55 protein-coding genes and 1 riboswitch are annotated in these 51,613 nt (G+C 68.5%); of the genes, 25 read left to right on the top strand and 30 right to left on the bottom strand.

All coding sequences use genetic code 11. The annotated features are described in order from the left end of the window. Nucleotides 1-133: 133 nt before the first annotated feature. Together pdxS and ACIQCY_RS16650 are read right to left on the bottom strand one after the other, a co-directional pair. Nucleotides 134-1,048, bottom strand: a complete 915-nt coding sequence (gene pdxS, locus ACIQCY_RS16655; RefSeq protein WP_400484970.1) for a pyridoxal 5'-phosphate synthase lyase subunit PdxS — start codon at nt 1,046-1,048, stop codon at nt 134-136. 136 nt (nt 1,049-1,184) lie between these two features. Further along, nucleotides 1,185-1,406 (bottom strand): hypothetical protein, encoded by a 222-nt coding sequence (locus tag ACIQCY_RS16650; protein WP_400484969.1) that lies wholly within the window; start codon nt 1,404-1,406, stop codon nt 1,185-1,187. A gap of 123 nt (nt 1,407-1,529) precedes the next feature. Here ACIQCY_RS16650 and ACIQCY_RS16645 point away from each other — a divergent pair, with 123 nt between their 5' ends. After that, nucleotides 1,530-2,366 (top strand): class I SAM-dependent methyltransferase, encoded by an 837-nt coding sequence (locus tag ACIQCY_RS16645; RefSeq protein WP_400484968.1) that lies wholly within the window; start codon nt 1,530-1,532, stop codon nt 2,364-2,366. Between the two features lie 26 nt (nt 2,367-2,392). Beyond that, nucleotides 2,393-2,551 (top strand): GrpB family protein, encoded by a 159-nt coding sequence (locus ACIQCY_RS16640; protein ID WP_400484967.1) that lies wholly within the window; start codon nt 2,393-2,395, stop codon nt 2,549-2,551. Here the strand turns inward: ACIQCY_RS16640 and ACIQCY_RS16635 are convergent. Further along, nucleotides 2,501-3,280, bottom strand: coding sequence for an isochorismatase family protein (locus ACIQCY_RS16635; protein WP_400484966.1), 780 nt, complete (start codon nt 3,278-3,280; stop codon nt 2,501-2,503). The genes ACIQCY_RS16640 and ACIQCY_RS16635 overlap by 51 nt on opposite strands. Before the next feature lie 137 nt (nt 3,281-3,417). Between ACIQCY_RS16635 and ACIQCY_RS16630 the strand changes: the two genes are divergently transcribed. Then, nucleotides 3,418-4,380, top strand: a complete 963-nt coding sequence (locus ACIQCY_RS16630) for a GlxA family transcriptional regulator (RefSeq protein WP_400484965.1) — start codon at nt 3,418-3,420, stop codon at nt 4,378-4,380. Between the two features lie 50 nt (nt 4,381-4,430). Here the strand turns inward: ACIQCY_RS16630 and pgsA are convergent, their stop codons facing one another. The 3 genes from pgsA to thrS are packed head-to-tail and all read right to left on the bottom strand — an operon-like array spanning nt 4,431 to nt 7,656. Continuing rightward, on the bottom strand, nt 4,431-5,051 hold the full coding sequence (pgsA, locus tag ACIQCY_RS16625; protein WP_400484964.1) for a phosphatidylinositol phosphate synthase: 621 nt from the start codon (nt 5,049-5,051) through the stop codon (nt 4,431-4,433). Then, entirely contained in the window at nt 5,051-5,638 is a 588-nt protein-coding gene (locus ACIQCY_RS16620; RefSeq protein ID WP_400484963.1) for an HIT family protein, read from the bottom strand. Before ACIQCY_RS16620 ends, pgsA begins: the two co-directional genes overlap by 1 nt. A 23-nt stretch (nt 5,639-5,661) precedes the next feature. Beyond that, complete coding sequence (thrS, locus tag ACIQCY_RS16615) at nt 5,662-7,656, bottom strand: threonine--tRNA ligase (protein WP_400484972.1); 1,995 nt, start codon at nt 7,654-7,656, stop codon at nt 5,662-5,664. Between the two features lie 263 nt (nt 7,657-7,919). Here thrS and ACIQCY_RS16610 point away from each other — a divergent pair, with 263 nt between their 5' ends. The 3 genes from ACIQCY_RS16610 to ACIQCY_RS16600 all read left to right on the top strand — a co-directional run bounded on the left by ACIQCY_RS16610 (nt 7,920) and on the right by ACIQCY_RS16600 (nt 9,989). Continuing rightward, the gene (locus tag ACIQCY_RS16610; protein WP_400484962.1) at nt 7,920-8,177 is read left to right on the top strand and encodes a mycoredoxin; all 258 of its coding nucleotides are present in this window, start codon (nt 7,920-7,922) and stop codon (nt 8,175-8,177) included. Between the two features lie 97 nt (nt 8,178-8,274). Beyond that, nucleotides 8,275-9,360: an S-(hydroxymethyl)mycothiol dehydrogenase gene (locus tag ACIQCY_RS16605; RefSeq protein WP_400484961.1), complete on the top strand. Its 1,086-nt coding sequence runs from the start codon at nt 8,275-8,277 to the stop codon at nt 9,358-9,360. After that, the gene (locus tag ACIQCY_RS16600) at nt 9,360-9,989 is read left to right on the top strand and encodes an MBL fold metallo-hydrolase (protein WP_400484960.1); all 630 of its coding nucleotides are present in this window, start codon (nt 9,360-9,362) and stop codon (nt 9,987-9,989) included. Before ACIQCY_RS16605 ends, ACIQCY_RS16600 begins: the two co-directional genes overlap by 1 nt. 45 nt (nt 9,990-10,034) lie before the next feature. Here the strand turns inward: ACIQCY_RS16600 and ACIQCY_RS16595 are convergent, their stop codons facing one another. The 7 genes from ACIQCY_RS16595 to ACIQCY_RS16565 form a co-directional block, all read right to left on the bottom strand. Next, nucleotides 10,035-10,787 (bottom strand): biotin/lipoate A/B protein ligase family protein, encoded by a 753-nt coding sequence (locus ACIQCY_RS16595; RefSeq protein WP_400484959.1) that lies wholly within the window; start codon nt 10,785-10,787, stop codon nt 10,035-10,037. Between the two features lie 60 nt (nt 10,788-10,847). Next, on the bottom strand, nt 10,848-11,642 hold the full coding sequence (locus ACIQCY_RS16590) for an alpha/beta hydrolase (RefSeq protein WP_400484958.1): 795 nt from the start codon (nt 11,640-11,642) through the stop codon (nt 10,848-10,850). A gap of 60 nt (nt 11,643-11,702) precedes the next feature. After that, complete coding sequence (gene thiE / locus ACIQCY_RS16585) at nt 11,703-12,422, bottom strand: thiamine phosphate synthase (RefSeq protein ID WP_400484957.1); 720 nt, start codon at nt 12,420-12,422, stop codon at nt 11,703-11,705. Next, entirely contained in the window at nt 12,422-13,294 is an 873-nt protein-coding gene (gene thiM, locus ACIQCY_RS16580; protein ID WP_400484956.1) for a hydroxyethylthiazole kinase, read from the bottom strand. Before thiM ends, thiE begins: the two co-directional genes overlap by 1 nt. 39 nt (nt 13,295-13,333) lie before the next feature. Further along, a riboswitch (TPP riboswitch) is annotated at nt 13,334-13,432 on the bottom strand. Between the two features lie 88 nt (nt 13,433-13,520). Further along, the gene (locus ACIQCY_RS16575) at nt 13,521-14,552 is read right to left on the bottom strand and encodes an aldo/keto reductase (protein WP_400484955.1); all 1,032 of its coding nucleotides are present in this window, start codon (nt 14,550-14,552) and stop codon (nt 13,521-13,523) included. A 38-nt stretch (nt 14,553-14,590) separates the two neighbouring features. Next, on the bottom strand, nt 14,591-14,875 hold the full coding sequence (locus ACIQCY_RS16570; RefSeq protein WP_400484954.1) for a DUF427 domain-containing protein: 285 nt from the start codon (nt 14,873-14,875) through the stop codon (nt 14,591-14,593). A 144-nt stretch (nt 14,876-15,019) separates the two neighbouring features. After that, complete coding sequence (locus ACIQCY_RS16565) at nt 15,020-15,796, bottom strand: thioesterase family protein (RefSeq protein ID WP_400484953.1); 777 nt, start codon at nt 15,794-15,796, stop codon at nt 15,020-15,022. 309 nt (nt 15,797-16,105) lie between these two features. On the opposite strand from ACIQCY_RS16565, the gene ACIQCY_RS16560 reads away from it, so the two are divergent. Beyond that, nucleotides 16,106-17,635, top strand: coding sequence for an MDR family MFS transporter (locus ACIQCY_RS16560; protein WP_400484952.1), 1,530 nt, complete (start codon nt 16,106-16,108; stop codon nt 17,633-17,635). 9 nt (nt 17,636-17,644) lie between these two features. Here the strand turns inward: ACIQCY_RS16560 and ACIQCY_RS16555 are convergent, their stop codons facing one another. Continuing rightward, a complete protein-coding gene (locus tag ACIQCY_RS16555) occupies nt 17,645-18,502 on the bottom strand; it encodes a Rieske 2Fe-2S domain-containing protein (RefSeq protein WP_400484951.1) in 858 nt (285 codons plus the stop codon). 232 nt (nt 18,503-18,734) lie between these two features. Between ACIQCY_RS16555 and ACIQCY_RS16550 the strand changes: the two genes are divergently transcribed. From ACIQCY_RS16550 to ACIQCY_RS16535, 4 genes are all read left to right on the top strand, one after another. Next, nucleotides 18,735-20,486: an alkaline phosphatase D family protein gene (locus ACIQCY_RS16550; RefSeq protein WP_400484950.1), complete on the top strand. Its 1,752-nt coding sequence runs from the start codon at nt 18,735-18,737 to the stop codon at nt 20,484-20,486. 352 nt (nt 20,487-20,838) lie between these two features. Further along, on the top strand, nt 20,839-22,032 hold the full coding sequence (locus tag ACIQCY_RS16545) for a serine hydrolase domain-containing protein (protein WP_400484949.1): 1,194 nt from the start codon (nt 20,839-20,841) through the stop codon (nt 22,030-22,032). Nucleotides 22,033-22,252: 220 nt separating this feature from the next. Beyond that, entirely contained in the window at nt 22,253-23,329 is a 1,077-nt protein-coding gene (locus ACIQCY_RS16540) for a sensor histidine kinase (RefSeq protein WP_400484948.1), read from the top strand. Next, nucleotides 23,326-23,985: a response regulator gene (locus ACIQCY_RS16535; RefSeq protein ID WP_400484947.1), complete on the top strand. Its 660-nt coding sequence runs from the start codon at nt 23,326-23,328 to the stop codon at nt 23,983-23,985. The genes ACIQCY_RS16540 and ACIQCY_RS16535 overlap by 4 nt, the downstream gene beginning before the upstream one ends. 140 nt (nt 23,986-24,125) lie before the next feature. Here the strand turns inward: ACIQCY_RS16535 and ACIQCY_RS16530 are convergent, their stop codons facing one another. Together ACIQCY_RS16530 and ACIQCY_RS16525 are read right to left on the bottom strand one after the other, a co-directional pair. Continuing rightward, the gene (locus ACIQCY_RS16530) at nt 24,126-24,521 is read right to left on the bottom strand and encodes a class F sortase (RefSeq protein WP_400484946.1); all 396 of its coding nucleotides are present in this window, start codon (nt 24,519-24,521) and stop codon (nt 24,126-24,128) included. A 538-nt stretch (nt 24,522-25,059) separates the two neighbouring features. Continuing rightward, nucleotides 25,060-26,175 carry an ice-binding family protein gene (locus ACIQCY_RS16525; RefSeq protein WP_400484945.1) on the bottom strand — a complete coding sequence of 372 codons (1,116 nt, stop codon included), beginning with the start codon at nt 26,173-26,175 and terminating at the stop codon, nt 25,060-25,062. A gap of 477 nt (nt 26,176-26,652) precedes the next feature. Here ACIQCY_RS16525 and ACIQCY_RS16520 point away from each other — a divergent pair, with 477 nt between their 5' ends. Both ACIQCY_RS16520 and ACIQCY_RS16515 read left to right on the top strand, forming a co-directional pair. After that, nucleotides 26,653-27,558, top strand: a complete 906-nt coding sequence (locus ACIQCY_RS16520) for a neutral zinc metallopeptidase (protein WP_400484944.1) — start codon at nt 26,653-26,655, stop codon at nt 27,556-27,558. 41 nt (nt 27,559-27,599) lie between these two features. After that, the gene (locus ACIQCY_RS16515; RefSeq protein WP_400484943.1) at nt 27,600-28,361 is read left to right on the top strand and encodes a glycosyltransferase; all 762 of its coding nucleotides are present in this window, start codon (nt 27,600-27,602) and stop codon (nt 28,359-28,361) included. A gap of 8 nt (nt 28,362-28,369) precedes the next feature. On the opposite strand, the gene ACIQCY_RS16510 is transcribed toward ACIQCY_RS16515, so the two are convergent. Together ACIQCY_RS16510 and ACIQCY_RS16505 are read right to left on the bottom strand one after the other, a co-directional pair. Beyond that, nucleotides 28,370-29,002 (bottom strand): DNA alkylation repair protein, encoded by a 633-nt coding sequence (locus ACIQCY_RS16510; RefSeq protein ID WP_400484942.1) that lies wholly within the window; start codon nt 29,000-29,002, stop codon nt 28,370-28,372. Beyond that, nucleotides 29,002-29,772: a type II CAAX prenyl endopeptidase Rce1 family protein gene (locus tag ACIQCY_RS16505; protein ID WP_400484971.1), complete on the bottom strand. Its 771-nt coding sequence runs from the start codon at nt 29,770-29,772 to the stop codon at nt 29,002-29,004. Before ACIQCY_RS16505 ends, ACIQCY_RS16510 begins: the two co-directional genes overlap by 1 nt. 246 nt (nt 29,773-30,018) lie before the next feature. Here ACIQCY_RS16505 and ACIQCY_RS16500 point away from each other — a divergent pair, with 246 nt between their 5' ends. Beyond that, a complete protein-coding gene (locus ACIQCY_RS16500; protein ID WP_400484941.1) occupies nt 30,019-30,900 on the top strand; it encodes a ribonuclease Z in 882 nt (293 codons plus the stop codon). Nucleotides 30,901-30,919: 19 nt separating this feature from the next. On the opposite strand, the gene ACIQCY_RS16495 is transcribed toward ACIQCY_RS16500, so the two are convergent. After that, nucleotides 30,920-32,323 (bottom strand): acetamidase/formamidase family protein, encoded by a 1,404-nt coding sequence (locus ACIQCY_RS16495; protein ID WP_400484940.1) that lies wholly within the window; start codon nt 32,321-32,323, stop codon nt 30,920-30,922. Between the two features lie 109 nt (nt 32,324-32,432). Further along, nucleotides 32,433-32,726 (bottom strand): hypothetical protein, encoded by a 294-nt coding sequence (locus ACIQCY_RS16490; RefSeq protein ID WP_400484939.1) that lies wholly within the window; start codon nt 32,724-32,726, stop codon nt 32,433-32,435. A 179-nt stretch (nt 32,727-32,905) separates the two neighbouring features. Between ACIQCY_RS16490 and ACIQCY_RS16485 the strand changes: the two genes are divergently transcribed. The 5 genes from ACIQCY_RS16485 (at nt 32,906) to ACIQCY_RS16465 (ending at nt 37,030) form a co-directional block, all read left to right on the top strand. After that, the gene (locus ACIQCY_RS16485) at nt 32,906-33,349 is read left to right on the top strand and encodes a rhodanese-like domain-containing protein (RefSeq protein WP_400484938.1); all 444 of its coding nucleotides are present in this window, start codon (nt 32,906-32,908) and stop codon (nt 33,347-33,349) included. A gap of 87 nt (nt 33,350-33,436) precedes the next feature. Next, nucleotides 33,437-33,712, top strand: coding sequence for a hypothetical protein (locus tag ACIQCY_RS16480; protein WP_400484937.1), 276 nt, complete (start codon nt 33,437-33,439; stop codon nt 33,710-33,712). Nucleotides 33,713-33,892: 180 nt separating this feature from the next. Beyond that, nucleotides 33,893-34,153, top strand: a complete 261-nt coding sequence (locus ACIQCY_RS16475; protein WP_400484936.1) for a hypothetical protein — start codon at nt 33,893-33,895, stop codon at nt 34,151-34,153. 286 nt (nt 34,154-34,439) lie between these two features. After that, on the top strand, nt 34,440-35,813 hold the full coding sequence (locus ACIQCY_RS16470) for an HNH endonuclease (RefSeq protein WP_400484935.1): 1,374 nt from the start codon (nt 34,440-34,442) through the stop codon (nt 35,811-35,813). Between the two features lie 182 nt (nt 35,814-35,995). After that, entirely contained in the window at nt 35,996-37,030 is a 1,035-nt protein-coding gene (locus ACIQCY_RS16465) for an AAA family ATPase (RefSeq protein ID WP_400484934.1), read from the top strand. A 27-nt stretch (nt 37,031-37,057) separates the two neighbouring features. Here the strand turns inward: ACIQCY_RS16465 and ACIQCY_RS16460 are convergent, their stop codons facing one another. Next, complete coding sequence (locus tag ACIQCY_RS16460; protein WP_400484933.1) at nt 37,058-37,948, bottom strand: alpha/beta fold hydrolase; 891 nt, start codon at nt 37,946-37,948, stop codon at nt 37,058-37,060. 63 nt (nt 37,949-38,011) lie between these two features. On the opposite strand from ACIQCY_RS16460, the gene ACIQCY_RS16455 reads away from it, so the two are divergent. Continuing rightward, nucleotides 38,012-38,575, top strand: coding sequence for a TetR/AcrR family transcriptional regulator (locus ACIQCY_RS16455; protein WP_400484932.1), 564 nt, complete (start codon nt 38,012-38,014; stop codon nt 38,573-38,575). A gap of 91 nt (nt 38,576-38,666) precedes the next feature. On the opposite strand, the gene nrdF is transcribed toward ACIQCY_RS16455, so the two are convergent. From nrdF to nrdH, 4 genes are all read right to left on the bottom strand, one after another. After that, nucleotides 38,667-39,641, bottom strand: coding sequence for a class 1b ribonucleoside-diphosphate reductase subunit beta (gene nrdF, locus ACIQCY_RS16450; protein WP_400484931.1), 975 nt, complete (start codon nt 39,639-39,641; stop codon nt 38,667-38,669). Nucleotides 39,642-39,739: 98 nt separating this feature from the next. Continuing rightward, a complete protein-coding gene (gene nrdE / locus ACIQCY_RS16445) occupies nt 39,740-41,899 on the bottom strand; it encodes a class 1b ribonucleoside-diphosphate reductase subunit alpha (RefSeq protein WP_400484930.1) in 2,160 nt (719 codons plus the stop codon). After that, the gene (gene nrdI, locus ACIQCY_RS16440) at nt 41,896-42,369 is read right to left on the bottom strand and encodes a class Ib ribonucleoside-diphosphate reductase assembly flavoprotein NrdI (protein WP_400484929.1); all 474 of its coding nucleotides are present in this window, start codon (nt 42,367-42,369) and stop codon (nt 41,896-41,898) included. Before nrdI ends, nrdE begins: the two co-directional genes overlap by 4 nt. Nucleotides 42,370-42,408: 39 nt before the next feature. Continuing rightward, nucleotides 42,409-42,654, bottom strand: a complete 246-nt coding sequence (nrdH, locus tag ACIQCY_RS16435; RefSeq protein WP_400484928.1) for a glutaredoxin-like protein NrdH — start codon at nt 42,652-42,654, stop codon at nt 42,409-42,411. A 425-nt stretch (nt 42,655-43,079) separates the two neighbouring features. Between nrdH and ACIQCY_RS16430 the strand changes: the two genes are divergently transcribed. Further along, nucleotides 43,080-44,033, top strand: a complete 954-nt coding sequence (locus tag ACIQCY_RS16430) for a LysR family transcriptional regulator (protein ID WP_400484927.1) — start codon at nt 43,080-43,082, stop codon at nt 44,031-44,033. Nucleotides 44,034-44,125: 92 nt separating this feature from the next. Beyond that, on the top strand, nt 44,126-45,163 hold the full coding sequence (locus ACIQCY_RS16425; RefSeq protein ID WP_400484926.1) for an SDR family oxidoreductase: 1,038 nt from the start codon (nt 44,126-44,128) through the stop codon (nt 45,161-45,163). Between the two features lie 64 nt (nt 45,164-45,227). Here ACIQCY_RS16425 and ACIQCY_RS16420 read toward each other — a convergent pair whose 3' ends face one another. Further along, a complete protein-coding gene (locus tag ACIQCY_RS16420) occupies nt 45,228-46,145 on the bottom strand; it encodes a methylenetetrahydrofolate reductase (protein ID WP_400484925.1) in 918 nt (305 codons plus the stop codon). A 25-nt stretch (nt 46,146-46,170) separates the two neighbouring features. Continuing rightward, nucleotides 46,171-47,310, bottom strand: a complete 1,140-nt coding sequence (locus tag ACIQCY_RS16415) for an App1 family protein (protein WP_400484924.1) — start codon at nt 47,308-47,310, stop codon at nt 46,171-46,173. Between the two features lie 189 nt (nt 47,311-47,499). On the opposite strand from ACIQCY_RS16415, the gene ACIQCY_RS16410 reads away from it, so the two are divergent. From ACIQCY_RS16410 to ACIQCY_RS16400, 3 genes are all read left to right on the top strand, one after another. Further along, nucleotides 47,500-47,853 (top strand): hypothetical protein, encoded by a 354-nt coding sequence (locus ACIQCY_RS16410; protein ID WP_400484923.1) that lies wholly within the window; start codon nt 47,500-47,502, stop codon nt 47,851-47,853. A 171-nt stretch (nt 47,854-48,024) separates the two neighbouring features. Then, nucleotides 48,025-48,423, top strand: coding sequence for an STAS/SEC14 domain-containing protein (locus ACIQCY_RS16405; protein ID WP_400484922.1), 399 nt, complete (start codon nt 48,025-48,027; stop codon nt 48,421-48,423). Next, nucleotides 48,411-49,247: a hypothetical protein gene (locus ACIQCY_RS16400; protein ID WP_400484921.1), complete on the top strand. Its 837-nt coding sequence runs from the start codon at nt 48,411-48,413 to the stop codon at nt 49,245-49,247. The genes ACIQCY_RS16405 and ACIQCY_RS16400 overlap by 13 nt, the downstream gene beginning before the upstream one ends. Nucleotides 49,248-49,301: 54 nt before the next feature. On the opposite strand, the gene ACIQCY_RS16395 is transcribed toward ACIQCY_RS16400, so the two are convergent. The 3 genes from ACIQCY_RS16395 to ACIQCY_RS16385 are packed head-to-tail and all read right to left on the bottom strand — an operon-like array spanning nt 49,302 to nt 51,423. Continuing rightward, nucleotides 49,302-49,943 (bottom strand): vitamin K epoxide reductase family protein, encoded by a 642-nt coding sequence (locus tag ACIQCY_RS16395; RefSeq protein WP_400484920.1) that lies wholly within the window; start codon nt 49,941-49,943, stop codon nt 49,302-49,304. Between the two features lie 33 nt (nt 49,944-49,976). Next, nucleotides 49,977-50,660, bottom strand: a complete 684-nt coding sequence (locus ACIQCY_RS16390; RefSeq protein WP_400484919.1) for a DsbA family protein — start codon at nt 50,658-50,660, stop codon at nt 49,977-49,979. Between the two features lie 40 nt (nt 50,661-50,700). After that, complete coding sequence (locus ACIQCY_RS16385) at nt 50,701-51,423, bottom strand: cation transporter (protein WP_400484918.1); 723 nt, start codon at nt 51,421-51,423, stop codon at nt 50,701-50,703. Nucleotides 51,424-51,613: the final 190 nt, after the last annotated feature.

The raw sequence follows: 51,613 nt of genomic DNA, 5'->3' as shown, positions 1-51,613 counted from the left end.
AAAGCTCGAGGGCCTGAGCCCGGTGCAATACCGTGCTCAGACCCTCGCGGCCTAACCTACTTACTTAGCCAGTCCAACATCCGGGGACCAGTTCACATGGGCTGCGGTCCTTCCGTCCGCGCGTCCGCTGCTGCTACCAGCCGCGCTCGGCGAGGCGGTGCGGCTGCGGGATCTCGTCCACGTTGATGCCGACCATGGCTTCGCCCAGGCCGCGTGAGACCTTGGCGATCATGTCCGGGTCGTCGTGGAACGTGGTCGCCTGGACGATCGCGTGGGCGCGCTCGGCGGGGTTGCCGGACTTGAAGATGCCGGAGCCGACGAAGACACCGTCCGCGCCGAGCTGCATCATCATGGCCGCGTCCGCGGGGGTCGCGATGCCGCCGGCGGTGAACAGGACGACGGGAAGGCGACCGGCAGCGGCCACCTCCTTGACGAGCTCGTAGGGCGCCTGCAGCTCCTTGGCGGCGACGTACAGCTCGTCCTCCGCCATGGAGGACAGGCGGTTGATCTCGGAGCGGATCTTGCGCATGTGCATGGTGGCGTTGGAGACGTCGCCGGTGCCGGCCTCTCCCTTGGAACGGATCATCGCCGCGCCCTCGTTGATGCGGCGCAGCGCCTCGCCGAGGTTGGTCGCACCGCAGACGAAGGGGACGGTGAACTTCCACTTGTCGATGTGGTTGGTGAAGTCCGCCGGCGTGAGGACCTCCGACTCGTCGATGTAGTCGACGCCGAGGGACTGCAGGACCTGCGCCTCCACGAAGTGGCCGATGCGGGCCTTGGCCATGACCGGGATGGAGACGGCTTCGATGATGCTGTCGATCATGTCGGGATCGCTCATGCGGGAAACGCCGCCCTGGGCACGGATGTCCGCGGGAACCCGTTCGAGCGCCATGACGGCTACCGCACCGGCGTCTTCGGCGATGCGGGCCTGCTCGGCTGTGACGACATCCATGATGACGCCGCCCTTGAGCATTTCGGCCATTCCGCGCTTGACCCGGTTGCCGCCGGTCCGTGCTGTGGTTGCCGAATTGTCTTCAACGGTGGACACAACTTGCCCCTAAAGGTAGATAAAAACTGACACTTCATGATACGCCGCCCGGACCGCACTCCGGCTCGCCGGCGTCGTTCCGTCACCGGCCGTCACAGACGTGTTCCGGGGCGATCGGAACCCGGCTGCCCCGGCGTCAGGCGGAGGGTGTCGAGGCTCCGGCCACCATCACCTCCCGGCGCTCGAGTTCGTCCAGGACGCTGTCGAGCGCCCCCTCGGGCCACGGCGCCGACCGTCCCGCATCGGCGCCCGTGCCCACTACGCCACCCCGGGGCGCCGTTTCACGCTGGAGCAGGAGCAGATCGGCTTCCGAGACGATCTGCAGGTCGGTCGGCAGGAACCCTGGTGCGTGCATCATGGTGGCCCTCCTTCGTGTCGTAGGGGCTCTCCCCGGTTAGACGGACCATTGGCCGTCGATTCATCGGTCAGGGAGCACCCGGTACTGTGACGGGCATCAGCCGACGAGCAGGAGGCGCACGGGATGGCAGTCGACGGTTACGCGGACGATCGCCTGGTCGCGCTGTACGACGAGTTCAATCAGGGGACGTGGGACACGGACTTCTATGCAGCGGAGCTCGGCGGAACCGGCCTGCGGGTCGCGGATGTCGGCTGCGGCACCGGGTCCTTCGCGGTACGGCTGGCACAGCTGGGGCACACGGTGACGGGCGTCGAGCCTGCACCGCGCATGCTGGCCGTCGCGCGGGCCAGGCCCGATGCGAAGCGGGTGACCTGGCTCGATGGAACCGCCCGCGATCTGCCCACCGGACCCTTCGACGCGGCAGTGATGACGGGGCATGCCTTCCAGTGCCTGCTCACGGACGAGGAGATCCTCGAAACCCTGACCGAGGTTCGCCGACGCCTCGCCCCGGGCGGGCGCTTCCTGTTCGAGACGCGCAACTCCGGACGGCGGGCGTGGCTGGACTGGCAGAGCCCGGACGGTCCGGATGCCGTCGAGTCGAGTGCGGGCCCGCTGCTCACGGCGTGGACACTCGTCGAGGTGCTGGGCGAACTCGTCACGTTCGAAGCGTGGACGAGGTTCGAGGCGGACGGAGCGGAAGTGACGGACACCAGCACGCTCCGCTTCGTACCGCCCGCTCGGCTCGCCGTGTTGCTCGACGAGGCGGGCTACAGTGCCATCGAGTGGCGCGGCGACTGGGACGGCTCGGCTTTCGACGCCTCCACCAGCAGGGAGATCATCGTGGTGGCGTCCGTGCCGCAGGAAGAGGCGCCGGCCTCTGCGGGCAGCGGTCGAGCCTTCCGGCGAGAGGCAGGGCTCCATCCCCCGTGCTTGCCTCCGTCTGACGGATCGATAGCCTGATCCCATGCGCGACAGGTACGGCCAGTGTGGCCGCGCTGCCGGTCGACGCCATCGAGCATGTGGGGTCGACCTCGGTCCAGGGACTGCCGGCGAAGCCCGTTCTGGACATCGACGTCGGCTGGTCATCTTCGACCTCAATACCCGTGGGACGTCGCCCTGGCGGGAAGCTCCGGGAACTGCAGTAAGGCTTCGATGACATACGGAATGTCCCGCCGGAGACTCTTAAAGACCGGCTGCCTCGGTGCGTCCATCGACCCGGCCGGCCCCGCGAAGGCTCGGGATCGGGCGGCGCGTGCCGTTCCTGCTACTGCCGAGGCGCCCAGGTCGCTTCCGGGAAGTGCCTGCCGGGAGCTCACGGCTGCCGCCCAGGCGTCGGTGGTGCCGACGGAGGCCCAGTTGGAGTTCAGCAGTGCGAGCAGGGTCGTGTGTACGGTCCTGGCGTCCGCGGAACCGGCGTCGTTCGCGATGTTGATCGCACCTGTGGCGTCGGAGAGGACCTCGGTGGTGAAGCCGAGGCCTTCGGCCTCGACGGCCGAGCCGAGGATGCAGTTGTTGGTCATGTATCCCACGAGGGTGACGGTGTCGAGATCGTGCTCACGCAGCCACCCTGTCAGGTCGGTGCCGGCGTAGACCGAGCCGTACTGCTTCACGACGCTTTTCCACGCCTCCGTACGCCTGCTCTCGATCTCGGGGTGGAGCTCGAACTCGGGGCTGCCCGGGGCGAAGACGGGAGCTCCCTCGCCTGCCGTGTGCTGGACCGCCACGATGGGGATACCGGCCGCCGTGGCGGCGTCGATGGCCGCCGTGATACAGGGCAGGGACTGCTCGTGCGGTGGGTACTGGATCTCGAGGAGGCCACCGAAGTACTGCTGCTGGACATCGACGAGAACGAGGGCGCGGCGGGGGGTGCTCATGGTGCGGGTTTCTCCTGCGATCGAAGGGATGATGCTTGCCGGCTAGGCATTGCCTCCATCCTCGATCCTGCGGCATCGGACCGACAGTGGCACGTATGCCGAGATACGATGAGTTCAGGCCATTGAGAGGATTCTTCGTGCGTATCGCGGTGTATGCCTTCGGAGGCGCGACGATGTTCCATCTGGCCGTTCCGCAGATGGTCTTCGACGAGGTCACGCGGCAGGGGCTCGGACAGTGGAGGACCACCCTGTTCTCAGACCAGCCCGGCTCGATCCGCACGGCGGAGGGCTACGAGCTGGCCGGGATCGAAGGCCCAGAGGCCGCGGCGAGGGCGGACATCGTGGTGGTGCCCTCGTGGTTCGACGACGGGCGCGTGCTGAGCGACGCCCTGCGGGTCGTGCTGCGCGACGCACACCGGCGGAATGTTCCGGTTCTGGGACTGTGCCTCGGAGCGATCGCCGTGGCGGACGCCGGCCTGCTGACCGGCCGCCAGGCTGTCACCCACTGGCAGGCCTTCACCGCCCTGACCGAGCGACACCCGGACATCCTCCTCGACCGCTCTGTCCTGTACATCGACCACGGGGACGTCATGACCTCGGCGGGCACGGCGTCGGGCCTGGACGCATGCCTTCATCTCGTGCGGAGCCGCCTCGGCGCAGAAGCGGCGAATACGGTAGCCCGCAGCCTCGTCGTCGCGCCCCACCGTGAAGGCGGACAGGCACAGTACATCGAGCGCCCTGTTCCGGAGCGTTCCACCGACGACCCCATCACGCACCTGCTCGAGTGGGCGCTCGCCAATCTCCGTCAACCACTCACCGTCGACCGCCTGGCGGAGCAGGCTCACATGAGCCGCCGCACTCTCATCCGAGCGTTCCGCGCAGCCACCGGGACAACGCCCTCCGCCTGGATACGGTCCCGGCGGCTCGACACGGCACGGCGCCTGCTGGAGACCACGGGCCTGACGATCGAAGAGGTCGCCGAACGCTGCGGATTCGGCAACACCGTCACCTTCCGCCAGAACTTCGCGGCGGCCTTCTCGACCACCCCGACCGATTACAGGCGCCGCTTCGACACCCGCCCCTCAGCAACCGTGCTCTGACGCGACCTCTGCAGGCTAGCATCGGCCGCAGGCGCGGAGACGGGCGGGTCTCAGGGAGCTTGCCGGTCCGCGAGCGACTGGCGGCGGACCGTGCGGACCCGCTGGTACACCGTGACGAGGCTCGCCACCGCGAGGAGAACGAGGACGGCCAGCAGGAAGCCCTGCGGCAGGCCCAGTCCGGTCAGGCCTGTCACGACCAGCACGGAGACGAGCCGCTCCGCACGCTCGGCGAGCCCGACGTTCGCTGTGAAGCCCAGCGATTCGGCCTTGGCCCGCGCGTAGGAGACGAGCATCCCGAGGACGAGGCACGCGAGGGCTGCCACCGCGACGGCCGCGTTCTGCCCGCCGGTGAAGAACCAGATGGCGACGCCGGCGAAGAGGGCGCCGTCGGCGATCCGGTCGAGCGTGGAGTCGAGGAAACTCCCCCAGAGCCCGCTGTGGCCCTTCATGCGCGCCATGATCCCGTCCACGACGTCGGAGAACACGAAGAGGGTGATGAAGACCGTGCCCCAGAAGAGCTGGCCGAGCGGATAGAAGACCAGCGCGCCACCGGCCACGCCGACGGTTCCCGCGATGGTGACGGCGTCGGGGGTGACGCCCCATTTGAGCAGCAGGCGGGCCAGCGGCGTGAAGAGCCTCGTGAAGAACCCCCGCGCGTACCTGTTGAGCATCAGGCGCCCGCTCCTGGAGTCCCGCCGTCGGACGGCCACGCGGCGGCGACCTGTTCGCGGACCTCGCCGAGCGTCTGGGTGATGGCCTTGGTCTGCGCGATGATCGGGAGGAAGTTTCCGTCGCCGCCCCACCGTGGCACCACGTGCTGGTGCAGGTGGGCGGCGATGCCCGCACCGCCGGTGGCCCCCTGGTTCATGCCGAGGTTGAAACCGGACGGGTTGGAGACCTGGCGCAGCACGCGCATGGCGGTCTGCGTGAGGGCCGCGATCTCGGCGGTCTCCGCCTCGTCGACGTCCGTGTAGTCGGGCACGTGCCGGTAGGGGCAGACCAGGAGGTGTCCCGCGTTGTAGGGGAACAGGTTCAGCAGCACGAAGGCATGCGTGCCCCGATGCACGATGAGCGATTCCTCGTCGCTCAGGTGGGGCGCCCGGCAGAACGGGCACGTCTGTTCCGACGTGACCTGCTCCTGCCCTCCCTTGATGTAGGCGAGGCGGTGCGGCGTCCACAGCCGCTGGAAGGCGTCCGGCACGCCCGCCAGCTCGAAACCGTCCGTCACTGCCGGGTCGCCCGGGTAGGACGCGGGCATCCCCCGAGTGTCCGCGTCCTCCATCAGACCGTGGCCTCCCGGCTGCGTACCGCCTCCACGATCCGGCGGACGGCCTCGTCCACGGGCACCTGGTTGTCCTGGCTGCCGTCGCGGAACCTGAAGGAGACGGCGTTCGCCTCCTGGTCCTCGCCACCGGCGATGAGGACGAAGGGCACCTTCTCCTTGCTCGCCGTCCGGATCTTCTTCGGGAAGCGATCCGAGCCGGCGTCGACCTGCGCGCGGATACCTTCGGCCTTCAGCTTGTCGACGACGTCGAACAGGTAGTCGTTGAACGCTTCGGCGACCGGGATGGCGAGGACCTGCACGGGCGCCAGCCACGCCGGGAACGCTCCGGCGTAGTGCTCGGTCAGCACACCCATGAAGCGCTCGATCGACCCGAACAGTGCGCGGTGGATCATGACCGGGCGCTGGCGCGAGCCGTCCGCCGCCTGGAACTCGAGCTCGAAGCGCTCGGGCAGGTTGAAGTCCAGCTGGATCGTGGACATCTGCCAGGTGCGGCCGATGGCGTCGCGTGCCTGCACCGAGATCTTCGGACCGTAGAACGCCGCTCCCCCGGGATCGGGCACGAGCTCCAGCCCGGAGGCCTCGGCGACCTCGGCGAGGGTGCGCGTGGCCTCCTCCCAGATCTCGTCCGACCCGACGGACTTCTCCGGGTTCCGGGTGGACAGCTCCAGGTAGAAGTCCTCGAGGCCGTAGTCCTTGAGCAGTCCGAGCACGAAGTTCAGTGTCTCGGTGAGCTCGTCCTTCATCTGGTCACGGGTGCAGTAGATGTGGGCGTCGTCCTGGGTCATGCCGCGCACGCGCGTCAGCCCATGGATGACACCGGACTTCTCGTACCGGTAGACCGAGCCGAACTCGAACAGGCGCAGCGGCAGCTCACGGTAGGACCGCCCGCGGGACCTGAAGATCAGGTTGTGCATCGGGCAGTTCATGGGCTTGAGGTAGTAGTCCTGGCCGGGCTTGCGCACCGTGCCGTCCTCGTTGAGCTCCTCGTCCACGTGCATGGCCGGGAACATGCCGTCCCGGTACCAGTCGAGGTGGCCGGAGACCTCGTAGAGGTGGCCCTTGGTGATGTGCGGCGTGTAGACGAACTCGTACCCGGCGTCCGTGTGGCGCTGGCGCGAGTAGTCCTCCATGGCCTTGCGGATGATCCCGCCTTTGGGGTGGAACACCGGCAGGCCGGAGCCGAGCTCGTCCGGGAACGAGAAGAGATCCAGTTCCGTGCCGAGGCGCCGGTGGTCGCGCCGCTCGGCCTCCGCCAAACGCTCCTGGTAGGCCTTGAGGGCGTCCTTCGTGGGCCAGGCCGTCCCGTAGATGCGCTGCAGCTGCTTGTTCTTCTCGCTGCCGCGCCAATAGGCGGCCGCCGAACGCGTCAGGGCGTAGGCGTTGGAGATGAGCTTGGTGTTCGGCAGGTGCGGGCCCCGGCAGAGGTCCTGCCACACGACGTCGCCGGACTTGCGGTCCACGTTGTCGTAGATGGTCAGTTCACCGGCGCCCACCTCGACGGACGCGCCGTCCTCCTCCGTCGCCCCGCCCTTCAGGCCGATCAGTTCGAGCTTGTACGGCTCGTCCTTCATGGCCTCGCGGGCCTCGTCCTCGGACACGACCCGGCGTACGAAGCGCTGGTTGGCGTTGACGATCCTGAGCATCATCTTCTCGAGCTGCTTGAGCTCGTCGGGCGTGAACGGCTCCTCGACGTCGAAGTCGAAGTAGAAACCGTCGGTGATGTAGGGGCCGATGCCGAGCTTCGCCGCGGGGCGCAACTGCTGGACGGCCTGGGCCATGACGTGCGCGGCGGAGTGGCGCAGCACCTCGAGCCCTGCGGGGTCCTCGAGCGTGACCCCCTCCACGGACGCGCCGTCGGGCAGTTCCTGGTCCAGGTCCTTCAGTTCGCCGTCCACGCGCATGACGACGACGTCGCGCCGCTCGCTGAACAGTTCCGTGCCGGTGGTACCCGTGGTCGCCTGCTTCTCTTCGCCGTCGACGAGAAGTTTCATGGGCTGGGGCGCTGACACGGATGGTCTCCTTGATGCTGGGAAATGGGTGCCCGCAGAGGGCGCGACGGGATCCGGCCGGAGCCGGGACCGCCCTCCTGATCGTATCGGGTGGCCGGGAGGCCGACCAACAAGCTCGCCGGTGCGGGCCGGGACGGGCGGGAGGAATGGCACGGCTTCGTACAGCGTTGACACCGGTGCGGGAGACAACTTCCCGCGCATCGACACCAGAGTGCGGTACCACCGCACCCAGCATGAGGAGCACCGTGGACTACACGCCAGAAGCAGGATCCATCACCATGTTCTCCACCTCGTGGTGCGGGTACTGCCGTCGCCTGAAGTCCCAGCTGGACGCGCAGGGCATCGGCTACACCGAGGTCAACATCGAGGAGGTCGAGGGGACCGCCGAGCTCGTGGCGTCCCTCAACGGGGGCAACCAGACGGTGCCCACCGTGATCTTCCCGGACGGCAGCACCGCCACGAACCCCTCCGTGGCAGAGGTCAGGGCCAGGGTCGCCGTCTAGCCCGGGCGACCTCCGCGCACCGCGTCCGTCCCCCATATGCTGGGAGCGGTGGCTCCGTTCTCCGGGCCACCGCTCCCAGCGGAAGGACAGCGAAGACATGGTGCACAAAGTTCAGGGCGTCGTGGTGCGGGCGAAGGATGCCCCCGCCACCATCGAGACCATCCTGGTCCCGGACCCGGGGCCCGGTGAGGCGCTCGTCGACATCCTCACCTGCGGCGTCTGCCACACCGACCTGCACTACAAGCAGGGCGGCATCAACGACGAGTTCCCGTTCCTGCTGGGCCATGAGGCCACCGGCGTCGTGAGCGCCGTCGGCGACGACGTCACGACCGTGGCCCCCGGCGACCGCGTCATCCTCAACTGGCGTGCGGTCTGCGGCGAGTGCAGGGCATGCCGTCGGGGCGAGCCCCAGTACTGCTTCGACACGCACAATGCCACGCAGAAGATGACGCTCGAGGACGGCACCGTCCTCTCCCCCGCGCTCGGGATCGGCGCTTTCGCCGAGAAGACCCTCGTGGCCGCGGGCCAGTGCACCAAGGTGGATCCAGCAGCGGATGCCGCGGCGGTCGGGCTGCTCGGCTGCGGCGTCATGGCCGGGATCGGCGCCGCCATCAACACGGGCAACGTCTCGCGCGGCGACTCGGTCGCCGTCATCGGGTGCGGCGGCGTGGGGATCGCGGCCGTCGCCGGTGCGAAGCTCGCGGGAGCCACCACGATCATCGCCGTCGACATCGACGACCGGAAGCTCGAGCTCGCGAAGGGCCTCGGGGCGACGCACGTCCTGAACTCCAGGGCCGAGGACCCCGTGGAAGCCATCCGGGCCCTCACCGGCGGGAACGGGGCCGACGTCGTGATCGACGCCGTCGGGCGTCCCGAGACCTACAAGCAGGCGTTCTACGCCCGCGACCTCGCCGGGACCGTGGTGCTCGTCGGGGTCCCCACGCCAGAGATGACCATCGAGCTTCCGCTGCTCGACGTCTTCGGACGCGGCGGATCCCTCAAGTCCTCCTGGTACGGGGACTGCCTGCCCAGCCGGGACTTCCCGATGCTGGTCAGCCACTACCTGCAGGGAAACCTCGATCTCGACGCGTTCGTCACCGAGCGCATCCGCCTGGACCAGGTCGAGGAAGCCTTCGAGAAGATGCACGGCGGCGCCGTGCTCCGCTCGGTGGTGGAGCTCTGATGGCCGCGAGGGTGGAGCACCTCGTCACCTCGGGCACCTTCTCGCTCGACGGCGGCACCTGGGACGTCGACAACAACGTGTGGATCGTGGGCGACGACGAGGAATGCGTCGTGATCGACGCGCCGCACGATGCCGCCGCGATCATCGACCAGATCAACGGGCGCGTCGTCCGGGCGATCCTCCTGACGCACGCGCACGACGACCACATCCGCGCGGTCGGCGACCTCTTCGACGTCGTGCACGCGCCGATCTACCTCCACGACGGCGACCGGGAGCTCTGGAACATGGTGTTCCCGGAGCTGAGCCCCGACCAGTCCATCGCCGACGGCGACACGATCGAGGTGGCCGGCGTGACCCTGACCGCCCTGCACACGCCCGGACACTCCCCCGGATCCGTCTGCTACTACCTCGAGGAGGCCGGCACCGTCTTCACGGGCGACACGCTCTTCCAGGGCGGACCGGGCGCCACCGGACGTTCCTTCAGCGACTTCCCGACGATCATCGAGTCCATCCGCACCAGGCTGCTGACCCTGCCGCCGGACACGATCGCGCGCACCGGCCACGGGGACAGCACGACGATCGGAGACGAGGCACCGCACCTCGACGAATGGATCGCGCGCGGCCACTGACACCCGGGCGTTCCGTCCTCCGTTCAGGACGGGCGGGACGCCCCTTCAGGACGGGCGGGACGCCGCGGGTGCAGGGGCATGCGCATCGAGGCGGACCGCCGCGGTGTACGCGGCCAGCAGCGAATCCTCGACGTCGCCCACCGTCACCCCGGCAACGAGGTCCTCGGCCGCTCCCGCGGTGGCAGGCCGCCACGGGAGCCCCAGGGCCGCGTAGACGTCGGTGAGGACGGCGCGGAGGGGCGCCGAGTCCTCGACGACGATCACCGAGGAGAACAGCCACGCGCCGGCGACCACCCGCTGGGCCGTGCCCACGAGCTTGAGTGCGGGAACGCCGTCCTGCCGTCCGTGCACGCTGAACTCGCCCGGGCAGTACTCGCCCGGCACCTCGCCCACCTGCGCGTCGAGTCCGACGTCGGCGAGCACCCCGGCGAAGAAGTCCCCGAAGGCGGCGAAGCGGGCGCGCGTGCCGGCCACGGCGTCGTGCGCGGGTTCGATGTGGTCGACGACCAGGCAGCCCCGATGGTAGGCGGCCGCCCGCCCGCCGGCCCGCCTCACGAGCGGCACGAAACCCTGGTCCGCGGAGGCTGCACTCGCCCCGTCGAATCCCGGGAGCCGCGCGTCCCGCTGCCCGAAGGCGACGGTCGGGCTCGGCCGGTAGAGGCGGAGGGTAGGGGGCCGCACACCTGCGGCGACATCGCGCAGGAGCGCGATCCCGCGCTCGAGTTCTGCAGCCGCATCAGCCGATACCGGGTCGACGACGAGCGCCAGTTCGCCGGCGCCCTTCCACGGATTGCTCATCCGGCCATCGTAGGCAGTCGGTTGTGCCGGGCGCGCCCCTCGGCCTGTCGCACGGAGGCGTCAGGGTGTCGGCAGGGGCGTCCAGTCGAGCCAGAGCCCTGCCTCGATCGCGATGGCCGCCGGCACGGTGTGCGGCCCGTCGAACTCCCGGTACACCACCTCGTAGCCGCGCCGCTTGAGGGCCGGGACCACGCGCCGGCTCGTGGCATCGATCGGGAGGACGGTGTCCTCGGTGCCGTGGGAGACGAAGACGGCCGGCTGTCCGTTCTGCGGCCCGGGCGGGACGAATCCGGGCGAGAACGCGACCACCTTGCGGAAGAGGTCGCCGTTCGCCAGCCCGAGTCCCAGCGCGTAGGACGCGCCGTCGGAGAAGCCGGCCACCCCGATCCGCTCCGGGTCCACCGGGACGAACGAGAAGACCTCCTCGAGCGCCCTGTCGATGACCGCCGTGTCCGGTCCGAACCCACCACGGATGGCGTCCCACGTGCCGCCCCGCGACGCCGGCGCGAGGATGACGATCCCGAGCTGCTCCGCCGCCGCGCGCAGGACGGACAGGCCGCCCTGCGCGTCCCCGCCGGCACCGTGGAGTGCCACGAGCAGCGGGACCGGCTCATCGGTGGCCAGGGATTCCGGGACGTACACGATCGGGTCCCTGGTCCCCGCGACACCGAGCGCGCTCACCCCCGTCATGGTCGCCGGGCCGGGGTCCGCGGCGCCGGGGCGGGCGGTGAGCACGGCGGGATCCTTCGTATCCTCAGGCTGTCCTGTCTCCATGGGTCCTCCCTCGCAGGCCGTCGCAGCCACGAGGAGCGGCGCGATCATCGCACCGGCAAGCACGGATCTCCTCGTTGCCACACACGGATTCTAGGTTTTCGGGCATGCCGTGATCCCGGTTGCCGTCAACCGCGAAGTCGGCTAGCAGCGGGCGCGGAACGCCCGAACAGGTAGCCCCGGCACCGGGTCTTCGCCCGGCGCCCAGGAGTTCCAGGCGCCGAGCAGGGACCGGGCGGCTTCTGCAGGATCAGGAGCCGCGCACAGGGCGGACACGACGGCGATCCCCGCCGCACCCGCCCGGCGCAGCGGAGCGGCGTCGGCGGCGTCGATGCCCCCGATCGCCACACAGGGAAGGGCGGAAGCCCCTGCCAGGCGGGCGAAGCCGTCGACGCCGAGCGGCGTCGGATGGTCCGGCTTTGTCGCGGTGGCGTGCACGGCGCCCACCCCGAGATAGTCCACGGTGCCGGGCGGCAGGGCGTGGGCGACGGCGAACTGCTCCGCGGTGGCAGCACTCAGGCCGACGACGGCGTCGGGGCCGACGACGCTCCGCACGAGGCCGGCCGGAAGGTCGGACTGGCCCACATGCACGCCATGGACCGGGGCACCCTGCTCGCGTGCCGCCAGGTACACGTCGACCCGGTCGTCGACCAGGACGGGCACGCGATCGCCGACGGCCTCGGCCACCGCGACCAGGAGGGTGAGAAGGTCGCGGCCCCCCGCGTGCTTGTCCCGCACCTGCACGCACGTCGCACCGCCCGCCACCGCGGCCGCGACGACATCCGGGACGGTCCGCGGAGTACTCAGCAGCGTGTCGGTCACGAGATAGAGCGGCAGGTAAGACGCCGGGAGCGGCCGCGGCATCAGTCGCCGTCCGGGAGGTTCAGGCCCTGCACGACGTCGGCCGGCGTGATGGCGGCGAGCGCATCGAGGAAAGCGGGCGCGAAGGTGCCGGGACCCGCCGCAAGTGCGGCGGCCTTCTCGGCGGCGAGCGTGTAGACGCCGGTGGCGGCGGTCGCGGCGAGCAGTGCATCCGGTGTGAGGGAGGCGAAGGCGGCCATGACGGCGCCGAGCGCGCAGCCGCCGCCCGTCACGCGCGTCAGCAGAGGAGTGCCGTTGTCCACCCGGATGACCGCGCCGCGGGCGGGGACGACGGCGTCGACGGGACCGGAGATCGCGACGACCGATCCGTGGCGCTGCGCGAGCGCGCGGGCGGCGTCGAGCGCCGCTGCGGTCTCGTCGGTGGAGTCCACCCCGCGTCCTCCGCCGCCCGCGCCCGCGAGGGCGATGATCTCGGAGGCATTGCCGCGGATGATCGTGGGCCCGAGGGCGACGAGCTGCCGCGCGGCGTCGGTCCGGACGGAGAGGAAGCCCACGGCGACGGGGTCGAGGACCCACGGGGTGCCGGCAGACCCGGCGGCCTCCGCAGCTTCACGCATGGCTGCGCGCTGACTGTCGGTCGGCGTGCCGAGGTTGACGAGGACCCCCGAGGCGACGGGCGCGAACTGGCCGGCCTCCCCGGGGATGTCCACCATGGCGGGAGCGGCGCCGAGTGCGAGCAGGACATTGGCGGTGAAGTTCGTGACGACGGCATTGGTGACGCACTGGACCAGCGGCGAGGCGTTCCGGAGGTCCGCGAGCAGTGCCGCGCATGCTTCGGCGGTGACCCGGCCGTCCTGCGGCGACGCGCCGCGCTCCGGTGCTGGGGGGCGTGTCTGCGCAGGTGTCTCGGTCATGGCTGCCTTTCGCCGGTCGGGCGGAAGGACGGACGGACCGAAGGCCCGGCAGGACATCCCTTCGCCAGTATGAGCTGGATCAGGTTCGACGGGTCTCATCTCAGCCCCTCCCGTGGAGGGACACCCCGTGTCGCTGTTCGAACGATAACGCCTCGGCGCGGAGCTTCCAAGCCGGGGGCGGAAGGGCGGGCACCCGTGCAGCAGGCACGTGCACCCGCCCCAGGGATCAGCGGCCGCCCTCGATTCGGCGGCTGCGCTGCTCCCTGCCGGGGCCTCCGTAGGGGTAGTCGCTGAACGTGGGCGCGCTGACGTCGTCGAGGCGGCCGAGTTCTTCGGGTGTCAGCTCGAGGTCCGCCGACGCGAGGTTGTCCGCCAGCTGCTCCTGCGAGCGCGCTCCGAGGATCACGGAGGTCACGGCGGGCTTCGCCGCGACCCAGGCCAGTGCGACGTGCGAGGCGTTGACGCCGCGTTCGGCGGCGATGCCGGTCACGGTATCGATGATCCGCCACGTCCGGTCCTGGGCGTTGCGCTTCTCCCAGGCCTCCATGCCGCGCTGCGGGTTCTCCCCGAGCCGCGTGGCACCGGTGGGTTCGGTGTCGCGGGAGTACTTGCCGGTCAGCCAGCCGCCGCCCAGGGGCGACCACGGCAGCATCCCCATCTCTGCGTCGAGTACCGCCGGGACGATCTCGGCCTCGATCTCGCGTACGAGCAGCGAGTACTGCGGCTGCAGTGTCACCGGCAGGGAGTAGCCCCGCTGGCGGGCGATCATGACCGCCTTGGTGAGCTGCCAGCCGGTGTAGTTGGAGAACCCGTAGTAGCCGATCTTGCCCTGGACCACCGCTTCGTGGAGGAATCCGAGGGTCTCCTCCAGCGGGGTCAGCGGATCCCACGAGTGCACCTGGTACAGGTCGATGTGGTCCACCCCGAGCCGCGTCAGGGAGGCGTCCAGCGCCCGTCGGAGGTGGCGCCGGGACAGTCCGAGGTCGTTGACGTCCTCGCCCATGGGGAACCTGCCCTTGGACGCCAGGACCATCCGGTCACGCTCCGCAGGGTTCCTGGCGAGCCACCGTCCGATGATCTCCTCGGAGGTGCCGGCCGTGTAGACGTCGGCCGTGTCGATCAGGTTGCCGCCCGCCGCCGCGTAGTCGGACAGGATGGCGTGCGAGACGCCCTCGTCCGATTCCGCGCCGAAGGTCATCGTGCCGAGTGCGAGATGCGATACCGAGGTGCCGCTGTTGCCGAGTTTCCTGTACTCCATGGTGCTCCTTCGTCAGTGGACGGCGCCCTGTGCGGTGGTCATTCGCTGACCGTGACGCCCTTCCAGAAAGCGTAGTAACCACGGATGTTCTCCGCTGCTTCTTTCGGTTCCGGGTAGCTCCAGGCCGCATCCTTGTTCTGCTCACCGTCCACCTCCAGCGTGAAGTAGCTCGCCGTGCCCTTCCAGTGGCAGACGGTCTGGGTCCGGGTCGGTACGAAGTGCTCCTGCGAGATGGAGTTCCGCGGGAAGTAGTGGTTCCCCTCGACCATCACCGTCTCCGCCGATTCCGCGATGACCGTGTTGTTCCAGATTGCTTTCGGCATGATTCCTCTTCCTCGACGGTTCCCGCGCTCGCGTGAGCGCGGTGGCGCCTGCTGCCTGTCGGCGAGGGCGCGGTACCTTCCCCAACTCCCAGGGCAGCCGGAGCATTCCGGGCGCGGGCCTCCTTCGGCGGCCGGCGGGCGCGGTCAGAGCTTCCGTACGGTCAGGATCTGCTCGAGGCGGCCAAAGGGCCCGTCGAGATCGTGCGCGACGCTCGAGGTCAGCCCTACTCCGTGCCCGCCGAAGGTGACGCGGGTGTCGAGCCCCAGCCACTCGCCCCTGGGCAGGCGGTGGAGGTGGATCTGGAGGTCCACGTTGGGGAACATCCAGCTGTCCCCTCCGGGCGGCACACGCGCGGCGATACCGTTGGCGGCATCCATCATGCCGACGAGCCGCACGACGTCGGAGGTCGGCTGCTCCTCGAGCATCGAGTAGGGATTCCGCATCCACACCTGCCCGCGGCCGGGGCGGTGCCCCGGGACGACCCGGACCTCGAGCGAACGGATGAAGCCTCCGGGCCACGCCGTCATGGCCTCGTGCGGACCGGCCTCGTCCGGGCCGGGCATGCGGGGATCCTCCACCGCGGTGACGGCAGCCGTGTCCTGCGCGCCCAGCCGCCAGGCCCTCGCCACGATCGCCGTCCGCCCACCCGCCTCCATCCGGGCCTCCAGCAGTTCGATGGTCCGCCCGGGCCGGACGACGGCGGTGGAGACCTCGAACTCGCCACCCGGGATCATCCCGAGGATGTCGAAGCTGATCCGGCTGAGCTGCATGCCGTCGCGGGGCTCGCACTCGAGGAGGCATTGCGTGAGGAGACCGGAGATGGGAGCCATGTGCTGCTCCTCCGGGTTCCAGGCACCCTGGGCGTGAACGGTCGATTCGAACCTTCCGCCACCGAGGTCGCGGTAGAAAGAATCTGGCACGGGGAGATCTCCTTCATCGGGGAATGCCGGGTGGGCTGCCGGGCAGCACAAGGATGCCCGGGGGCATGGCCCGGGGCGTCGCACCCGCCCTATGCTAGTGGAGCACCTGCTCGTCCCCGCCTCGAGGCGCGGACCGGCCGATGGACCGAGGAACCGAGGCCGGGCCGGAATAGAGTCCGGACATCCCGGGTTCAGTTGATTGACCGGACGAACGATTCAGCGTGCCGGTCCCACCCAGAATTCAACCGCGGCAGCCGGGCGGATCACGTCCGTCGCAGCCGCGCAGCAGATCGAACCGAGCGGATCACCATGACCCAGAGTCCCCCGTCCCGCGTCTCCGACGCGACTCCCAGTCCCGAGGGCTTCGCCCCGTCCGGTGGCGCGCCCTCCGCCACCACGAGCGACCGCGCGCCGGGCGCGCTGCCTGCCCGCGACAGGCTGGTCATCACGCTCCTGCTGATCTCGGCCTTCGTGGTGATCCTCAACGAGACCATCATGGGCGTCGCGATCCCGCGCCTCGTCGAGGACCTCGGCATCACCGTCGGTGCGGGGCAGTGGCTGAGCACGGCCTTCATGCTGACCATGGCCGTCGTCATCCCCATCACCGGTTTCCTGCTGCAGCGGTTCAACACGCGCCCGGTGTTCATGGCCGCGATGGGCCTGTTCAGCCTCGGCACGCTCATCGCCGCCCTGGCACCCGGTTTCGGGGTCCTGGTGGTGGGCCGCGTGGTCCAAGCGAGCGGGACGGCGATCATGATGCCCCTGCTCATGACCACGGTGATGACCCTCGTACCGCCCGCCTCGCGGGGCAAGATCATGGGCAACATCTCGATCGTCATCTCCGTGGCACCCGCGCTCGGCCCCACCATCTCCGGAGCGATCCTCAGCGTGCTGGACTGGCGCTGGATGTTCTGGCTCGTCCTGCCGATCTCGCTCGCGGCGCTCGCCATCGGGTCGGCCAAGATGCAGAACGTGACCGATCCCCGCAGGTCCGCCATCGACGTGCCGTCGGTGATCCTGTCCGCCGTCGCCTTCGGCGGCATCATCTACGGACTCAGCCAGCTGGGTGAGGCCTCGACCGGCAGTGCCGTGCCCGCGTGGCTCCCGCTCGTCGCCGGCGTCCTCGGGCTGGCCGCCTTCGTCTCCCGCCAGCTCGTGCTGCAGCGACGCGGTGCCGCGCTGCTCGACCTCCGGGTCTTCACCTCGCGCAACTTCACCATCTCGATCGTCGCGATCGCCGTGAGCATGATGGCCCTCTTCGGAACGATCATCCTGATCCCGATCTACGTCCAGACCGTCCTCGGCATGGATCCGCTCACCTCCGGCCTGCTGCTCCTTCCCGGCGGCCTCGCGATGGGCCTCCTCGGACCGGTCGTCGGCAGGATCTACGACCGCCGCGGCCCCCGGGTGCTCCTCGTCCCAGGAGCCCTGCTGGTCAGCGCGGTGTTCTGGTCGATGACGCGGCTCACCGAGACCACGCCCGTGGCACTCGTGCTCGTGGCGCATGTCCTGCTCAGCGTGGGCCTTGCCCTGATGTTCACTCCCCTGCTGACCTCGGCCCTCGGGTCCGTCAAGCCGCGCCTGTACTCGCACGGCAGTGCCGTCTTCGGGACCGCACAGCAGCTGGCCGGCGCGGCCGGCACTGCGCTGTTCATCTCGGTGATGACCCTCCAGAGCACGGCCCTCGCCGCGGAGGGCGTCGCCGAGCTGCCGGCGCTGGCGGGCGGTATCCGCTCGGCCTTCCTGTACGGGGCCGTCATCTTCCTGCTGGCCGTCGTCGCCTCGTTCTTCGTGCGTGCACCCGAGGAGACCGGGGACGCCCCGGCCCCCCTGCACTAGGAGCTCGGGTCAGGACTCGGGCTGGCGCAGTTCGATATAGCCGTCGCTCGTGACGCGCGTCTCGTAGACGGGCTGGGGCACGGCGGCGGGGCCGCGGTAGTTCTTGCCGTCGTCGAGCCTGAACATGCTCTGGTGCCAGGGGCAGGTGATGCAGCCGTCCTCGATGGTGCCCTTCTCCAGGGGCCCTCCGAGATGGTTGCAGACACTGTCCATCGCCGTCAGCCGTCCCTCGTGGCGGAGCAGCAGGATGGGAACGCCGTTGGCCTCGACCGTGTGCCGTCCGCCCTCGACGACGTCGGCGTCGCTCGCCACGCGCGTCCAGTCCTTGGGCGCCTCGTGCCAGGCGGTCCGGTTCACGTTGACGGCGCTCGCGTAGCTCAGGTGGCCGCCGAGGTATGCGCTGAACAGCATCGACCCGAGCCCGCCGAGACCGAGCAGGACGCCGAGGGCGCGCTTGTCCTTCGCCCTGGCCACGGCGGAAGCCGTGTAGAGCGCCAGAGCGAGGGAGTTTCCTGCGGCATGGACGATGCCCACGCGGCGTTCCTTCTCCTGGGTGTCCGACCAGTCGTGCAGGCCCGCGATCGCCGTCGGGACCGCCGACAGGATCCCGACGGTGACGAGGAGGTCGGCCGCCTTTTGGGAGCTCCTGCCGCCGGCGAGGTCCAGGAACGAGGCCATGCTCCAGGCGCCCGACGGGACGACGATCATCATGGGATGCAGGTGGTGGCCGATGGCGGTACCGCTGAGCACGTTGCGGACGGCGCGCGGTTTGACGGCCTTGCTGACCGCGGCGGCCAGGGGGTCGGCGATCCTGTCCAGCGATTTGGCGTGCTCCAGTCCGTCCAGCATCGTGTGCAGGATATTCATGCGTTGCTCCTTCTGATCCGGGACGGCGGTGCGCCGGTCCAGCGGGTGGTGACCGCGGCGCCACTCCGTCCCCACCGTTCCAGCAGCCCCTGGACCTGACAACCTGAGCGGGCGCACCGAGGTTTTCCTTGGTGCCGGGGAGATTCGGTGCGAGAATCCGCGCAGGTGTCCGCGGAGGCGGGCTCTTCGCCATCCACCTGCGGGCCGGACGTCAGAGGGGTAGAACTTACGTATGACTCAGACTCCCCTGGTCCTTGGCCCCATACTCCGGTACGTCGATGAAACCTCGGCAAGTATCTGGGTGGAGGTCGGCACTGCGGCACGCGTCGTCGTCCGGGCCGCCCCGCGGTCCTGGGAAGCACGCACGTTCGCGGTCCACGGGCACCATTACGCGCTCGTCGAGGTGGACGGACTCGAGCCGGGAAGCGTCACCCCCTACACCGTGGAGGTCGACGGACACCGGGCCTGGCCCGACCCCGGATCCGTTCCCGACTTCCCGCCGTCGAGCATTGCGACACTCACTCCGGGGAAGCCGCTGCGATTGGCTTTCGGGTCCTGCCGCACGAGCGTCCCCCACACCAAGGAGGGCAATCGGACCCACGGCATCGATGCCATGCGTGCCTACGCGCTCAGCCGGACGAAGGACGACAGTCCACCGCGGCCGGACCTGATGCTTTTCCTCGGCGACCAGGTGTACGCCGATTCCACCAGTGAGGAGATGCAGCAGTTCATCCGCGGGCGGAGGGACATCGAGGAGGAGCCCGGCTCCGAGTTGAAGGACTACGAGGAGTACGCCCACCTGTACAACCTGGCCTGGTCCGACGGCGCCAACCGCTGGCTGCTGTCCACCCTTCCCAGTGCCATGATCTTCGACGACCATGACATCCGCGACGACTGGAACGCCTCCATGTCCTGGAAGCAGGAGATGGAGGCCACCTCCTGGTGGCAGGACCGCATCGTCGCGGGCCTGGCGTCGTACTGGGTGTACCAGCACCTCGGCAACCTGTCACCTGAGCGGCGAGCCGAGGACCCCATCTGGCAGCGGATCGTCAACCATGACGACGCCGCCGAGCTCGACCTGAGCGAGGAACTCGACGCCTTCGCCGACCGGGCGGACAAGGAGCCGGCCAGCTACCGCTGGAGCTACTGCCGCGACTTCGACGACACGCGCCTGATCGTGGTCGACTCCCGCGTCTCCCGCGTGCTGACACCCGATGCGCGGGCCCTGCTCAGCGAGGAGGAGACTGCGTGGCTGGATCACAGGATGGTGGGCGGGTTCCGGCACCTGCTGGTGGGAACCTCGCTGCCGTTCCTCCTGCCGCTGGGGCTGCATCACATCGAGTCCTGGGACGAGGCCCTCGCACAGGGTGCGTGGGGAGCGTGGGGCGCGCGGCTGGGTGAGAAGCTGCGGCAGGGCATGGATCTCGAGCACTGGGCCGCCTTCCAGAACAGCTTCCGCGCCGTGGCCCTCATGGCGACGGACGTGGCGGACGGCAACCGGGGCCCGGCACCGGAAACGGTGACCTTCCTGTCGGGCGACGTCCACTTCTCGTACGTCGCGGAAGCGGACAGGACGTCGGGCAGCCGTATCCTCCAGGTGGTCTGCTCCCCGATCCGCAATCCGCTGCCGCGGCTCCTGCGCTCCTCCACCGCACTCCTCTCCTACGGCGTGGCGTCACCTCTCGGGGCCCTCGTGGCGCGCTCCGTGAAAGTTCCCGACCCACCGTTCCGCTGGCGGAACATCAGGGGACCGTGGTTCGACAACAACCTCGCGTCGCTCGAGGACACCCCGGACGGGCTCACGCTCTCGTGGCAATCGGGAACGGTGGACGGCGACGACCATCTCCACCCCCGACTCAAAGAGGTTGCCGCTCTGACAGTGCCGCGGCGTGGGTCCGAAAATGCGCCGGGAGGGGAGGCTGTGCCCGAGGCAGCGCTCCCTGCGTCCAGGGGCACGCGGGCACGGAGGGGACGGCGGCAGTAGGACAGGCTTCAGGCGCTGCCCTACCCTGCCCGCAAATGCTCACCGATGCATCCTGCGATTGATCTTGCGCTCCTCTCCGGCGACACTGCGATCCCTGTAGGTGATGCCGTCCCCGTCCGCTCCTGTTCTGCTGCACGGACCCGTTCGAGGAGTGACAGATCCTACCGGCGCGCGGCTTCGATGCAGCGCTCTCGCTATGGGCGGCAGCGATCGATCACGACCAGAGGTTGGAGCCTGTGCTTGAGGAGGAGCGGAATCCTGTTCTCTGGCCCGGGGCGCAGACGTCGTCGTTCGGTTGGACTTAGAGGTGTCGGCGACCTCCGGCGACAGGGTTAGGACAAAGGAGTGGACGATGGCGAGAATGACGCGCTCGATGCAACGAGGCGCTGCCGCCGCAGCCGCGGGGCTCGTACTGGTTTCCCTGGCGGGATGCGTGGGGATCAGCGACACCAGCCTCGCTGAAGGGGAATCCTCGGCGAAGGTCGACGGCCAGCGGCTGCAAACCAGCCTCGACGAACTCGTGCGGGCTGGTTTTCCTGCCGCGCTGGGTACGCTCACGGAGGCCGATGGCGACCGCGCGAGCCTGGCCTCCGGTCTCGGCAACATCGAAGACCGGCGGCCGGCAGCACCAGACGGACAGGTCCGCATCGCCAGCAACACGAAGATGTTCACGGCGACGGTGGTGATGCAGCTTGTGGATGAGGGCGTCATCACACTCGACGAGCCGATCGAGACCTACCTGCCGGGTCTGGTAAAAGGTGAGGGAATCGACGCCGAACGGATCTCCATCCGGCACCTTTTGCAGCACACGAGCGGATTGCCCGAGTACATCGCTACTCTGCTCGGCCATGAGGATGGTCTGGCCCGGTACTGGTCGCCGCGGGACACGCTCGATATGGCGTTCACCCAGCCTGTGGCCTTCGCGCCGGGCGCGCGGTGGGAATACAGCAACACCAACTACCAGGTGCTCGGCCTGCTCATCGAACGAATCACCGGGGAGCCGCTCGACAGGCAGATCGACGAGCGCATCGTGCAGCCACTGGGATTGACAGCCACCCTGCTGCCGCACGGCGGAGATCGCAGCATCGAGGGCGATCACCCCCTCGGCTATCACCCTGACGCCGCGACCGGTGACCTCGTCGACACCACTGCGCTCGATCCTGGGGCGACCTGGGCGGCGGGAGGCATGATCTCGACGCCTTCTGAGCTCAATACCTTTATGCAGGCCCTGTTCGCGGGCGAGCTCACGAGCGCTGCGGCACTGAAGGAGATGCTCACCACCGTTCCTGCGGAGGAGGAGGTCTGGCCCGGTTCCGGCTATGGCCTCGGTGTGCAGTCCTACCCCCTGACCTGCGGTGGTGTCGCCTGGGGGCACGGCGGCGACATTCTCGGCTATGAGACCCGCAACGGCGTGAACGAGCGCGGCGACGCTGTCACCGTCGCCGTGACCGCATTGCCCTCGACCGTGATCGACCCGGCGGACGAGGAGGCCCTGCTCGACAGCTACCGCAGCGTTTTCCAGGTGATGAACGACGCCCTATGCTAGGCCTGGCGCGAAGGCGCCGACGCCGATCAGGCGGTGGCCACCGTGCATCCGCAGAATGACCCCGGTCCCGCGTTCGCGTCCGTGACCATACTGGCTCGAAGGACACCGGCCGTGCAGCAATTCATCACCCGAGATGCCAGACCGTTCTTCTCTGCGCTCCTCATCCTCGTCCTCGTGCCCGTGCTGCTTGCCCTGCCCGAGACCCCCCCCTTCCGATACGGTGTCGCTCACCATAGCTGCCCTCGTCGCCCAGGCGATCGCCCTTCTAGGGGGGCATCGATTCCCGGGCCTGACTCTGGCCGTTGTAGCCCTCCTCGATTGTGCGCTGCTCGTCGTCTCTCCGGGAAACAGCACCGGCAGTCTCGGCACCGTCCTCGCCGTCTACGGAACGCGGCGCGAACTGGACCGAGGGCGGGCCTTCGTCTGGATCGGACCACTCGCCGCTATAAGCGTCGCCGCAGCCGTGATAGCCGGCCCAGATGCCGGGATCGACGGCACGTGGATTGTCCCTTTCGGCATCGCTCGGGTGGTCCTGCTCTTCGGGATTCCAGTGTTGCTCGCCGAGGTCGCGGTGAGCCGGGTGCAACTCATCGAGGCGCTGCGACAACGGGCCGAACTTGCGGAACGTGAGCAAACGGCCACTGCCCGCCACATGGTGCAGCAGCAACGCACCCAGATGGCCCGCGAACTACACGACATTGCCGCCCATCATCTGACCGGCATCATAGTGAGTGCGCAGGCCGCCGGTGCCCTCGCCGACCGCGACCGTCCCGAGCAGCGAAGATATCTTGCCGCGCTGCAGGCCGACGCGCGCGAAGCACTCGACCACCTCCGGCAGACGGTGGGTCTCCTGCGTTCAGACGATGGAGACCGAGTCCTGCCCGCCCCCGGCATCGACGATCTTCCACGCGTCGTCCAAGAAGCCGCGCATCGCGGAACACCAGTGGATTTCGACACGGTGGGAGAGCCCGGAACGATCGGGCCGGTCGCCGGTGTCGTGGTCATCCGCGGCGTTCAGAAGGCTCTTGCCAATGCCCGCAAACACGCTCCGCACGCCCCTGTAACCGTCATCGCGCTGTGGAGCAGCGTCGAGCTGCGCGTAGCAATCGAGAACGGGTCCACCACCGCCACCCCCTTGGCGATACCAGCAAGCGGATACGGCCTGGCCGGCCTTCGCGAGCGACTCATGTTGGTCGGCGGCACCCTCGATGCCGGCCCAACCCGCACAGGATGGCAGACAACTCTCACCCTGCCCACGACCACCGCACCTTCCGCAGACAAGGACGAGCATCCGTGACGACCGTACTCATCGTCGACGACCAGCCCATCGTGCGGGCCGGACTGACTGTCGTACTCGACGCGGAACCGGATCTGCTCGTCGTCGGCCAGGCAGCGGACGGACAGGAGGCCGTCCGGCTGGCGTCCTCGCTCCGCCCGGACGTCGTGTGCATGGACGTGCGCATGCCCGGAATGGATGGCATCGCCGCGACCCGGCAGATCGTCACCGAGCATGGAGGGGCGGTGCGGGTGCTCGTCCTCACGACCTTCGACATCGACGAAGACATCTTCGCGGCTCTTGAAGCCGGCGCCGCCGGGTTCCTCCTGAAAGGCGCTGAAGAGAAAGCCATTGCGGCGGCCATCCACTCGGTCGCCGCCGGCGGCGGAACCCTGGATCAACGAATAACCCGGAAAGTACTTGCTGAATTCGGCCGCCGTCGCGCCTCCCCCGTACCGACACGAGCTGCCCTCGAGCTGCTCACACAACGTGAACTCGAAGTGCTCGACCTCATCACCCGAGGGCTCTCCAACGCTGAGATCGCCCACGATCTCTTCATCGAAGTGACAACGGTGAAGTACCACGTGCAGAGCATCTTCTCGAAGACGGGAAGCCGGGACCGGCTCCACGCCGCGCTGTGGGGATTACGCCACCGCATCGGGAGCGTACCGCACTGAGACTGCGAGTTGTCGACAGCAACGCAATGACATCGGTGAAGCGACAGCGGGACAGGGAAGGGTCTGCTGCACCTCACAGTGGGGCAGACCCGTTCTTCGGTCGACGGTCGAGCGGTAGACGAGGGTCGTGATGCTTGGCCCTAGGTGGTTCTGGGCGTTCCGCTGACCGCGACGTTCTTGCCCCAGGGATCCTCGGTGTAACAGCTGACAAGGACAACCCGGCCGGGCACGATGTCCCAGATGGAGCTGTTCTTCAAGGTGTCCTTGTCGTGCGTGATGACGGAGTCGACGACATAGGTGATGTCACCCGTTCGGGTGGCGAGTGTGAACTCTGACCCGACGAGCGCTTCGTTGCTCAGTCGGTTGAACGGCGCGTCCCGCCCCTCCCAGCTGTGCCCAGCGATGTAGGTGGTGTTCACAGAGCCGGAACCGGGGAATCCATAGGGGGTGAGCCAATAGGCGTCGAGTGTGAGCGGTGGTACCAGGGACTGCGATGCCAGGTCAGCGTCAGTGGGCGTGAGTGGAAGAATCGCCACATCGATGCCAGCGGCGGCAAAGGACAAGCGGACGGGTTGCGACGACGCCGCTACCGTGCCGGCAATGTCTCCGGCCGAGCTTGGAGTCACACCAGCCGGGTCTTCGACCGGGCCGGCACCCGATGGTGCAGCAGCTTGGTCATCGACAGGGCTGGCATCCGGTGCCGCACTGGCAGAGAGCGTGCTGGACAGCGGGACTGCCCGAGGTTGTGGTTCATTCGATCCCGGCGGCATCACGGACGCGGCGAGGGCGAGACCGGCGGAAGCAATGATGGGTAGGGCTACCCACCGCTTTCCAGGTCTCTTGATCCCGGCAAGCGGCGCAGGTCGTTCTTGCCGTTGATCGGCCGGCTCGCCAACCCTCCGGTGCTTATGCATTGCCCTCAACTCCTTAGACAGTGATAGGCGTGACGCATCGAGCGGCGTGGGTCGTGTGATCCCGACGAACCGGGTCGGTGATCGTTAGAACAGGACTGCTTCGAACTCGTCACCCTGGCATAGCCGTCGCCGGTTTCGACGACGGCTATGCCCGAGAGTCCTAATGCCTTCGAGCGGAACGCGGCCCTCTTCCGGCCGCTGCTGCAAAGAGCGCGCACACTGCGGCTCCCGTGAGGAGACCAACTGGCAGGAACGACTGTGCCTCCGGCTGGGCACTCGCTGCGGTTTGGATGTTCGTGCCGCGGTTGGTTCCGAGCCTGGCACCGTCCGCTCCGACCACTGGCTGTTGCCCTGACACTCCACCCGCCCCGCCGACACCGGAATCGTTACCCGGCACCAGAGCCGGAGTCTTAACCGTCGGCACCGGAGCCGGAATCGTAACCGTCGGCACCGGAGCCGGAATCGTAACCGTCGGCACCGGAGCCGGAATCGTAACCGTCGGCACCGGAGCCGGAGTCGTGACCGTCGGCACCGGAGCCGGAGTCGTGACCGTCGGCACCGGAGCCGGAGTCGTGACCGTCGGCACCGGAGCCGGTGCTGACGTTGTGGGAGCTGGAGTCGCGGTAACGGTTGGTACTGGAGTTTGTGTGCAACTGGAGGTGACGAACGAGTTGTTGTCGAGCGTCACGGCCCCGTTGCGCGCCAGCGCCCGGCCTTCGACAGCGGCCTCGGTGGTGACCGATATGGATGTCAGCGCGAGGATCGTGCCCTTGAAGGTCGAGTTGGTACCCAGCGTGGCGGAGCTTCCGACCTGCCAGTACACGTTGCAGGCTTGGGCTCCCCCGATGAGCACCACGTTGCTTGCCGAGGCTGTGATCAGAGTTTCTGCAACCTGGAAGATGAACACGGCGTTCGGGTCGCCCGCCGCGTCAAGCGTGAGCGTACCGCTGAGGGCCAACGGGCCGGTTGATTTGTACACCCCGGCCGGGAGGGTCCGGCCCACCAGGTCGTCCGCGACACTCTCCGTCAACGCCCGTCCAGCGGCATCGTTGTAGGCGATCGTCAGGTCTGACTTGGCCTGCAAGGCTTCGGCGTTGGCGGCATTGATCGCACCCGTCGTAATACCCGGAGGGAAGCCGGTGACAGCGCTTCCCGGGCTTACCCCGAGGTTCGCATTCAATCTGGTGGGACCCGTATTCGTCACGGTTTCGCCACCCAGTACCGAATAGGAACCCGCTGTACCAAGCCCGACAGGCGCTTCGGCGGCGTAAGCCACCCAAGGGCCGCTCACCACGGCGAGGGCCGTAAGTGCGATAGCACTGACCGCTGCGCCAAGGGCCGCTTTCGGTGCCCACTTGTTTAGGCCCGCGGATGCGTGGCGGGGTGAAGTCTTGGAGCCTCTCATAGTGCACCTTCCAGCAGGGTGAGCGGCCCAAAGCGTGATCGCACTACTGAGGATCCAGAAGCTACTGACCCCAAATCAGGCGCAAAGGGAGTTTCTACACCGAACGAGGAGACAGGTCGCGGCGTTACCCTCAGACTAGTCCTCATGGTACGCAAGTGATAGGTGTGGCAAGGAGTTTCCCGCAGCTTCCTTTGCAGTTCGAAAAACAAAAATGGATGACCCCTTCTGGCTGGGTCCCCGCCAGCACGCGAGGCGCATCGACCGGCACATTGGCAGAACTGAGGGACTGGCACGCGACCCACGACGGCCGTGGCCCAAGGGAACGCTAAGTACGCTTATTGTTGAGTCATGAGTTTCAATGACAACGCCCGCTTCGATCCCTCCCGGGTCAGCGACCGGCGTGGACGCGGACGCGGTGCCGCCGTGGGAGGCGGGCTCGGCGGCGGGCTCCTCCTGATCCTCTCGCTGATCTTCGGTCCCGGCGTCGTCGACCAACTCGGTCTCGACGACGGTACGGCGACGACGCAGGAGCAGGACCCGGGTGGCGAGAGCGCCATCAACGAGTGCCTGACGGGCGTGGAGGCCAACGAACGGCTCGACTGCCGGATCCTCGGTACCGCCGAGAGCCTCGACAGTTTCTGGTCGCCGTACCTGGACCAGTTCGGCGTCACCTACACCCAGCCCGGCGTCGTGCTCTTCACCGGCAGTACCGATACCGGCTGTGGAGCAGCCACCAGCGCCGTCGGCCCGTTCTACTGCCCCACGGACCAGCAGACCTACTACGACACCGCCTTCTTCGACGACCTGGTCACGCGGTTCGGCTCCTCCAGCGGACCGCTCGCGCAGGAGTACGTGGTCGCCCACGAATTCGGGCACCACATCCAGAACCTGATCGGCACCCTCGGTGCCGCCCAGCAGGATCCGCAGGGGGCGGAATCCGGTGGCGTCCGCGTGGAACTGCAGGCGGACTGCTTCGCCGGGATGTGGGCGGCCCATGCCACCTCGGTCCCCGATCCGGAGTCGGGCGAACCCTTCCTCCGGACCTTCTCCACCACGGATCTCCAGGACGCCCTCTCCGCGGCGGCCTCCGTGGGTGATGACCGCATCCAGGAAGCGGCGACAGGACAGGTGAATCCCGAAGGCTGGACCCACGGTTCGAGCGAACAGCGCCAGGCGTGGTTCTCCCAGGGGTTCGAGACCGGCGACATCCGTTCCTGCGACACGTTGTCCGCGCGCGACCTCGACAACCCCTGACCCGTCCGTCCCACTCCTGTTCACACCCCGAGGATCGAGCCGTGACCGAACAACTCGCCGTCGTCGTCCCCGTGTACAACGAGCCCGACGTCGCCCGCACCCTCGATGCGCTCCTGGGGCAGCGGGACTGCCCGGACCTGCGGGTCTACGTCGTGGACAACGGCTCCAGCGACGACACGGTACAGCGGGTCGAACGCTTCTCAGCAGGGCACCCCACCCTCGACGTGCGGATCCTGCACGAGCAGCAGAAGGGCACGGGAGCCGCGTGCGATACCGGTTTCCGGACGGCGATCGCCGACGGCTTCACCCTGATCGCCCGCACCGACGGGGACAGCGAGCCGGTGGAGGACTGGGCCGCCCGGATCCGCACCGTGTTCGCCCAGCATCCCGAGGTACAGCTCGTGGGGGGCACCAGCATCCCCCTGCGCGACAGATACCACCGGTGGGGTGACGACCTGCTCATGCCCGCCGCGCTGAGGCTCCTGCGCATCATGATGGCGGTGTACCACCTGGACGTCGCCTACCTGCGCTTCGTCGCCGGCCACAACATGGCGGTCCGGGCCTCCGCGTACCTCGCGACCGGCGGGATCGGGCGCACATCGATCGACGAACGCGACGAGGACATCGACTTCTCGGTGCGGGTCTCCCACCGGCTCGGCTTCCGCGCCGTCCGGATCGATCCGCGCCTGAGGGTCGCGACGTCGATGCGGCGCGTCCGCCGCTACGGCCTGGGCCTGATGGGCCTCCACCACATGGTGCCGGCACTGCGGGGCAGGATCAGCCGGACCATCGACATCCGCTAGCAGTACAGCTAGCCGGCGCCGCTCTGCCGCACGAGGTCGAGCGCTTCCTCGACGACCGCCACGCGCCCCTGCTGCGCACCCGAGACGAGGCGCACGGTCCGCCGGAAGGAGGCGTCGTCGCCCTCGCCCGACCGGAATGCCGGCAGGTGCGCGAGGACGGCCGCGCGGCGCAGCCAGGCGTCGTCCGCCGCCGCCCACCGGTCGAGGACGGCGGTGGCGCGCACGGCGTCCTGCTCCCGCAGCCGCAGCAGCAGGGGCCCGACGACGTCGACGGCAAGCGGGTCCACGAGTTCGGGCAGCCGGGCGGCACGGAGGAATCCCTCGATGCGCGTGAGGTCGGACGGCCGCAGCAGGCGCCCGGCCGACTGCAGCAGCACGACCGCCGCCAGCCGACGCTCGAACACCGCTCGGGCCCACAGCTCCGACGCGAGGGCGGTGACGTCGTCGTGCCCCAGGTCCGGGTACCGGCGCTCGGCGTTGCGCACGGTCCCGCGGACCGCGCCCACGGACGCCCCGTAGTACTCGAGGTCCGTCCCGAACCGTCGCTCGTAGTCCTCCGCCCGCTCCCACGAGCTCTCGTACTGGAGGGACTCGTCGATGAATCCGGCGGGATCGCTCGCCGGTGCCCTGCCCGTCGGCATCAGTAGAGGAAGATGTCGATCCACGCGCGGTTGTGCGCGTGGATCAGGACGAGGAACAGGACGAAGTCGAAGAGGAGGTGGACGCAGATGATGTAGGAGAGCGACCGCGTCCGCGTGAAGATGAACGCCTGCAGGAGCGCGAAGGGGAAGATGAACAGCGGCGCCCACGCATGGAAGCCCAGTTCCCAGAGGAACGAGGTGAAGAGCACGGCCTGCAGGAGGTTCGACTGGACCATGGGCAGGTGCCGGCGCAGGAGTGCGAAGACCGTGCAGATGAAGAACAGCTCGTCCCAGATCCCGAGCCCGTTGGTGCCGATGAACAGGCGGGCGATCTCGTTCGGCGTGGAGGCCGCCGGCCAGTTCGTGTAGACCCCGGTGCCGAGCATGTAGACGGGGAGCAGTGCGTAACCGATGACGACGACGGCGGGCAGGTACCACTTCTCCGTGCGGGTCCAGGGCACCCCGGTGCGGACGGGGAACCTGACGGCATGGTCCCCGTAGGCGAAGCGGGAGACCGCGTAGGGAACACCGACGGCGAGGATCATCGCCGTGCCCATGACGCCCATGTGCTCGAAGCCGATGTCCGTGGTGATCGGCACGAGGCTCATGACGACCAGGCTGAACGCGACGAGCAGCAGGTCGCGGAAGAGCGCACGGTTGATCACCACGGCGGCTGCGAGCGCCACCACCAGCAGCGCATAGCCGATCACCGCCTGGTGGAGCACGAACAGCGCGAAACCGGCGAACGACACCAGGGCGGCCGGGATCAGCTCCCGTGAGGGCGTGTTCCAGGCACCCTGCTTCCAGGCCCGTTGGCGCGTCTCCTCCGGCAGCCTCCGCGCTGCCGCGTGCGCTTGCTGCTCCACGTGATCCATGCTCCTCTGTCGCGTTCCAGCCACCATTCTTTCGCCTGCCCTCCTCCCGGTCCACCGCGGGCCCCGCCACTTCCCCGCGCCGCTGCGCCGCCGGGTGAGAGACTGCGGCTGCACAGCGCGGCCCGGTGCGAGACTGGGGGCATGCGTGAGCTCGTCATCCTCGGTACGGCATCGCAGGTCCCCACGCGGACCCGCAACCACAACGGCTACTTCCTGCGGTGGGAGCGCGAGGGCATCCTCTTCGATCCCGGGGAGGGCACGCAGCGGCAGATGATCCAGGCCGGCGTGTCCGCGTCGCGGATCACGCGCATCTGCCTGACGCACGTCCACGGCGACCACTGCTTCGGCCTGCCGGGCGTGCTGTCGCGGATGGTGCTCGATGGCGTCGCCCATCCCGTCGAGCTCCACTACCCGGCCTCCGGCGAGGGCGTGGTGCGGGCGCTCGTCTCCCTCGCGACGCCGGGACTGGACCTGCGCCTGCTCCCCCACGGCGCCGCCGGACCCATCGCTCCCGGGATCGACGTCGAGCCGCTGCGGCACCGCATCGAGGCGTACGGCTACCGCGTGGCGGAACCGGACGGCCGCACCTTCCTGCCCGAGCAGCTCACGGCCGCCGGGATTCAGGGTCCCGACGTCGGGCGGCTGCAGCGCGAGGGCCGCCTGGGCCCGGTGCGGCTCGAGGACGTGAGCGTGCACCGGCCCGGGCGGCGCTTCGCCTTCATCATGGACACGGCGGTGTGCGACGGCGCCGCCGCGCTCGCGGACGGCGCGGACCTGCTGGTCACGGAGAGTACCTTCAGCGACGACGACGCCGCCCTCGCCGACCAGTACCTGCACCTGACGGCGGGCCAGGCAGGCGCCCTCGCCGGCAGCGGCGGAGCCGAGACGCTCGTGCTCACGCACTTCTCGTCCCGGTACGACGACGTCGGCGTGCTCGCGGCGCAGGCACGTCGGACGGCCGGCCCGGCCACCGTCCTCGCGGCGTCGGACCTCGACCGCATCCCGTTCCCCCGGCGTCCGTGAAGACCCGCCCCGTGCTCCGTCAGTCGAAATCGGCCTTGCGGATGAGACCGTGGACCCCGACCGTCCGGTCGACCACCTGCGACACGGCGAAGTCCGCCGCCGCGGAGAGGTAGGCATAGGCCACCGCCCGGTCCATGCCGCGGTCGTTCTGGAGGAAGTCCAGGGCGTTGATGATGGCACGTCGCATGGCCACATTGAGGTCGCCGCTGACTCCTCCTCCGGCGAGGCCGTCCGGATCGGAGAGGCCGATCGGTATCCAGGACTCGGCGGTCTCCCCGAAGGGGTACGTGTAGGCGACGGACGGCGCGTCGCCCGAGCCGGGCTTGCACACGGTCAGCCGGAACGTGCCCCGCAGTGATCCTTCCATCGCCGTCAGGGCCACCTCGCCGTCGCCCATGCCCATGTGCGGGTCGCCCACGTAGAACAGCGCGCCGTCCGCCTTCACCGGCAGGTAGAAGGTGGAGCCGGGGCCGAGGTGCCGGATGTCGATGTTGCCGCCGCCGAGCGTGGGTGGGACGGAATTGGCCTCGGGCGACGTCAGGCCCTCCGTCTCGGCGAAGGCCACGCCCATCATCCCCAGGAACGGACGCAGCGGGAACCGGACCGTCATGTCCCCGCTGGTCATCACTCCCTTGCCGTCCTCGATCGCAGTGAACACGGACACGTTCCCGTAGTCCGAGGGGATGCCGGAGGCCCGGTTGTCGGTGCCGACCGGCGGCATGACCTCCTCGAGGGTGATGCCCGCCGGCGGCTGGACGTTCGGCTGCACGGCGAGCCCTCCCTTCCCGTGCCTGCTGGAGACGACGCCGTACGGTACGCGCGGGACGGCCTCGAGGGTCTCGATCTTCAGGACGTCCCCGGGCTCGGCGCCGTCGACGGCCACGGGACCGGTCACGATGTGCGGGCCGTCGGCGTCGAAGTTCCGCGGAGTCCTCGTGTAGCCGGCGGCGATGCTCACGGCATCCTCGAGGATGCTGCTCTCGGGTACGCCGAGTGCACCGAAGTACTCGAGCGGATTCCGTCCCTGGTCCTCGAGGATGCCCTCGTGGGACAGGGCGTCGATCGTGACGGTCTGGCCGGAGCGGATGGACAGCGCCGGCGTGGCGTGGACGGTGGGGACGTACCCCCAGAGGACCTCATCGGGAGTCGAGGCCAGGTAGGCGTCGCCCTGGATCGTACCTTTGCCCGGCTGCAGGATCTCGCCGAAGCCGCTCTCGGACGGCGCTCCCCCGGCGGAGGCCGACGCTCCTGCGGACGCCGCCGCCGTCGAACCTGCGGTAGCGCCGGTCGCTGCCGGCTGTGCCGCCGTACAGGCCGTCGCCGCCGTCAGCGTCCCGAGGGCCGCGACCGCTCCCATGAACCTGCGCCGTCCCAGGCCCTTCGCCAGGGTCTCCGCTGCGTCCCGACCGAAACTGTCATTCATGATGATTCCCTCCACGCGTCGAAAGGCCGACGCTAACGGGGGCTCGTTTCGATGACGTTTCGACCAGGAGTCGGGCGGGAATCGGACCTGATACCGGGGTTGCGCCCGCTTACGGCAGACCGGCGCCGGGCGAGGAGGAGTGCCTGTCGCGAGCGCGACGGCGGCTCGGGTAGGGGCACAGCACGACGATCCCGGCGATCACGAAAAGGGGTACGCCGACGATCAGCCCGGTGAGGAGGACGAAGACTCCGACGGCGGCGATCAGCCGCGGCAGGAAGAGATGCCAGGCCACCGCCGGCACGGTCAGGGTCCACGGATCCTGCAGCGTCACCGTGCCGGGTTCGGCGGTCAGGGACTGCTCGAGGTCCCGCCACGCGAGCCGTTCATCCTCGGAGAGCGGCATGCCCCTCCTTCACCAGGGGTCGGGTGTGCAGTGCCATGGGCCGAATCTAGACCGGGCAGGTGAGCGGGCGGGATGGCCCGGGAAGCATCGCATGAAGGCCTGGTGAACACTGCCGTCATAAAGCCACCATTCCTCGACGCGCTGTTCCCTTGACGCGACAGAGGCGGTTCGATGGCTTCATGCCTACTTCCCTCTCCGCCGCTGACTTCTTCGCCGCCAAACTCGCCTACGAGACAGACCCGGCCGACCTCGCTGCAGACCGGGCATCCGGTCACCCTCCGATCGTCATCGACACCCGCTCGGCCGCTTCCTGGAGCCAGGGCCGCATCCCGGGCGCCCTTCACATACCGAACGCGGACCTCGCCGCGCGCATCGCCGACGTCGCCACCGGGAAGGACGCCGCGATCGTCGTCTACTGCTGGGGGCCCGGGTGCAACGGCAGTACGCGCGGCGCGTTGATCCTCGCGACGCTGGGCTACACGAACGTCCGCGAACTCATCGGTGGCTTCGAGTACTGGGCACGCGAGGGGTTCGCGACCGTCAGCGACAACGGCCGCGCACGGCGGTCCCCGGACCCCCTCGCAGCCCCCGTGACCGACGTCGTCGCCGCCGCCGCACCGTAGAGGTCATCGACCGGCCTGCAGCGTTGTTCGTGGCTACACTTGACGAACACACGAGGTGTCATTGCACGAGGTGTCATCGGGGGAATAATGCAGTCAACGGCCAGGAAATGTATCCAATGGGGCGTCGTCCTCGTGCTCGCAGGAGGATTCGTCCTCGTGCTGCTTCCGCAGCTGCTAGGCCTTCTGGCAGAGACGGCCGGTCCTACTGCAGCCATCGGAGTCGGAGCCGTGGACATCGTGCTGACCCTCGTTCGCTGGGCGATGATACCGATGGGCACCACCCTGATCGGTGCTGGGATCGTCATCCGGGCCCTCGCCCCGTCGCTCGAGCGCTGCAGCGCGGATTCCACGTCGGGGACATAGGGCGCTGCGCTCCAGGACCTGTTCCCGTACAACCTTCACGGACAGTCGGCGACGCTGGCCAAGACGCGGACGTCGCGTCACGATGGTATTGATCCGACCCGTCCCGCCGTCCATACCACGGGCGACGGCGGCCGAACCCGGTTGGAGCAGACGCAGGAGCATCCGTCAGGGGTGGACGAAATGACCGACGACGAGCATCGCGACCACAGCGCATCACGGCTTCCGCGGACTCAGGCCGTCCGGCGCAGATGGTGGCTGAGGTCCGTCCTCCTGCTGGCCATGGCGGTATTCGCCGTATCCATCGCCTTCGTCCTCATCTACGCCACGAGCCTCTCCTGGCCGCTGGCCATCCTCATCAGCGTAATACTCGTCGGAGGCCAGGTCTACGCCCTCCGGCGCAACCTGTTCGGCGGGGACGGAGAGGACCACCCCGACCTGTAGCCGAGCTGGGCCTTCTTCCCGAGGACAGTGCACGACGGCGGCGGCGCGGTACGGTCGGCTCGGCGCTCCGTCGCTCTGTCGGGCTGTCGGGCTGTCGGGCTGTCGGGCTGTCGGCCTGTCGGCCTGTCGGCCTGTCGGAAGAGGGTGTGGATAACGGTCCCTGCGGACATCAAACTGTCAGTGGTACGCGGGAAAATAGGGCATGCACAGCGACGGAGCAGCACGGAGGGAACCAGCCACGCAGTACTGTGGCGCTCCCACGGACGCCGCTGTGCGGAAACCCGGCATGCGCAATCTCATCGAAGAGGTCACCGCACTGCGGCCCTGTGCCGAGAGCGCCGGTCTGATCAATCAGCTGCGTGAGCTCGAGGACCTCAAGTCCGCTGTCGCCGGCGCGCAGGCGCGGGTCGCCGTCGCCTTCGATCAGGCTGAGCGACGCCTGCAGGCCGACGCCGACGTCCCCGTGGCGAAGCAGGGACAGGGCGTCGCCGCGCAGGTCGCCCTCGCCCGTCGCGAGTCCCCCTCCCGCGGAAGCCGGCTGCTGGGCCTGGCGAAAGCACTGGTGACGGAGATGCCGCGCACGCTCGCGGCGCTGGAAACGGGTCAGCTGAACGAATGGCGCGCGATGCTCCTGGTCAGGGAGACCGCCTGCCTGAGCGCGGCGGATCGCTGTGCGGTGGACGAGGAGCTATCCGCCGATACGGGTGCTTTCGAGGGCGCCGGTGATCAGGCGATCGTCGCCGCCGCCCGGACGGCGTCGTACCGCAGGGATCCCCGTTCCGTCACGGACCGCTCGCGCCGCGCTGCGGCCGAGCGGCATGTCAGCCTCCGACCGGCGCCCGACACGATGACGTACCTGACCGCCCTCCTCCCCGTCGCCGAGGGGGTGGCAGCCTATGCAAGTCTCTCCCGGCACGCCGACTCGTGTCGTTCGGACGGTGATGACCGCAGCCGAGGCCAGATCATGGCCGACGCCCTCGTCGAGCGGGTCACCGGTACCCCGGGAGGTATATCCGGCGTGGAGATCCAGCTCATCATGACGGACCGCACGCTCTTTCAGGGAGACACCGAACCGGCGCGGCTTGCCGGCTACGGCGTCGTACCCGGTGGCTGGGCTCGTTCCTTGCTGGCTGCGCACCCACGTCGACCCGTGGCAGACAGCACGGAGTCTCTCGACCTCCAGCACCGCAAAAACTTCGCAACCTGGATCCGGCGCCTCTACACCGCCCCGGGGAGCGGCGATCTCGTGGCCGTCGACTCCCGGTCCAGGCTCTTCACGGCGGGTCAGCGCCGATTCCTGGAGGCTCGTGACGATTGCTGCCGAACCCCATACTGCGACGCACCCATCCGCCACTACGACCACATCGTCCCCTGGCGCGATGACGGACCGACGAGTCTTCCCAACGGTGCCGGTCTCTGCGAGGCGTGCAATCACACCAAGGAACTCCGCGGCTGGAAAGCGAGACCGTACCCTGCCGTCCGGCACGCCATCGAGCTTCGCACCCCAACCGGTCACACCTACAGATCGACGGCGCCCCCTCCGCCCGGCACTGGCGTCGTCGAGCCACATGATGCTTCACGTCGCCGACACCGGCACTTCCGGCGGCAGCAGCTGAAGGCGCTTCGGCGAGCCCATCGGGCAGATTCGCTCGTCGCCTGACGTGAACCCCCGTTGAGCACTATCAATCCGAGCGACAGCCGAGCTCCTGCTCGCCGTCCTGGTGCGGTAGCTTGGACGCAATCCCATCGAATCAATGCATGGGCCGCTTCCGCGGCGACACGATCAGACCCACTCACCGCGATCTACCGACTCCCTGCTCTTCAGTCGGTCAGGAGAAAAGCATGGCCGCCAGCCGCAATCCACTCGATGACCTGCGCGAGACGCTCGGCCATCTCACTGAACAGCTCAAATCGTCGGGGTCGGACCGCGTCGAGGACCTGCGCGGCGAGTACTTCCCGGTGCGTCCCGGTCCGGCGCGCCCACTGTCCGAGGTGCAGGCCGAACTCGACGCCCTGGTGGGACTGGACACCGTCAAGGAGCAGGTCCGAGCGCTCGTCGCCCTCCTGCAGGTGCAGGCCCGTCGCAAGGCCCACGGCCTGCCGGAGGTTGCTACCTCCCAGCACCTGGTGTTCCTCGGGAACCCGGGTACCGGCAAGACCACTGTGGCGCGGCTCCTCGCCGAGATGTACCGCGCTGTCGGGCTGCTGCAGAAGGGCCATCTCGTGGAGGTCGACAGGTCCGGCCTCGTAGGGCAGTACGTCGGTGCGACAGCCATCAAGACGGACCGCGTGATCCGGCGTGCACTGGACGGCGTCCTGTTCATCGATGAGGCGTACGCCCTGACCCCGGAGGACGGCCGGATGGACTTCGGTCCCGAGGCCATCGAGGTCCTCCTCAAGCGGATGGAGGATCACCGCCATCGCCTGGTGGTCATCGTGGCCGGGTACCCGCAGCTGATGGAGGCGTTCCTCCTCTCGAATCCCGGCCTCCGGTCGCGTTTCGCGCGGGAGATCACATTCCCCGACTACTCGGTCGGCGCGCTGCAGACGATCTTCCACCAGATGCTGGCCCAGCACGAGTACATCCTGGCGCCCGGCGCCGACGACATGCTGCGCCGTATCTTCTCAGGCCTCCATGTCGGGGAGGACTCGGGCAACGCCCGTTTCGCCCGCACCTTGTTCGAGCAGGCGCTCAACCGGCAGGCGCTGAGGCTGTCACTCGACCAGGACCGCGACTTCGATGCGCTCGACCGGGATGACGTCATGACGCTCACCGCGGACGATCTCGTCGAGGCTGCGCAGGCGCTGGGCGGCGAGCCGGAGCCGGAACCCCTACCCGCGCCGGAGCCGTCGCGCTGGTGGAGCTGGCTGACCTGATTCGAGGCCCGGGCGAAGAGCCCTGAATCAGGCGGAGCTCCCCGAGCGGTCGAACCAGTCCAGAGCGAGGTCGGCGACCTCGGCGGGCGCGTCGTCGGTGATGAAGTGTGCTGCGTCGTCGACGTAGGCGAACTCAACGCGATCGGCGTATCGCCCGGGATCGCGGCAGATGCGCCGCAGGACCGGTTCGGTCCAGGGGTAGTCACGGCGGCCGTACACGACAAGGGTCGGCACGGTGAGGCGCCGGCGACGGTAGACCCCTCGCATCATTCGCAGAGCTTCCGGTAGCACCATGCCGCGCGTGAGCGGACGGACCGCGGCGTCGATGTCGGGCCGGCGCAGCGGGGCGAGGTGCGCTTCGACGGTTGCCTCCGACATCGGGTGAGCGGCATAGGCCTCAGAGAAGACCCCTCCCAAGGAGGCGCCGGGGCGGTGCCAGATGAAGGGGGGCAGATGCCGAAAGCCCGGGATGATCCTCGGACTGAATGTGAAGAACGCCGGTGGCACTGCGAGCTGCACCGCCGATCGAACCCGCTCGGGGTGGTCGTAGGTCAGTTGCATTGCTGTGATGACGCCCATGTCGTGGGAGACGACGTGCGCGCGCTCGATGCGGAGGACATCGAGGAGGGCGAGCAGGTCACGCAGCCGGGTTTCGCGTTCGACCCGCGGATCCTCGGCCACGGTCCACCCGGCCCCGCGGAGATCGGGGCAGATGACCCTGTAACCGCGTGCGGCGATGATCGGAGCCACCGCGTGCCACTGCCACCAGTGCTCGGGGAAACCGTGCAGGAGCACGACCGGTTCACCCTGGCCGATCGTGGCGACGTGCGTCCGTAGGCCGGGCGTCCGGACAACGAGGTGGTCGAAGCCTGCTGCTTCAGGTAACGGCGGCGACCAGTCCACGGTTGGCGTGGTCATGGCGTCCTTCTTCCTCCCGCAAATACACTATGTTCATAGTAGACCTCGCGGAAAGGAGTGTCCATGGCGGCATCGACGCGCGAGCGTGGGCTGGAAGCAGCGGTGCAGGTGCTCGGCGCGGAAGGCGTGCGCGCGTTGAGCCACGCACGGGTCGACGAACGAGCCGGCCTCCCGGCCGGGTCCACCTCGAACTGGTTCCGCACGCGCCGGGCACTGCTCGGCGGCGTCGTCGAGTGGATCGCGGAGCGGGAGCGCTCCGACTTCGATCCTGCTGCAATGCCGGCGGTCACGGGTCCGGAGGGACTGATCGAGGGCTTGTGTGCCATGGTCGAACTGCAGGCCGGGACCTTCGCCCTGCGAACGCGTGCGCGCTACGCCCTCTTCCTCGAGCTCGCCGATGATCCCCAGCTGGGCGAGCCGTTACGGCAGCAGCGCCGCGAGTTCGAGCAGTGGACCGAGGTCCTCGTGAAGGCGGTCGGCATCGCCGACCCGGTGCCGGCTACTCGGGCACTCATGGCGCTCCTCGACGGACTACTCCTGCACCGGTTGACCGTCGACCCCGAGCTCGACATACGCCCCGCCATCGACCGCGCCGTGCACGGCCTCGTGGGGCCCTGCCGTTGCTAGATGAAAAAAATGACCCCGCACGCTGGTGCGTGCGGGGCCATTCAGGTCTTGAACCGGATTGCTTCAGTCTCCATCGCTGGAGAATAGAGCGTTAGAAGTCCCAGTCCTCGTCCTCGGTGTTCACGGCCTTGCCGATCACGTACGAGGAGCCCGAGCCGGAGAAGAAGTCGTGGTTCTCGTCGGCGTTCGGGGACAGCGCCGAGAGGATCGCCGGGTTCACGTCGGTCACGGAGGACGGGAACATCGCCTCGTAGCCCAGGTTCATCAGCGCCTTATTGGCGTTGTAGTGCAGGAACTTCTTGACGTCCTCGGCCAGGCCCACGGAGTCGTAGAGATCGTGCGTGTACTGGACCTCGTTCTCGTACAGCTCGAAGAGCAGCTCGAACGTGTAGTCCTTGAGCTCCTGGCGACGCTCCGGCGTCGCGCTCTCCAGACCGCGCTGGAACTTGTACCCGATGTAGTACCCGTGCACGGCCTCGTCGCGGATGATCAGACGGATGAGGTCCGCCGTGTTCGTGAGCTTGGCACGGGAAGACCAGTACATCGGCAGGTAGAAGCCGGAGTAGAACAGGAAGCTCTCGAGCAGCGTCGAGGCGACCTTGCGCTTCAGGGGATCATCGCCACGGTAGTAGTCGGTGACGATGTGCGCCTTCTTCTGCAGGTTCACGTTCTCCGTGGACCAGCGGAACGCCTCGTCGATCTCCTTGGTGGAGGCCAGCGTGGAGAAGATGGACGAATAGCTCTTGGCGTGCACCGACTCCATGAACGCGATGTTCGTGAGGACGGCCTCCTCGTGCGGGGTCAGCGCATCCGGGATGAGGCTGACCGCTCCGACCGTCGCCTGGACGGTGTCGAGCAGGGTGAGGCCGGTGAAGACGCGCATGGTGAGCTGCTGCTCCTCCGGCGTCAGGGTGGCCCACGACTGCACGTCGTTGGACAGCGGCACCTTCTCGGGCAGCCAGAAGTTGTTCACCAGGCGGTTCCAGACATCGACGTCCTTGTCGTCCTGGATGCGGTTCCAGTTGATGGCCTGGACCTGGTCTACGAGCTTCAGCTTCTCGCTCATGGTGTGTTCCTTGTCTGGGTGAAAGTAATGCCGGTGATCCCGGTGGAGTCTGGAGTGCCAGGCCGGGCATACCGCCCGGCCTGGCAGAATCTAGTTGCCTAGAGCATGCAACTGACGCAGCCCTCGACCTCGGTCCCTTCCAGCGCGAGCTGGCGGAGACGGATGTAGTAGACGGTCTTGATGCCCTTGCGCCAGGCGTAGATTTGCGACTTGTTGATCTCCCGCGTGGTGGCGGTGTCCTTGAAGAACAGCGTCAGGGACAGGCCCTGGTCCACGTGCTGCGTGGCAGCGGCGTAGGTGTCGATGATCTTCTCGTAGCCGATCTCGTACGCGTCCTGGTAGTACTCCAGGTTGTCGTTGGTGAGGTACGGCGCCGGGTAGTACACGCGGCCCAGCTTGCCTTCCTTGCGGATCTCGATCTTCGACGCCACCGGGTGGATGGAGGACGTCGAGTTGTTGATGTAGGAGATCGAGCCGGTCGGCGGGACGGCCTGCAGGTTCTGGTTGTAGATCCCGTGCTCCACGACCGAGGCCTTCAGGGCGCGCCAGTCCTCCTGGGTGGGGATGTGCACGTCGGCGAACAGCTCACGCACGCGCGGCGTCGTCGGCTCCCACACCTGATCGGTGTACTTGTCGAAGAACTCACCGCTGGCGTACTTGGACTTCTCGAAGCCGGCGAACGTCCGCCCGGTCTCGATGGCCATCAGGTTCGACGCCCGGATGCAGTGGTACACCACGGAGTAGAAGTAGATGTTCGTGAAGTCCAGGCCCTCCTCGGAGCCGTAGTGGACGCGCTCACGGGCCAGGTAGCCGTGCAGGTTCATCTGGCCGAGGCCGATGGCGTGCGAGGCGTCGTTACCGGCGGCGATCGACGGGACCGAGCTGATGTGGCTCATGTCCGAGACGGCGGAGAGGGTGCGGATGGCGGTCTCGATGGTCCGGCCGAAATCGGGCGAGTCCATGGTCTTCGCGATGTTCAGCGACCCCAGGTTGCAGGAGATGTCCTTGCCCACGGTGTCGTAGGACAGGTCCTCGTTGTACGTGGTGGGCTGCGAGACCTGGAGGATCTCCGAGCACAGGTTGGACATGATGATCTTGCCGTCGATCGGGTTGGCCCGGTTCACGGTGTCCTCGAACATGATGTACGGGTAACCGGACTCGAACTGGATCTCCGCGAGGGTCTGGAAGAACTCGCGCGCCTTGATCTTCGTCTTCTTGATGCGGGCGTCGTCCACCATCTCGTAGTACTTCTCGGTGACCGAGATGTCGGAGAACGGCATGCCGTAGACGCGCTCGACGTCATAGGGCGAGAACAGGTACATGTCCTCGTCGCGCTTGGCGAGCTCGAACGTGATGTCGGGCACGACGACGCCGAGGGACAGCGTCTTGATGCGGATCTTCTCGTCCGCGTTCTCGCGCTTGGTGTCGAGGAAGCGGTTGATGTCCGGGTGGTGCGCGTGCAGGTACACCGCGCCTGCGCCCTGGCGGGCTCCGAGCTGGTTGGCGTAGGAGAAGCTGTCCTCGAGGAGCTTCATCACGGGGATGACGCCGGAGGACTGGTTCTCGATCTGCTTGATCGGGGCACCGACCTCGCGGATGTTGGTCAGGGCGAAGGCGACGCCGCCACCACGCTTGGAGAGCTGGAGGGCCGAGTTGATGGACCGCCCGATGGACTCCATGTTGTCCTCGATGCGGAGCAGGAAGCAGGAGACCAGCTCGCCGCGCTGGCGCTTGCCGGCGTTGAGGAATGTCGGGGTGGCGGGCTGGAAGCGGCCGTCGATGATCTCGTCGACCATCTGCTCGGCGAGCTGCTCGTTGCCGCGGGCCAGGTGCAGGGCGACCATGCACACGCGGTCCTCGTAGCGCTCCAGGTAGCGCTTGCCGTCGAACGTCTTCAGCGTGTAGGAGGTGTAGAACTTGAAGGCCCCGAGGAACGTCTCGAAGCGGAACTTCTTGGCGTACGCGCGCTTGTAGAGGCCGCGGATGAAGTTCATCGAGTACTGGTCGAGCGTCTCGCGCTCGTAGTACTCGTTCTTCACGAGGTAGTCGAGCTTCTCCTCGAGGTCGTGGAAGAACACCGTGTTGTTGTTGACGTGCTGCAGGAAGTACTGGTGCGCAGCCTCGCGGTCGGCGTCGAACTGGATCTCTCCGTCCGGCCCGTACAGGTTCAGCATGGCGTTGAGCTCGTGATAGCCCATGTCCTTGAAGCGGTCCACTGCGGCTGCGGGTGCGCCCGTCTCCGTCTCTGCAACACTCATGTCCAAAACTCTTCCAATCCTTTGGCTACTCGGTGCACGTCCTCGGACGTGCCCATGACTTCAAATCTGTACAGGACGGGGACGTTGCATTTGGCGGCGACGATGTCGGCGGCAAGGCAATAGGTCTCACCGAAATTGGTGTTACCCGCCCCGATGACCCCCCGGAGGAGGCTGCGGTTCTGCTCGTTGTTCAGGAACTTCACGACCTGGCGCGGTACCGCGCCCTTACCCGTGATTCCCCCGTAGGTGGGGAGGACCAGGACGTACGGCCGGACTGCCCGCAGCGTCGGCTCCTTGGTGAGCAGGGGCATGCGGGCGGCCCGGACCCCCAGCTTCTGCACGAAGCGGTGGGTGTTGTCGGAGACCGACGAGAAGTAGATCAGCGGCGCATCGGTGACGGGCCCCTCCGCGTCCCCGGTCGGAGCCGGGTCGGCGGAGGTGGAGCGGTCGTCCACGGCGGTGGCAGTCATTGCTGATGCCGGCCCGGCGGATCCCCCGAGGGGATCCGTTCAGGCAACCGAGCTGACGGCGGAGTCCGCGAGGGAGCTGATCTTGTCAGGGCGGAATCCGGACCAGTGGTCGTTGTCCGTGATGACGACGGGAGCCTGCATGTAGCCCATGGAGCGGACGCGCTCGAGGGCCGCAGGGTCCTGCGAGATGTCGACGCTCTGGTAGGCGATGCCCTTCTTGTCCAGAGCGCGGTAGGTGGCGTTGCACTGTACGCAAGCCGGCTTCGTGTAAACCGTGACGGTCATGTCCTGGTCCCCTTTTCTGTACTGCTGTCGTGCTGTGTCATGGGCGGCGCGCGGCCCCGGATAGGGGAAGAAATCCGGGGATTTCCGCGCTTCCGGGCCCATGCCCGTCCAGCGGTTGTTTCTGTGCTTCGATACTACATCTAGTGCGACCCACTGGAGCGAACCCCTAGATGATGTATTACAAGTATGTCATTACCGGAGCGAGTAGTCCACACGATGTCCACAGATCGGGGCCTCCGGAAAGCCCGGAAACGAGCCGATCGGAGGCGTTCGGAGGGGTCCGTCCACAGCACTGTGGAGTACTTCCGCACAGGCTGAGAAACTTCCGTGTCGCGATTCTCTGGCGTGTCGCGACGAACGCGTATAGAAGGACGATCACGTATAGAAGACTGGGCAGAGGGACAAGCCCATGAGGAGGGTGTCAGTTGATCAATCCCGTCCACCTGCGGACGCTGCTCGAGGTCATCCGCCACGGATCCTTCAGCGGAGCCGCGACCAGCCTCGGCTACACCGCCTCCGCTGTGTCGCAGCAGATGTCCGCGCTGGAGCGCGACACGGGCGCCACGCTCTTCACCCGGTCCGCCCGCAGCGCCCTTCCGACGGACGCCGCCCTCGCCATGTCACGCCACGCCGCGAAGGTCCTGACGGACATCGACGCACTGCTCGCCTCCACCGCCCGGGCAGGCTCCGGTCCGGCGCACGAACTCCGGCTCGGCATCTTCCCGAGCCTCGCGACGTTCGCCCTCCCCCGGCTGCTCCGCATGCCCGAGTGGCAACGGCTCGGGGTGTCGCTGCGCCTCTTCGTGGGAGAGCCCGCCCACACCATCCAGGGCCTGCGGACGGGCGGCGATCTCGACCTCGCGCTCGTCTACCAGGTGGGACAGGCGGGGCTCGCCTGGCCATCGACGCTCAGCCGCCAGTGGATCGGCGACGACGACTTCCGGGTGATCCTGCCCGAGGGCTGGGGCATCCGCGGCGGGTCGCGCGTCACCGCCGACCAGCTCGCCGACATGCCGTGGATCATGCACCATCCGGGCACCGCCGACGCGACGGTCATCGAGCGGCTCTTCGCGAGCTGCAACCTCCACCCCCGGATCGCCGCCTACTGCGACGACTTCAACGCAAGCCTCGAGCTCGCGGCGGCCGGGCTGGGAGCCGCACTGGTGCCCGAACTCGCCATGGTCAACCGGCCCGAGGGCATCGTGGCGCTCGACGTCCCGGAGATCCGGCTAGCCCGCAGCATCTTCGCGCTGCGCACGGGCGACGCCGACGACGCCCGCGTGCGCCTCTTCATGGACCACCTGGCCGAGATCCTCCGGAGCAAGAGCATCGGTCCCAAGCACACGGCCCCGGGATACGCACCCTTCTCCGGCCGCTGATTCACCGTTGCGCCCGTCCCGCGACGGTTTGTACCTTCGGGACAGACGCGGGCGCCGGTCCGCCGGAATCCACACTCTTCGGGGAGGAACCAATGCGGATCAAGAACAGCGTGGTCGTCATCACCGGGGCGGCGAGCGGCATCGGACGCGCGACCGCCCTTCGTTTCGCCCGACGCCGGACCAGCCTGGTCCTCGCGAGCAGGCGCGTGGAGGCACTCGAGTCGCTCGTCGCCGAGTGCACCGCCCTCGGCGCCCGGGCCATCGCGGTACCCACCGACACCTCGGAGTACGGCGCCGTGCAGGAGCTGGCGAGCAGGGCCGTCGAGGAGTTCGGGCGCATCGACGTCTGGGTCAACAACGCCGCGGTGTCCTTCTTCTCCCCCTTCCTCGAGGTACCCCTGAGGGATTTCGAGCGCGTCATCGACGTCAACGTCATGGGCTACGTCTACGGGGCACGCGCCGCCCTGGAACGCATGCAGGACCAGGGCAGCGGCGTCCTCGTGAACGTGGCCTCGATCGTCGGTGAGATCCCGCAGCCCTACACCTCCGCCTACTCGATGTCGAAGGCCGCCGTCCGCGCCCTCGGCGTCAGCCTGCGGTCCGAACTGAAACTCGACCGGAAGAAGCACATCCACGTGTGCACCGTCCTGCCGCCCACCATCGATACGCCGTTCTTCGACCACGCCGCGAACTACACGGGACGGCGCGCCGTCGCGATGCCCCCGGTCTACAGTGCGGACCGGGTCGCGAAAGCCATCCTCGACGTCGTCGATGCGCCGGTCCGCGAGGTCGCCGTCGGGCGTATCGGCCGGTCCATGGTGCGGCAGCACCGGCTCACGCCGGGCCGGCTCGAGAGGGTGATGGCGCACCAGGTGGAACACACGCACCTGTCGAAGAAGGAACCGGCGGAGGACTCCACCGGCAACCTGTACGCCCCCTCGCTGGATCCCGCCAACGCCTCGGTCTCGGGCGGCTGGAGTGGCAGACGCCGCACCGCCCAGCGGATGGTCCTCGGCACCGCCCTCGTCGGCGCGGGCGCGGTGGTGTTCGGCGACAGGCTGAAGGCGGCCGCTCCCGCGGTGGCAGGAGCGGCGGCGGCCGTCGGGCGGGCCGTCGGCAGGAGTTCCTGACCCGCGGCGCTTCCACCCGCCGTCCCGCCCAGGAATCAGCGCAGGACGAGCGGTCCGGGCCTGGCTACAGCGAGGCCGCGAGTCCTGCCTGCGGGGGCCTCTCGAGATCCAGGGCATCGATCACGTCCAGTGCGGCTGCGTGCTCGTTGAACGTGTAGAGGTGGATCCCGGGCGCGCCGTCGTCGAGGGCCGCCCTGGCGAGTTCGACGGTGGCGGCGACCCCGATCCGACGGCGGTCCTCGTCGGCCCGTGCTCCCTCGAGCCGGGCCCGGAGGGCCTCGTCGACGTCGACCCCCGCCAGCCCGCTCAGCTTCTCCAGCCGCCGCGTGCTGGTCATCGGCATGACGCCCGGGATGATCGGGATGCTGACGCCGGCGCGGGCCGCCCGGTCCACCAGCCGCGCGTAGTCGGAGGGCTGGAAGAAGACCTGCGTGATCGCGAAGTCGGCGCCCGCGTCCTCCTTGGCGAGGAGCACCTCGATGTCCTGCTCGAGGCTCGGCGAGTCGGGGTGCCGCGTGGCGTACGCCGCCACCCCGACCGACACCCTGCCGGCCGCGAGCTGCGCGGTCCGCTGCGACTCGACGTCGCGGATCAGGCGGACGAGTTCGTCGGCGTGCTCGACGTCGCCCGGCCGGGGCTCGATGCCTTCCGGAGCGTCCCCCCGGAGCGCGAGGATCCCCCGCACACCCCCGCCGAGAAGGCGTTCGACGATCTCCGTCAGCTCCGCACGGCTGCTGCCCACGCACGTCAGGTGCGCCAGCGGCTTGAGCGTGGTCTCGGTCAGCAGCCGCTTCAGGAGGTGAATCGCCGTCTCCCTGTTGCTGCCGGCCGCCCCGTACGTGACCGACACGAAGTCGGGGCGTGTGTCCTCGAGCCTGCGGATGGTCGTCCACAGGGACTCTTCCGCAGGCCCGTTCCGCGGCGGATACAGCTCGTAGGACAGCGCCGGGTAGGTCGGTGGCGGCAGCCGGGTGCCCGTCATGCGCGTGCTACGTCCAGGTGCGGGATCAGTCGGTCTCCTCGGGCACATCCGCGGAGCGGACATCGTTCTCGATGATGCCGAGTTCCTCGAGCTGCGCCGACATGCCGGCACCGTCCGGGGCGTAGATCCAGGGAATGCCCGGGGTCGGCTGGACCCCGGTCTTCGAGCGGCCGCCTGCGAGCACCGCTTCGCCGACGGACAGCTGGCGGATCGCGATGGCACGGACGTTCTGCGGGTGGCGCTGGGCGAACTCCGAGTAGATGGCCTCGTCATGCTGGCCGTCGTCCCCCACCAGCAGCCACTTCACGTCGGGGAACTCCTCGGCGAGGCGCTCGAGCGACGTGCGCTTGTGGTCCTGCCCGCTACGGAACCAGCGGTCGCGGGTGGGCCCCCAGTCGGTCAGCAGTTTCGGTCCGGCCGGGTAGAGGTTGCGGGACAGGAACCGGGACAGCGTCGGCGCGACGTTCCACGCCCCGGTAGAGAGGTAGAGCACGGGAGCCGAGGGAAGGGTGCGCACGACCCGCTCGTACAGCACGGCCATCCCCGGAGTGGGCGTCCGCGCATGCTCGTCGAGCACGAAGGTGTTCCAGGCGGCCAGGAACGGCCGGGGCAGCGCGGTGACCATGACGGTGTCGTCGATATCGGAGACGACACCGAACTCGGTGCCGTCGGCGACGATCCGCACGGGGGCCTCCACCACCTTCGACTCCCCGGACTGCACCGTGATCGTGTGCCAGCCGGCGTCGAGCGTCACGGGGATACGGGCATCGACGACACCACCGCGGTCCGCCTCGACGTCGTGCACCGTGCCGCCGATGGTCACGTGGACGACGGCGTGGGGCACCGGAGCACTCGTGAAGTTGCGCCACCCCCGCATGCCCTCCTGCAGGGGCTTGAGCGGTCCGTCCTCCTTGCTGCGTCCCGTGTCCCTCGGGTCGCTCAGGACCACGCGGGCCAGCACCCGCACCCACGCCGTCGTGCCGTACCCGGTGTACGGGATGACGGTCTCGATCCGCCCGCGCCGGATCGAGCGGCGCGTCTGGAAGCGGAGCCAGGCGTCGTCGAGGCGGACCGCGAGGTGGCGGACCTCGGCTACCGGCGTCGTCGTGCTGCTACTGCTCGGACTGGTGGAGGGAGTGTGCGGCTTTGCCGGGCGTGGACACATGCGTTCCAGTCTGGCACGGCGATACCCAGTAGACGAGTCATCCGCCGCAAGCGGTGTCCCTGCCCGTTCAGGGCGCACAGGTCACAGAGGGCTAACAACTCGGGTTTCCCCGTTGCGCGCACTTGTAGGCGGGAGGAACGGACTGAGACGCTGATTGTTCGATGCAGGGGACGACGGCTGGGGGATCCAATGGCACATGAGTGGGAGCAGATCGGCGTGCGGCTGAAGGAGGACAGGCCGTTGCAGGGCTGGGACGCGGCGGCGGAGCAGGATCCCGAGACCACCGCGAACGATCTGGCCCATGCCATCCTCTTCGGGCGGGCGCAGGCCGCCCTCGAAGCCATCGCCGCGGGCGGAGCCGGGCTCACCACGGATCATGCCCGTGCCCTCCACTTCGCCAACGAGATGGCGGAACTACGGCACTACGGGCCGCTGATCGCCGTGGCGGACGGCCTTCCCACCCTCGCCCCCGGTGTCCGGGACGTCATCGCAGGGCTCCGCGAGCGCGGGCTCTGGGACGGTCAGCCCGCCTGGAACCTCTGACCAGCCACGCCACCCCGGGAACGGTCGACGACCTCACCCATCCAGGACCGGCACCGCACCGAAGTGATCCAGGGCGTGTTCATCCGGCGCGCCTGCCGCCGGTGGGCGGCTCACCTGGAGCGTGAGGCGGGCAGTGATACGACCGTGAGCGTGCCGAGGCCTGGCACAGGCATGCGCGACGATGCCGACCCGCGGTTCTCCCTCATCGTCCTTCCCACGCTGCTCCAGCTCCGATGGCGGCGAGGGCTCGTCATCGACCGCTCCGACATCGCCCGGGCGGGATCGGCCGTGACGGCATCGGACAGCGGCGCACTCCCCCTGCTGGTGGAGGTGACAGCCCTCCGGGAAGTCACCTGGGACGCACGGGAGGCGTTCGTCGCCTACGCCCGCCCCGCTCCCATCGCCATCCTCGGTTCCGACGCGGTCGACCTGGTCCTGACCGCCTTCGCCGTGAGGTCTCCGACGGAGACCCGCTTCTTCACGGACCGGGACGAGGCCGTGCGCTGGCTGCTGCCGGGCGAACGCATGCAGGGCCCGGACGTGGCACACTCGGAGCCATGGCGGCCGTAGTCCTTCCGTGGAATCCCGATGAGCACGCCTGGCCCGGGGTCTACGCCAGTGATGTCGGGACCGTCCGACGGACCGGCGTCCTGAGGCTGCGGTGGGAGCTCCCCGCGATCACGGCGGACGACGGCGTGGACCTCTGGCTGGTCGTCGTCGGGCACCACCCGTCCGCGCGGGGCCTGATCGGACACGGCATCGTCAGGGGGTCCGCGCCGACACCGGGGACGTCCTCGGTCCGCGCGGACATCGATATCGACCTGCTCCTCCCCCACGGCGACCAGGTGCCGCTGGCGCAACTCCTGGAACGGCTGCCCGGACTGGACATCACCGGAGTCAGCGCCGCCCCGCTCACCGGTGCGGCCGAGGTGTCGCTGCGCGAGCTGTGGGCGGAGTCCACTCCGCCCGAACCGGGCACGCTGGACCCCGTTCCGGGTGCGTTGCCCTCGGATCGGGTGAAGCGCGTACCGGCCAGCGCCTTCGAGCGGGACCCGGAGCTGCGCAGGAGGGCCATCGCGAACGGGGGGTCCGCGTGCCACGCCTGCGGGCTGGACCTCGAACTGGCGTACGGCGCTCCGGGAGCCGACCTCGTCCAGGTGCACCACATCACGCCCCTGGCCCACATCACGCCGGACTATGAGATCGACCCGCTGGTCGATCTCGTGCCGCTGTGCCCCACCTGCCATGCAGTAGCCCACGGCCGCTGGCCCGACCCCTACAGCATCGAGGACATCAGGACGATGCTGCGCTCGCGCGGGTTCCTTCGCGGAACGGTCGCGACCGAGGAGCAACTGGAAGCGGAGGCGGCTGCGGCGCGCATCCTCGGTGCCTGAGGGCGCCGTGACCGGCTCCGGGCCGCCACGCCTCCACCGCGTGGCGCATCAGCGTCAGTTGGTGAAGACGTGCAGGAACCGGAAGAAGACCGAGGCGCCGACGGCGATGTAGGTGATGGCGATGACCGGCCCCACCCAGGCGGCGAGCCATCGGGTCAGGGCTGCGGGTGCGGGGATGACGCCGTGGGCCATGTTGCGGACGGTCGTGAGGATGAACAGCGGGATCATGGCCGCCCAGACGATCATGCAGTACAGGCAGAGGATGTAGATGTCGAACAGCGCCTGGCTCCACAGCCACGCGGCGAACACCGCGCCGAGCGTCACACCTGCCTGCAGGCCCGCCCAGTACCAGCGGGCGAACCGGGCCCCGGCCAGCAGCGCCATGCCGGTGGTGATGATGACGGCGAACCCGACGAGCCCGATGAAAGGATTCGGGAAGCCGAAGAGTTCCGACTGCCAGGTCTGCATGACCCGGCCGCAGGACACCCACGGGTTGATGTCGCAGCTCGTGACGTGGTCCGGATCCCGCAACAGCTGAAGCTTCTCGAGGATCAGGACGCCGGCCGCGAGCCACCCCGTGATCCCGGTGACGAGGAGCATCACCCCGAAGGGGACCCGTCGGGCGGACACGGGCAGGGGCGTCTCCTCCCCCGACCCGGCGCCGGCTGATGGTGTAGGAGCGGTCGCTTGTGCCATGGCCTTGTCGGTCCTCGTCGTCGCTGGTTCGGATCAGTCCGCGATAGCGGTTTCGATGAGGCTGCGGAACTCCTCGACGCTTGCGGGCTGGATCTTCCGCCCCTCGAGGAAGAACGTGGGCGTACCCTCGACGTCCAGCGCGAGGCCGTCCTCCCTGTCGCTGTTCACGCGCTCCAGGGTGGCAGGGTCGGCGATCGCGGCGTCGAAGGCCGCCATGTCCAGGCCCAGGGACTGCGCGTACTCGCGGAAGGTGCCGGCCCTCGATTCGGGTGTGTGCGCCCATTCGGCCTGCTTCTCGTACATCAGGGCATGCATGTCCGTGAACCTGCCCTGCCGGGCGGCCGCCTCGACGGCCGCCGCAGCCGTCTCGGAGTTCGGGTGGCCCGGCAGGGGGAAGTACCGGGACACCACGGTCAGGTTCTCCCCGTACTCCACGGAGAGCTCCTCCACCAGCGGATACGCAGCCAGGCAGACCTCGCACTCGAAATCGAGGAACTCCACCAGGACGGCTTTCTCATCCGGCGCCTGGGACAGGCGGTGGCTGTCCTCCCGCACCACCTGCACCCGGGAGTTCCCAGAGCCCGCGGCCTCGGATCCACCGGCCCCGATGCTGTTGATGAGGATCACCAGGCCCACGACGAGGGCGGCCGCGAGGATCAGCCCGATCGCGATGCGGTTCTGCAGGCTCAGGGCCCTGGCGTTGAAGGCGGTAGGCACAGGTGTGTCTCCTCGGGATGTGCGGTGTGCGGCTGGAGGGTCAGGTGTGGGTGCAGCAGGAGCAGGACGACGACGTGGCCGGAGGTGCCGCGTCGGGCGCGATCAGCTCCGTCTCGGCGGTGCCGACCGACGGCGCGCAGCAGGCGTCACCCCTCCAGGCGTCCCGCCCTTCCTTGAGCGCGACGGCGGCGATGACCAGGGCGGCAAGGGGGTCCGCCCAGGACCAGCCGAGGGTGCTGTTCAGCAGCAGACCGACCAGCAGGACCCCCGACAGGTACGTGCAGAGCAGGGTCTGCCTGGAGTCCGCGACGGCGGATCGCGAGCCGAGCTCGCGTCCTGCCCTGCGCTGGGCCCAGGACAGGAACGGCATGACGGCGAGGCTGACCGCGGCGAGGACGATACCGACCAGCGAGTGCTGGGGCTCGGCTGCGCCGAGCAGGGTGCGGACGGCGTCGAAGGTCACGAACGCTGCGAGGCCGAAGAACGAGAAGGCGATCAGCCGCAGGGCGGTCTTCTCGCGGGCCTCCGGGTTGCGACCGGCGAACTGCCAGGCCACGGCGGCCGCGGAGAGGACCTCGACGACGGAGTCCAGGCCGAACCCGATCAGGGCGCTCGAGGAGGCGACGGTTCCGGCGCTGATCGCGATGACCGCTTCGATGATGTTGTAGGTGATTGTCGCGGCGACGAGCAGGCGGATCCTCCGGGACAGGACCGCCCGGCGCTCCGTGGGAGGGACCGGCTGCGCCGGTGCGTGGGCGCTCATCCGCTCAGAAGGTAGTTCCACCCTCCCATAGTACATCCACCTGTGTACTGACGGCAGGTCCGCTAGGAGGCCAGCCGGGCGGCAGCACCGGAACCGGCTCTTCGGAATCAAGGGTGTAGCGAGGGTCTGAAACCTCCGGCCTCGAGCAGGCTCCTGGCTGTGTAGTTCGCGAGGTTGCGGAAGCCGAGCG

Origin of the sequence: Arthrobacter sp. NPDC092385, from assembly GCF_044755105.1 — a bacterium.
Classification (GTDB): domain Bacteria; phylum Actinomycetota; class Actinomycetes; order Actinomycetales; family Micrococcaceae; genus Arthrobacter_D.
The sequence above is the reverse complement of the archived record's forward strand: the minus strand, read 5'-3'. Positions and strand labels throughout refer to the sequence as shown.

What these genes read in the sequence shown, in the direction of transcription:
- ACIQCY_RS16400 (WP_400484921.1), top strand. Translation starts at nt 48,411, where the DNA reads ATGGCGGCCGTAGTCCTTCCGTGGAATCCCGATGAGCACGCCTGGCCC.
- nrdH (WP_400484928.1), bottom strand. Translation starts at nt 42,654, where the DNA reads ATGACCGTCACGGTTTACACGAAGCCGGCTTGCGTACAGTGCAACGCC.
- ACIQCY_RS16620 (WP_400484963.1), bottom strand. Translation starts at nt 5,638, where the DNA reads ATGCCCGCGTCCTACCCGGGCGACCCGGCAGTGACGGACGGTTTCGAG.
- nrdF (WP_400484931.1), bottom strand. Translation starts at nt 39,641, where the DNA reads ATGAGCGAGAAGCTGAAGCTCGTAGACCAGGTCCAGGCCATCAACTGG.
- ACIQCY_RS16635 (WP_400484966.1), bottom strand. Translation starts at nt 3,280, where the DNA reads ATGAGCACCCCCCGCCGCGCCCTCGTTCTCGTCGATGTCCAGCAGCAG.
- thiE (WP_400484957.1), bottom strand. Translation starts at nt 12,422, where the DNA reads ATGCCGCGGCCGCTCCCGGCGTCTTACCTGCCGCTCTATCTCGTGACC.
- ACIQCY_RS16460 (WP_400484933.1), bottom strand. Translation starts at nt 37,948, where the DNA reads ATGACCACGCCAACCGTGGACTGGTCGCCGCCGTTACCTGAAGCAGCA.
- ACIQCY_RS16470 (WP_400484935.1), top strand. Translation starts at nt 34,440, where the DNA reads ATGCGCAATCTCATCGAAGAGGTCACCGCACTGCGGCCCTGTGCCGAG.
- ACIQCY_RS16415 (WP_400484924.1), bottom strand. Translation starts at nt 47,310, where the DNA reads ATGTGTCCACGCCCGGCAAAGCCGCACACTCCCTCCACCAGTCCGAGC.
- nrdI (WP_400484929.1), bottom strand. Translation starts at nt 42,369, where the DNA reads ATGACTGCCACCGCCGTGGACGACCGCTCCACCTCCGCCGACCCGGCT.
- ACIQCY_RS16545 (WP_400484949.1), top strand. Translation starts at nt 20,839, where the DNA reads ATGGCGAGAATGACGCGCTCGATGCAACGAGGCGCTGCCGCCGCAGCC.
- ACIQCY_RS16475 (WP_400484936.1), top strand. Translation starts at nt 33,893, where the DNA reads ATGACCGACGACGAGCATCGCGACCACAGCGCATCACGGCTTCCGCGG.
- ACIQCY_RS16600 (WP_400484960.1), top strand. Translation starts at nt 9,360, where the DNA reads ATGGCCGCGAGGGTGGAGCACCTCGTCACCTCGGGCACCTTCTCGCTC.
- ACIQCY_RS16410 (WP_400484923.1), top strand. Translation starts at nt 47,500, where the DNA reads ATGGCACATGAGTGGGAGCAGATCGGCGTGCGGCTGAAGGAGGACAGG.
- ACIQCY_RS16560 (WP_400484952.1), top strand. Translation starts at nt 16,106, where the DNA reads ATGACCCAGAGTCCCCCGTCCCGCGTCTCCGACGCGACTCCCAGTCCC.
- ACIQCY_RS16520 (WP_400484944.1), top strand. Translation starts at nt 26,653, where the DNA reads ATGAGTTTCAATGACAACGCCCGCTTCGATCCCTCCCGGGTCAGCGAC.
- ACIQCY_RS16570 (WP_400484954.1), bottom strand. Translation starts at nt 14,875, where the DNA reads ATGCCGAAAGCAATCTGGAACAACACGGTCATCGCGGAATCGGCGGAG.
- ACIQCY_RS16650 (WP_400484969.1), bottom strand. Translation starts at nt 1,406, where the DNA reads ATGATGCACGCACCAGGGTTCCTGCCGACCGACCTGCAGATCGTCTCG.
- ACIQCY_RS16480 (WP_400484937.1), top strand. Translation starts at nt 33,437, where the DNA reads ATGCAGTCAACGGCCAGGAAATGTATCCAATGGGGCGTCGTCCTCGTG.
- ACIQCY_RS16500 (WP_400484941.1), top strand. Translation starts at nt 30,019, where the DNA reads ATGCGTGAGCTCGTCATCCTCGGTACGGCATCGCAGGTCCCCACGCGG.
- ACIQCY_RS16395 (WP_400484920.1), bottom strand. Translation starts at nt 49,943, where the DNA reads ATGGCACAAGCGACCGCTCCTACACCATCAGCCGGCGCCGGGTCGGGG.
- ACIQCY_RS16465 (WP_400484934.1), top strand. Translation starts at nt 35,996, where the DNA reads ATGGCCGCCAGCCGCAATCCACTCGATGACCTGCGCGAGACGCTCGGC.
- ACIQCY_RS16490 (WP_400484939.1), bottom strand. Translation starts at nt 32,726, where the DNA reads ATGCCGCTCTCCGAGGATGAACGGCTCGCGTGGCGGGACCTCGAGCAG.
- ACIQCY_RS16485 (WP_400484938.1), top strand. Translation starts at nt 32,906, where the DNA reads ATGCCTACTTCCCTCTCCGCCGCTGACTTCTTCGCCGCCAAACTCGCC.
- ACIQCY_RS16405 (WP_400484922.1), top strand. Translation starts at nt 48,025, where the DNA reads ATGCGCGACGATGCCGACCCGCGGTTCTCCCTCATCGTCCTTCCCACG.
- ACIQCY_RS16495 (WP_400484940.1), bottom strand. Translation starts at nt 32,323, where the DNA reads ATGAATGACAGTTTCGGTCGGGACGCAGCGGAGACCCTGGCGAAGGGC.
- ACIQCY_RS16550 (WP_400484950.1), top strand. Translation starts at nt 18,735, where the DNA reads ATGACTCAGACTCCCCTGGTCCTTGGCCCCATACTCCGGTACGTCGAT.
- ACIQCY_RS16385 (WP_400484918.1), bottom strand. Translation starts at nt 51,423, where the DNA reads ATGAGCGCCCACGCACCGGCGCAGCCGGTCCCTCCCACGGAGCGCCGG.
- thrS (WP_400484972.1), bottom strand. Translation starts at nt 7,656, where the DNA reads ATGAAACTTCTCGTCGACGGCGAAGAGAAGCAGGCGACCACGGGTACC.
- ACIQCY_RS16555 (WP_400484951.1), bottom strand. Translation starts at nt 18,502, where the DNA reads ATGAATATCCTGCACACGATGCTGGACGGACTGGAGCACGCCAAATCG.
- ACIQCY_RS16425 (WP_400484926.1), top strand. Translation starts at nt 44,126, where the DNA reads ATGCGGATCAAGAACAGCGTGGTCGTCATCACCGGGGCGGCGAGCGGC.
- ACIQCY_RS16455 (WP_400484932.1), top strand. Translation starts at nt 38,012, where the DNA reads ATGGCGGCATCGACGCGCGAGCGTGGGCTGGAAGCAGCGGTGCAGGTG.
- ACIQCY_RS16575 (WP_400484955.1), bottom strand. Translation starts at nt 14,552, where the DNA reads ATGGAGTACAGGAAACTCGGCAACAGCGGCACCTCGGTATCGCATCTC.
- pgsA (WP_400484964.1), bottom strand. Translation starts at nt 5,051, where the DNA reads ATGCTCAACAGGTACGCGCGGGGGTTCTTCACGAGGCTCTTCACGCCG.
- ACIQCY_RS16510 (WP_400484942.1), bottom strand. Translation starts at nt 29,002, where the DNA reads ATGCCGACGGGCAGGGCACCGGCGAGCGATCCCGCCGGATTCATCGAC.
- nrdE (WP_400484930.1), bottom strand. Translation starts at nt 41,899, where the DNA reads ATGAGTGTTGCAGAGACGGAGACGGGCGCACCCGCAGCCGCAGTGGAC.
- thiM (WP_400484956.1), bottom strand. Translation starts at nt 13,294, where the DNA reads ATGACCGAGACACCTGCGCAGACACGCCCCCCAGCACCGGAGCGCGGC.
- ACIQCY_RS16645 (WP_400484968.1), top strand. Translation starts at nt 1,530, where the DNA reads ATGGCAGTCGACGGTTACGCGGACGATCGCCTGGTCGCGCTGTACGAC.
- ACIQCY_RS16595 (WP_400484959.1), bottom strand. Translation starts at nt 10,787, where the DNA reads ATGAGCAATCCGTGGAAGGGCGCCGGCGAACTGGCGCTCGTCGTCGAC.
- ACIQCY_RS16605 (WP_400484961.1), top strand. Translation starts at nt 8,275, where the DNA reads ATGGTGCACAAAGTTCAGGGCGTCGTGGTGCGGGCGAAGGATGCCCCC.
- ACIQCY_RS16420 (WP_400484925.1), bottom strand. Translation starts at nt 46,145, where the DNA reads ATGACGGGCACCCGGCTGCCGCCACCGACCTACCCGGCGCTGTCCTAC.